We start from the raw sequence: 56,213 nt of genomic DNA, 5'->3' as shown, positions 1-56,213 counted from the left end.
GATGCGCGGCCAGTATTCCCTGAGTTCCCCCAGGGCGAGGCACAATGCCTGCCACCAGGCACGGGGATCTTGCTCGCTGCAGGGCGGCGTGGTGGGGGGATGCGGCGCCCGGGCCTGGGCTATCACCTCCCCGTCGGCGAGGCTGCGAAGCAGTACGGTGCAGGACTGGGTGGATGAATCAATGCCGGCGACGATATCCCTGGTCATGCTGCTACCTCTGTCCGCTTTTCTGCAACCGTTTGAGATTGTCCACGGCATGTTGCCCCACCGCGCCGGCGGGGTGAGTGAAGAAGAAGGATTCCCACTCATAGCCGCGCAGACGCCGGGAAATCTCCACCAGCACATCGGTCAGGGCTGAAAACGCCAATGTGCAGCCGGTGGCGATAACGCCGCCCAAATCGCAATCTTTTGCCAAGGGAATCGACAGCACCAGGTCCGCCATTTGGCTCAGCGGCGAGGCGGGGTCGGCGGTGATAACCACCAGGTGATTGGCCAGGGTTCGTCCGCGCTGGCAAAAATCATTCAATTCCAGTGAACTGCCGCCTTTGGAGAACGCCAGGATAATGTCATCCGCCGTCAGCGCGCCCAATCCGCCATGCAAACCGTCGCCGGGCGAAAGGAAGAACGCCGGCGTGCCGCTTACCGAGAGTAAATGCGCGGCCCGCCGCGCCACCGAACCGCTGGTGCCGCTGCCGGTGACCAATACTTTGCCTGTGCAAGCGGCGAGCAAAGTGGTGACCTGATCAAACACCGGCTGGTCAAACAGGCTTTTGATGGCGGCCACCGCCTGGATATCCGACTCGGTCACCTGCGCTGCCACACCGGCGGCGTCGAAAATGTCTTTATTGCTCATATGTGCATCTACTCCGCTCGATTGATTTACTGAATAAATTACTTTATTCAAACATCCGTGCAATTGCCGCCTGTTGTTTATCCGATATTTGTCACAATTTTCATCAATCAGAGTATGTCCACTCAATAAAACAGTGAATCAGGTCTGAGTTTTTTTACCATTGCCTTTTTTAGCATCGCTCAAATGAGCGTGTTAAAAAATAGCATTCCGCCCTGCTTTTTTCATCGGGATAGCCTTAAAAAGTGCGGCTTGCCCGTGAAAGCCGGGCAAGAAGATTTTATTCAGGAGGGGAAAGAAAATTTAGCGAGGGACGTTATCGAGTCATCCATAGGCCGGCGGTGAAAGGCGCCGACGGCGGCAAAAAAAGCGCCGAGCCACACTATTTCAGGACCGAGGGGGCCAGGGCCAGAAGGTAGCGCGCGGTACCGGCATCGGTAATAAGCGTCGTGACCCATTTGCCGATAAGCGTGGCCGCAATGGCGCCGTATTTTTCCTGGCCGCCGGCAATGGCCACCACTTCCGGCACGTTGCGCACCTGCTCGTCCCTCATGGACAGGCTGAGCTGATCCAATGGGGAGGGCACCACCCGGCCACGCTTGTCCACAATGGTGGTGCAGATATCGGCACAGACGCCGGCGGCTAAAACCTGCCGGCGCCAGTCATCCGGAAAAGTGGTGAACATGCATGACTCCGGTGGATTCCAGGAGCCGATGCCGGTTATCAGCACGTCCAGATGATTATAACGCTCGTGTACCGCCGCCACGCTGGGTTCCCGCAGCAGGTTGCGAGCCGTTTCCTGGTTGTCCACCCACATGGGAATATAAATAGGGTGCGCCTTGCCGCCGCTGATATTGGCAATGCGATGTACCAGTTCGATTGAATTGTGGGAAAACTCCATGCCGGGCTGCGCGCCGGTGGCCTGCACCACATCCAGCACCGGCAAATGGGTCAGGGCGTCGGCCACCGCCGACAAGACCCGCCCGGAGGCCACGCCGACGCTCATGCCCGGCCTGAGCAATTCTTCCACCACCGCCGCGCCGAGAATACCCAGCCGTTGGGTAATGGCGCTGGCGGGCAGCTCCGGTCCGGCCAGAACCACCGCCTGATGAAGACCGAATTTTTTTGTCAATTGATGGGAAAGGGCGGTGTCTATCTCTTCCTGTTCGGCGATGACAAATTTTACCAGGCCTCTCTCGATGGCGTCGTCCAGGATGCGCGCCACGCGAAACCGCGAGATAGCCATTTCATCGGCAATCTGGCTTTTGGTCTTACGGTCGAGAAAATAAGCGCGCGCCACGGTGATCGCCTGGATTTTTTGTAAGGGTTGAGTGGTCATCAATAGTTCTCCCGGCGTAAGGGACAGTTTTAACAAGGTCGGCATAATCCCAGCTGTCGGTGGCTTATGCTGCCGTCCGTCGCACCGATTCATTTGCTCATTTGAGCGTTATCTTAGCTCATTGTATCGGCACTGTCAGCTAACTTTACGCGCCCGGGCTCAGCAGCGAATTTGGTTGCCGAGGGTGAATATTCAGCGCATATCCTCACTTCCCGCCGCGAGTTCGACCAGACTTGACCGATAAACCCATGGATAATCTTTACACCCCCTGCTAGATGTCCGGAGAGAACCTAGTGCAATTTTACCGAGCCTACGCCAGGCTCCCCGCCGCCAACTGCGGCGAGGGGATCACAACCAGCGCCTCCCTGGGCGCGCCGGATGTTCAAAAGACCCAGGAACAATTTTTTGCCTATATAAACACGTTGGTAATGCTGGGTCTCAAGGTAATGGTGCTGCCGGCGCAGCCCGAGTATCCCGACGGGCATTTCATCGAGGATACGGCGGTTATCATGCCTGAAATGGCGGTGATCACCCCTATGGGCTCGCCCTCCCGCCGTGGGGAAGCCGACGGCATCGTCGCCGAATTGGACCGGGAGAGACCCCTGCGGCGCATGAGCCGCAGCGGCAACATGGACGGCGGCGATGTCCTGCTGGTGGAAAAGCGATTTTTTATCGGCCTGACCTCCCGCACCGACGAGGCGGCCATCAGTGAATTCGCCCGCTGGGTCGAACCGCTGGGCTATCGGGTGCGGGCCGTGGAAATCGCAGACGGACTGCATCTGAAATCCGTCATCAACTATATCGGCGGCAACCGGTTGTTATTAACCGAGGCCTATGGGAACCATCCCGCCTTTACCGGTTTCACGCCCATCATCATCCCCGGCGAGGAAGCCTATGCCGCCAATACCCTGTGGATCAATAACACCTTGATTACCCCCGCCGGTTATGGACATACCCTGCGGCAACTGCAAAAGCAGGAACTGCCGGTTATCGTGCTGGATACCGGCGAATTTAAGAAAATGGACGGCGGCCTGACCTGCCTGTCGCTGCGTTTCTGATTGAATGAACGACCGGAGGAAAATGCTATGCAAAGAAACATCCTGCTTTGTTTGATTGGCCTGGTGTTGGCCGCCCCGCTGTGGGCCAAGGATATTCACACTATCCGCTGGGGCGTGGACAGCGGTTTTCCGCCGTTTGACGAACTGGCGCCCAATGGAGAGATCGTGGGCTTCGACATTGATATCGCCAATGCGTTGTGCGAACAGCTGGGGGCCGAATGCGTATTCGTCAAACAGCCGTTCGAAAGTATGATTGCCGCGTTAAATGTCAATAAATTCGATGCGATTATCGGCTCGATGAATATTACCGAAGAGCGTAAAAAAGAGGTGGACTTCACCGAAAAATATTACTCCAGCGGTGAGCAGCTCGTCGCCCGTAAAGGCAGTGGATTGCGGCCGGATCCAGCGGTATTGAAGGGTAAAACCATCGGCGTTCAGCTGGGTTCGGTAGATGAGAGTTATGCCCGCAAACATTGGGCTGGTCAAGGCGTTAAGCTTGTGGCTTATCATAATCAGGACAGTGTCTATCTGGATTTGTTTTCCGGGCGTATCGATGCGGCATTACAGAATAATCTCCAGGCCGCCACCGGGTTTCTCAATACTGAAAAAGGAAAAAATTTTGGCTTTGCCGGTCCGGCAATCCAGGACGGCGCACTCTCTTCGGATGTCGGTATCGCGGTGGCGAAAAGTAATCCTGAATTACTGGAGGCGCTTAACCACGCCATCCGGGCTATTCGTGCCAACGGTACCTATGATCGGATTCAGCAGCGCTATTTTTCCTTTGATATCTACGGCAGCTGATGGTTATCCGGCGCCGGCCCGGAGGATATTCAAGGGGAAAGAACATGGCGGAAGAGTACCTGCATTTGATGGGCCGGGGGGCGCTTCTCTCCCTGCGCGTGATGCTGACGTCGCTGGCGGTGGCGTTGGTCCTCGGGTTTATCAACGGGGTCATTAAACTTTTCGGCCCGCGCTGGCTGCGGGCCATATCCTGGTCTTACACGACGATTGTCAGGGGCATTCCCGAGCTGGTAGTGATGCTGCTGATGTTTTTCGGCGGAGAAATGGTGTTGAACATGCTGCTGAACATGCTGGGTATCGGCGCGTTGCGATTCAATTCGTTTATCTCCGGCGTTTTGGCCCTGGGTTTCGTGTTCGGCGCCTACTTTACCGAAACCTTTCGCGGCGCTTTCCAGAACGTCGACAAAGGGCAATTGGAGGCGGCGGCGGCGTTCGGTATGTCCACCGGTCAAATGTGCCGCCGGATCCTGGCGCCGCAAATGCTGGCCTTCGCGATTCCGGGCATCAACAATAACTGGCTCGGCCTGATGAAGGCCTCGGCGCTGGTGTCCCTGCTGGGGCTTGAGGATATGGTCTGGCTGGCGGAGCAAACCGGCCGCGCCACCCATAAGCCGTTTTTATTCTATTTAATCGTTTCGCTGATTTTTCTCTCCATTACCGCCTGTTCCGGCTGGTTTTTTCGTTACCTGAGCCGGCGTTATGCCTTTTACGGAGCGGGCGGATGAATGCCGAGGCGCTGCTGGAATGTGCGCCGGCCTTTTTATGGCGCGATGATTTGGAAACCAGCGGATTGGCGCTGACCGCGCGGCTGTTCCTGCTGGCATTGATTCCGGGGTCGTTGCTGTCGATAGTGCTGGCGGTATTGCAGGCATTCGGCCCGCGCCCGGTGGCGTGGCTGATTAAAATCTACAGCTATTTTTTCCGGGGTACGCCGCTCTACCTGCAATTAATGCTGATTTATTACGGACTGTCGCAGTTCGGTGTGGTCCAGGAGGGGTGGTGCAATGCAAACTGTTTCTGGCTGATGTTCCGTAACGCCACGTTCTGCGCGGTACTGGCGCTGACCCTGAACATGGGGGCTTACGTGACCGAACTGATGGCCGGTATGATGGCCACCTTTCCCCGGCGGGAATGGGTCGCCGCCGAGGCATTCGGCATGTCCCGGTTCACCATCATCCGGCGGCTGGTGGTGCCCGCCACCTTGCGCCGCGGCATTCCGGCGCTGTGTAACGAGCTGGTTTTTTTGCTGCACGCCACGTCCCTGGCCAGCACCGTCACCCTGATGGATATCACCGGCGTCGCCCGTTCGGTGTACTCCTCCACCTTTTCTCCCTTTATCCCGTTTTTGATTGCGGCGGCTCTCTACCTGCTCTGCACTTTCCTGCTGCTCTATCTCTGTGCCCGTGCGGAGCACAAATGGCTGAGGTTTCAATCTCGGGTTTAGGCGCGCTTTATCGCCTGTAATTCCGTAATGGTGACAATTCTATCCACGCGGAATTTTTTGCTGGCCAGCCAGCTGTCCGCCAACCGGCGGTAATGGTCCACATCCCGGCAGCCGATACGCGCCAGAAAGTCAAAACTGCCGCTGACCAGCCAGCAGTCGAGCACCTCTTCGGTGTGCTGCACCTCCCGCACAAAGGCCGCCTGGGAACGGCCGTGATCCGCCAACGCCACTTGCGCCTGGATAATAAAAGCATGTTCCGGCTCCGGAAACTCGATAAGCGCGGTATAACCGCGGATGACGCCGGTTCTCTCCATATTGCGCACCCGTTCCAGACAGGGACGGGCGGTGAGATTGACCCGCTCCGATAGCTTCTGAAATGAGATCCTGCCGTCTTTTTGCAGCACTTCGATAATTTTTCTGTCGATTTTGTCGAGCCTGGTTTTTTTTTCCACCAACAAGACATCCCCTGCGAGTTGACAAGCCTAGCCTGCATCTTAAGAGATTCATGCATCCGACGGAACGGAGGGGAAAATGCGCTGGTAACGATTCATCCGGAGCGTAAAGGGGGAACGGTGCGCGTGCGGTAACAATTTATTTGCGGGGCGAGGGGGGACGGGCGGCGGTTATGGCGGGAGACTTTCCCTGGTCCCGCCATTGGGACGGGCGTCCTTGACTGCGCCGAAGGAGAAGATATGCCGGTAGAATAGCCGGCATCTTTAAGAGATTACCCGGTAAGCCATGACGATATCGCTGTCGTCGCCGATCAATGAACTACTGCCCGGGATAAATTTTTTTGGAAATTAATGGAAAATTAATCGGCAATTAATGGAAAAATCATAGGTAACGGGCGATGAATTTTTCCATATCACGAAAATCCGCCATCCGTTCCCGCAGGGTTTCGTGATCCCAGTGCCACCATTCGCTGCGTTCGATACGTTCAATCAGGGAATCGGAGAACCGGCTGCCGATCTGTTTCGCCGCCACGCCGGCGACAATGGCGTAAGGGGCGACGTCCTTGGTCACCACCGACGCGCTGCCCACGACCGCGCCGTTGCCGATGGTGACTCCCGGCATGATTACCGCGTTATGGCCGATCCAGACATCATGTCCAATGGTGACATGCTGGGCGCGGCGCCAGTCAAAAATGGCTTCGTCGTCCTCACCCAAATCATAGTCCGAGCCGCGGTAGGTAAAGTGATGCTGGGCGATACGCTGGTAGGTTGGATGGTTGCCGGGATTGATCCGGACATAGGTGGCGATGGAGACGAATTTGCCGATGGTGGCGTAGGAGATCTGGTTATGGCCGGCGGTATAGGAATAATCCCCCAGCTCCACTTCTTCCAGTACGGCGTCGTCGGACAGATGGACGTACTGTCCCAATCGGGCCTGGTTTAACGTCACGTTATTGCCTATCTTGGGTTGCGCTTTAATATTCATAATGATTCCTGTGGCGGATTAATCAGGGCCAGAAAGGCCGTCACGGTATCGGCGATGGGGCCGTTGTTATCAAGCCAGGCGCAATGGTCCGGCAGGGATTGCTGGTATTCCGCCGCCCGGGCCAGCCGGTCGGTAATTTCCCTGGAGGTTTCCCGTCCTCGCTGTCGCAGCCGCAGCCGCAGGTTGGCCGGCGAGACCCGCAGGCACACCGGCAGCAAACGATCGCCGTAGCGTTGCTGTGCCTGGGCCAGATGGGCGCGGGAACCATTGACGACCACATGGCTGTCCCGCAGCAGCCATAAATCGATTTCGATGCCCAGGCCGTAATGATAGTGGTGCGCCTGCCAGTGCAGCGCAAACAGCCCCGCGGCGCGGCGCTGCATAAATTCGCTTTCACTCAGGGCGATATGGTTCTCGCTGCCGTCGCCGGACGGGCGGGTAATGTAACGATGAGAGACCAGCAGGGACGGGAGCGATTGGCAACGCATCGCCGCCAGCAGGCTGTCTTTACCGGACCCCGAGGGGCCCATAAGATAAATAAGGCGGCTCATCAGTATACCTGCCGTCCCTGGCGCCAGACATTTTTGACATACATATGTTCGCCGTGGCGATTCACCAGTAGCAGATCCGCGCGCCTGCCCTCGTCAATCAGCCCGCGATCGCTGAGTCCCAGGGCGCGCGCCGGGTTTAGGCTCACCATTTTCACCGCCTGCGGCAGGGTGTAGGCATTGCCGGCGTCGTTCGCAATGCGGAACACCGCATCCATCAGGCTGGCGGGATAATAATCGGACGAGAGAATATCCAGCATCCCGAGCGCCGCCAGATGTTGGGCCGCCACATTGCCGGAATGCGACCCGCCGCGCACAATATTCGGCGCGCCCATTAGTACCTGCAAGCCGTGCCGGCGCGAGGCCAGGGCGGCGGTTTCGGTGGTGGGAAATTCCGCAATGGCGCTGCCCAGGGCGGCGGATTCCACCACGTGCTCCTCTGTGGCGTCGTCATGGCTGGCCAGGGAAATATTGCGCCGGCGGCAGTGCTCGGCGATGGCCGCACGGTTCGGCGCCGACCAGCGCCGCGCCAGGCCGGTTTGCTCCTCCTCGAAGGCGGCCAACTGGTCCAAATTGAGATGATATTTGCCCTGGTAATATTCGCGGTACTTTTCAAGGGAAGCGAACTGGCGCTGACCCGGCGAATGATCCATCAGCGATACCAGGGAAACGCCCGGTTTATCCACCAGTTGCTCAAACAGCGGCAGGGTGCTGCTATGGGGCAGCTCGCAGCGCAGGTGCAGCCGATGCTCGGCGCGATTGCGCCCCGCCTGCTGGCTGTTGATCACCGCGTCGATCATCTTTTGCAGGTTATCCAGCCGGTGGCCGCCGTCGCGGACATCGCCCACCGCCACCGCGTCCAGCACGGTGGTAATGCCGTTGGCAATCATCAGCGCGTCATGGCTGCTCATGGCTGAATGGGACGGCCAGTCCACCTTCGGCCGTGGGTTAAAATATTTGTCCAGGTTGTCGGTATGCAGCTCGATAAGACCGGGCAATAGCCAGCCCCCTTCACCGTCCACGGCCTGCGGCAACCGGCTGGCGCTTTCTCCGATCCGGCGGATGATGCCGTCTTCCGTCTCGATGGCGCCGTCCACCACCTCGTTTTCCAAAACCAGCTTAACGTTGTTGATAATCATCTTACAATCTCCAACCCATGGGGCGGCTGCATGTCGTACAAGCGGTCGGCCACTCGCCCGCGCACTCCGTCGTCGTGAAAGATGCCGACGATGGCGGCGCCGCGCTGTTTGGCCTGCTCAATCAATCCCACCACCGCCGCGCTGTTGCGGCTGTCCAGGGAGGCGGTGGGTTCGTCCAGCAACAGCACGGGATAGTCCACGATAAAACCGCGGGCGATATTGACCCGCTGCTGTTCACCGCCGGAAAAGGTTGACGGCGCCAGGGCCCATAGTCTGCGCGGCACGTTGAGCAGCGCCAGCAGCGCTTCGGCCCGTTCCCGGCAAACCTTTGGGTCGATACCCAGTTCCAACAGGGGCTGCATCACGACCTGCAGGGCGCTGATGCGCGGGATGACCCGCAAAAACTGGCTTACCCAGCCGAGGGTATGGCGGCGTACCGCCATAATCTGCCGGGCATCGGCGGGGACCATGTCCAGCCATTGATCCTGATGCCGTAGCCAGATATGGCCTCGGTCGGGAAGATAGTTCGCGTACAGGGAACGCAGCAGGGTGGATTTTCCGCTGCCGGAATGGCCGTTCAGCACCAGGCACTCCCCGGCGTTAACCTGCAGGTTGGCGTCCTCCAATACCGGCAGGCGCACGCCGTCCTGGTTATGCAGCACAAAAGTCTTGCTCAGGTTTTCCACCTGTAATCGCGTGTTGTATTGCGTGTTGTCGGGAAGATTTTTCATAGGTTCTCTCAATATGGCTTCTCTCGATATGGCTTCTCGCGTTCAAGACAAAATCGACGACACCAGCAGTTGGGTATAGGGATGATGGGGATCGTCCAGCACCCGATCGGTCAGACCGCTCTCCACCACTTCCCCGTGTTTCATCACCAACAGCCGGTGTGCCAGTAGGCGCGCCACGCCGAGATCGTGGGTCACGATCACCGCCGCCAGCTGCATCTCCACCACCAGGCCGCGCAGCAGATCCAGCAGCCGCGCCTGCACCGACACATCTAGGCCGCCGGTGGGCTCGTCCATAAACACCAGCTTCGGATGGGTCACCAGGTTGCGGGCGATTTGCAGCCGTTGCTGCATCCCGCCGGAAAAGGTGGTGGGGACGTCGTCCAGGCGCGCCAGGGGGATTTCCACGTCGGTGAGCCACTGTCCGGCCTGTGCGCGGATATTGCCGTAATGGCGCTCGCCCACCGCCATCAGCCGTTCGCCGATATTGCCGCCGGCGGAAACCCGCGCCCGCAGCCCGTCAAGGGGGTTTTGATGCACCACGCCCCATTCGGTGCGCAGCAGGCGGCGGCGATCGCTCTCCGCCATTTGATACAGATCGTGCTGCTCGCCGTCCCCGGGACGGTAAATAATCCGTCCCCGCTGAGGCGTCAGACGGGCGGAGATGGCTTTCAGCAGGGTGGTTTTGCCGGAGCCGGATTCGCCGACGATACCCAGCACCTCACCGGGATAAATCTCGAACGAGACATTGCCGAAGCCCTTGCCGGGGCTATAGAAGTAGGTCAGGTCTTCCACCGACAGCAGCGGTGTGGAGGAAAGCGTTGCAACAGTCATCAGCGGGACGCCTCATGTGGGGGTTGGGACAGCGCCAGTTGCTGCCGGCAATAATCGGTATCCGAGCAAATAAACATCCGGTTGCCCAGATCGTCCAGCACCACCTCGTCCAGATAGCTGTGGCGTGAGCCGCAGATGGCGCAGGGTTCATCCCATTTCTGGACGGTGAACGGATGGTCGTCGAAATCCAGGCTTTCCACCCGGGTAAACGGCGGCAGGGCGTAGATGCGTTTTTCACGTCCGGCGCCGAACAGCTGCAGCGCAGGCATCATGTTCATCTTCGGATTGTCAAACTTCGGGATCGGCGACGGGTCCATGACATAACGGCCATTGACCTTTACCGGATAGGCGTAGGTCGTGGCGATATGGCCGTAGCGGGCGATATCCTCGTACAGCTTCACCTGCATTACGCCGTACTCTTCCAGGGCGTGCATCTTGCGGGTCTCTGTTTCCCTGGGCTCGATAAAACGCAGGGGCTCGGGATTCGGCACCTGGTAAACCAGGATTTGATCTTCCGCCAGCGGCGTTTCCGGAATGCGGTGGCGGGTCTGGATAATCGTTGCTTCCACGGTGCGTTCGGTGGTGGCCGCGCCGGCCACCCGCTGGAAGAAGCGGCGGATGGAGACGGCGTTGGTGGTGTCATCCGCTCCCTGATCGATGACCTTCAGCACATCGGCCGTGCCGATGATGCTGGAGGTCACCTGGATACCGCCGGTGCCCCAGCCGTAAGGCATCGGCATTTCGCGGCCGCCGAACGGCACCTGATAACCGGGGATCGCCACGCCCTTTAAAATAGCCCGGCGGATCATGCGCTTGGTTTGTTCATCCAGATAACCCGGGTTGTAGCCGGTCAATATATCACTCATGGTTTTCCCCTCCGGCGGCGAATTCCCGGCGCAGGCGTTTAAGCAGCTCCAGCTCCGCCTGAAAATCCACGTAATGGGGCAGTTTCAGGTGGGAGACGAAACCCGATGCTTCGACATTGTCGGCATGGGCCAACACAAACTCTTCATCCTGGGCCGGGCTGGCGACCGGTTCGTCGTAGTCCCCGGCCTGCAGGGCGCGATCCACCAGCGACATTGCCATGGCCTTGCGTTCGGCGCGGCCGAATACCAGGCCGTAACCGCGGGTGAAGTGGGGCGGTTCATCGCCGGGATCGACAAATCCATTCACCATTTCGCATTCGGTCAATAGGATCTCCCCGAGGTCAACGGCAAAACCCAGCTCTTCCGGCACCCACTGCACCTGGAGGTAACCGCTGCGGATCTCGCCGGCAAACGGATGGCTGCGACCGTAACCGCGCTGGGACGAGTAGCCCAGGGCCAGCAGGAACCCCTCGTCGCCGCGCACCAGCCGTTGCAGCCGCGCCGAACGGGAGCCGGGATACACCGGCGGATGGCGGGTGATATCATCCGGTTCGCTGCCGTCGTCCTGCTCCGCCCGCGCCAGCCCTTCCCGGTTCAGCAAATCAAACACATGGGCGCAGCTCTCCGGCAGCGGATCGTCCGCCTGGGGCGCCGTCGGGGCTTCCCCCTCCGCCAGCAGGGCAAAATCCAGCAGGCGGTGGGTGTAATCGTAAGTGGGGCCCAGTACCTGACCGCCGGGCAAATCCTTGTACACCGCCGAAATCCGGCGCTCCAGGCGCATGGTTTCGGTGCTTAGCGGTTCGCTGACCCCCAGGCGCGGCAGGGTGGTGCGGTAGGCGCGCAGCAGAAAAATCGCCTCCACCAGATCGCCGCCGGCCTGTTTTATCGCCAGGGACGCCAGCTGACGGTCGTAGATGCCCCCTTCGGTCATGACCCTATCCACCGCCAGGCCAAGCTGCTGGTCGATCTGTTCGCAATCAATGGCCGGCAGGGCGGTATCCCCGCGACGCAGATGCTCTTGTAGTTGATGGGCGGCATCAATGGCCTTCTCGCCCCCTTTCACTGCGACATACATCAGCACACCTCCACATGGGCAGTTCGCGGGATTGCCAGCAACTGGTCGTCACACAGCAGGATAAAATCAAGACCTGCCGGGAAACGCCGGGACGGGGTCAATAAATAGTCCTTCACCGCCACGGGCAGCGCCGGGGCGATATCGCGCCGATCCTTGATGCCCGGCCCCCTAAGGCGCAGCGGGATTCCCGCATCCAGGGAGTCTACCTGCACCAGCACCGTGGCCCCCGATTCGGGCGAGGTTTCATCGCCACAGGGCAAGGCCTGCAAATCCGCGCCGGTGAGCTGCCCGTCGAACAGCGCGAACCCGGCGCTCGTCAATGCCTGCACCAGCGGCGCGCCGGTATGAAAACGCAGCGTGGCCCGCACGCTGTCGCTGCATAACGACGGCGTGATATATAAGGGTGTTTCACCATCCGCCAGGGTCAGCAATACGCCGGCGGCGGCGGGGACGACGTCGTCCCAACGGGGACAGTCCTCAAGGGTGATACGGTGGCCCGGTTCGCTTAATGCTTTCAGAAGCAGCCGGAACGACCGCTGCGCCTGGGAAACGGGATGGGTAAAGCCGGCCAGAAGTGTCATCAGTTGTCCCCTCGTACCAGGGTAAAGAAATCCACCCGGCTGGCGGCAACGGCGCGGGCGCGCAGCTGCTGCTGTTCCAGGCGGCGGGCGGCCAGCGGCTCAATCAGCTGTCGCTGCAAACGCTCCTGGAACTCGGTTTGCTGCATCAGGGCATCAATCAGCGCGCACAGTTCGGCGTGGGCCTTGTCGCGCCCGGCGATATAGCCGTAGCCATAGGCGCCGTTATCCAGTTGAACAACCGCCCGGGTGACCGTCATGTCCCCCAGGACGAAGCGGCGGCCGGTGGCGCCCATGCGGGCCTGTAGCTGAGTGAGCCCGATTTCCGGCGCCCGTACGGCGCGATAGGCGGGATGCAGTTCCAGCCCCTGCCAATGGTCCCGCAGCAGGGTGGCGGGACTGGACGCTAAAACCGACATCCAGCGTTGTCTGGCCTCTAAGGTATGCATTCAGTGCTCCATGGTCAGTTCAATCATATCGGCGCGCGTCAGGGTGACGGAGTATTCCGCCACCTTGTCGCTGCCGGCGCAGGTGTTGAGGGTGCGAACGCACAACAACGGAGTTTGGTTGGCCGCTTCCAGCAATTGGCTCTCTTTGGACTGGGCTCGGCGGGCGCTGATGCGCGTCTGGCGGCGTACCAATGGCTGGTTTAATTCCCGCCGGATAAAATCGTGCAGCGAGCCGCTGCGAAACTGCCGCAGCGCCGGCCACCAGAGCAGATCCGGCAAATAGTGATCGATGACGCTCAGCGGAACGTTATTGACCCGCCGCAGGGTGCGCAGGTGAATGACGTTTTCCCCCTCTTCGCAGCACAGCGCGGCGGCGATGGGGCCGCTGGCGGGACGCAGCACCGCCAGCAGCAGTTCGCTGGTGGGGTGGCTGCCTTGGTCCAGCAGGTTCTGGCTGAAGTGGGCGCGGGCATGCAGGGGATAATCGTAAGGCCGCATCAGCACCAGGGTACCGATGCCCTGGCGGCGCTGCAGCCAGCCGCGATCCACCAGTTGATCCACCGCCCGGCGCAGGGTATGGCGATTGACCTCATACCGCTGCGCCAGCTGCTGTTCGGACGGCAAATAATCGCCGCAGCGGTAGTGGGAACGCAGCTCCTGCTCAAGCAGCGCGGCAATTTGCTCGTAGCGGGTGGAATAACTGGTCGGATGTCTAGACAAGTGCAGCATAATTAACATCTCCGCTGACCGGATCATTCAGGTTAATCAACATTAGCAAGCCAGATGTGCTCGGATTAAAAACCGACATAATGCTCATCTCGTTGTTAAATTCTCGCCTTGAAACTGGCGTTATCATGCAGACGTTAAATGACAGCCGGGTTAATGGAATATGACGGAAAGATGAACTATTTAATGAAAACGGTTTATATTTAGGGAAGGGCCTTGAAGATAAACGGAATTTTTTAATCATTTTAAAAAATTTTCACGTTTATTTAATGATTGACGGTTTTGGAATGATATTTCGTTGAGCCATCGAGGGAGGAATCCTTTCTCGGCAACTATTAAAGACTTTTCTCTTGCTTACTCACCGCGTTTGGCGTTAAATTTTTATCTCGAAATCCCTGCATTCAAACGATATATTTCTTATTGCCAATCGGTAATAGTCATTATTGTGTCACCGGCAGGTCATCATATCATCATTAAGTTGTCATAATTTAATCCGTTAATACCAACCATATCGCTGACCTCCGGAGAAATAATATGGCACAGCCACTCCTCAAGCTCGCGCAGACATCCATTTCCAGCCAACTGCCGGCGCGGCAACAGCAAGTCCTGGCGGTAAAAGGATTATATAAGCATTATAAATCCCAACAGCCGGTACTGTCTGATATCAATTTTAATCTTCATGCCGGTGAATTTGTGGCGGTTATCGGCCGATCCGGTGCCGGCAAATCAACGCTGCTGCACATATTAAACGGCACGATTCCTTCCTCTGGCGGCGAGCTGCTGCATTATCGCGAAGAAGGGGATATTCTGGATATCGCGCGCCTGACCCCTCGGCAGATGCGGCGCTGGCGGGCGCAATGCGGTATGATTTTTCAGGATTTTTGTCTGGTTCCCCGTCTTGATGTATTAACCAATGTGTTATTGGGACGCCTGAGTCACACCTCAACGTTCAAATCTTTTTTTAAAGTTTTTAGCGACGGCGATCGAGCCAGGGCGATTGAATTATTGCAATGGCTGAATATTTTACCCCATGCCTTGCAACGGGCGGAAAATCTCTCCGGCGGACAGATGCAGCGGGTGGCGATTTGCCGGGCGTTAATGCAAAACCCGAAAATTCTGCTGGCGGACGAACCTGTGGCCTCCCTGGATCCCAAAAATACCCGCCGCATTATGGATGCTTTGCAGAGCGTGACCGAAAGAAATATTGCCGTGGTGGTGAACCTGCATTCTGTGGAACTGGTAAAAGAGTATTGCAGCCGCGTTATTGGTATTACCCAGGGGCAGATTGTTTTTGATAATCATCCCTCTTTATTAACTGACGGAATACTGCACCGCTTATACGGCGAAGAAAAAGATCAGATACATTAAATATTAATTATTCTCCCTCTCTTTAAATATAAAGGCTATTTTAATGAAAAAGATATCTACTCTGGCTGCCCTTGTGGTCGGCTCCACCATGATGTTCAACGTGGCGGCGGCGGATGCGCCTAAAGAGCTGAATTTAGGCATTTTGGGTGGGCAAAACGCCACACAGCAAATTGGCGATAATCAATGCGTAAAAGATTTTTTTGATAAAAAATTACATGTGGATACCAAATTACGTAATTCTTCCGACTATGCCGGCGTTATTCAGGGTTTATTGGGGGACAAAGTCGATATGGTATTAAGTATGTCCCCGTCGTCCTACGCTTCGGTTTATCTGAATAAACCCAATGCCGTCGATCTGGTGGGGATCGTGGTGGATGATAACGACCAATCCCGCGGCTACCATTCTGTGGTGATTGTGAAAGCCGACAGTCCCTATAAAAAATTGGAAGACCTGAAGGGCAAATCCTTCGGTTTCGCCGATCCGGATTCCACCTCAGGCTATTTGATCCCGGATTTTGTGTTCAAGAAACAGTTCGGCGGCAATACGGATAATAAATATAACAACACCTTCTCCAGCGTCACGTTTTCCGGCGGTCATGAACAGGATATTCTCGGCGTGCTGAACGGCCAGTTCGAAGGGGCGGTGACCTGGGCTTCCATGACCGGCGATTACAATGCGGGTTATAACTCCGGCGCTTTCGGTCGCTTGATTAGAATGGATCATCCGGATTTGATGAAGCAGATTCGTATTATCTGGCAATCGCCGGTCATTCCCAACGGTCCGATCCTGGTACGTCATTCGCTGCCGGCGGACTTTAAGGCCAAGGTGGTGGACACCATCAAACAGCTGGATAAAGAAGATCACGCCTGCTTTGTCAAGGCGGTGGGCGGCAAACAGCATATCGAACCCACCTCTATCGCCGAATTCCAGAACATTATCGACCTGAAAAAGGCTCTGACGCAGAATCGTTAATCCCTGTTCAGGTTCAGCACTTTGTCAACCAGCCCCAGCCGGTCCCCTTGTATGGGACCGGCGTTTTACCGGTGACGCATATTGAATACCGATTTTAACCATTATTACCAGCAGGTGCGGCGCAAGCAAAAACGCGACACCCTGTTATGGTCGCTGACGCTGGTGGCGCTGTATCTGGCCGCCGGCAACATTGCCGAATTCAATCTGCATACGGTATGGACCGCCATGCCGCACTTTTTCGATTATCTGGTCCAAACCGTTCCCATACTGCACTGGCGGCAGCTGTTCGACAATGTGCATACCGCAGGCTCTCTGGCCTATTGGGGCTATCGGCTGCCCATCCAGCTGCCCTTGATTTGGGACACGCTGCACATGGCGCTGGCCTCCACCATTTTATCGGTGCTGGTGGCCGCCGTCCTGGCGTTTCTGGCGGCGAACAATACCCAAAGCCCGATGTTCCTGCGCTGGTCCATTCGTACGCTGGTGGCGTTCCTGCGTACCATGCCCGAACTGGCCTGGGCGGTGATGTTCGTCATGGCGTTCGGTATCGGCACCTTCCCCGGCTTTCTCACGCTGGCCCTGCATACCGTCGGCAGTTTGACCAAACTGTTTTACGAAGCGGTGGAAACCGCCTCGGACAAACCGGTTCGCGGTCTGGCCGCCTGCGGCGCCGGGCCGATATCCTGTATGCGTTTCGGCCTGTGGCCCCAGGTCAAGCCGGTGTTTTTATCCTATAGCTTTATGCGGCTGGAGGTAAACTTCCGGCTGTCCACCATTCTTGGGCTGGTGGGGGCGGGGGGAATCGGCCAGGAGCTGATGGTTAATATCAAGCTCGATCATTACGATCAGGTCAGTATCACCCTGCTGTTAATCGTATTGGTGGTGTCGGCGCTGGATTACATTTCCGGCAAATTGCGCAAGTGGGTCGTCGAGGGGAATAACTGATGCTGACCGATACGCTGTCGCCACAGGCGGTGCGGGACATCAAGCAGCAAAACCGGCAGATTTTCGCCCGGCAGAAGCGGGATGTGTTCAAGCTGGGCCTGATAGCGGCGGTGATTGCCCTGTATTACGTTTTTTTCTTTTACCAATACGGTATTCCCTGGCCGCGCCTGCTGAGCGGCTGCCGGGAGATTGGCCATTATTTTTTGCGCATGTTTGTCTGGCACGATTTCGCCCAATGGCCGTTCGGCTATTATCTGCAGCAAATTTTCATCACCCTGGCCATTGTCTGGGTGGGGACCTTGACCGCGTCGGTTGTGGCCCTCGGCGTCTCGTTTCTGGCGGCGCGCAACGTGATGGTATCCATACCGCTGCGACTGGTGGCTATCGTGGTCCGTCGTTTGCTGGATATTTTCCGCGGGGTGGATATGGCCATCTGGGGCATGGTATTTGTACGCGCGCTGGGGATGGGGCCGCTGGCCGGCGTATTGGCGATTTTCATGCAGGATGTCGGGCTGCTGGGAAAACTGTACGCCGAAGGCCACGAAGCGGTGGATAAGTCTCCCGGCCGGGGTTTGACCGCCTTGGGCGCCAATAGTCTGCAAAAACACCGTTACGGTATCTTTACCCAATCATTTCCGGTTTTCCTGGCGCTGAGCTTATATCAGATTGAATCCAATACCCGTTCCGCGGCGGTACTGGGATTTGTCGGCGCCGGCGGGGTCGGCCTGGTATATGCGGAAAATATGCGGTTGTGGAATTGGGATGTGGTGATGTTTATCACCCTGATACTGGTGGCCATCGTAATGGGCATGGATAAAATTTCAGCCATACTGCGCAAAAAATACATTGTCGGGGAAGATATTCCGCTGTTCGACCAGCAAGCCCGAAACAGATCCGGCCATGGCTAAATTCATGGCCGATATCAATGATACGATGAGAAGGGCGGCGGCGTCTTAACGCATCGCCAGATAGGCGTTGTTCACCTTCCAGAGATAACGTGTCGCCTGGGGGGCGGGGTGCCGGCTTTGCACATGCCGGGAGAATTGATCCGGCGTCATGTCGTTAATCAGGGCAATCGCCCGCCCGCGATCGCTGGAGAAAGACCGCAGCAATGCGCCGGCGCCGTTAACGTAAGCCACGGTCAGTGCGTAACGCAGGGTCTGGGGGTTGGATATACCGGAGAGCTGGCGCTGCAAAATGCCGAGATAAGCGGTGCCCAAATCGATGTTAATCGCCGGATCTTTCAATTCATAGGTACTGGGCTGGCCGTAGCGGCCCTTGAACCGGTATGCATCGCGTCCGGCGGTTTCCGCTTTAAGCTGCATCAAGCCAATGGCGTTGGACCGGCTGACGGCGGAAGGGTTGAAACCGGATTCCACCTGGATAATGGCTTTCACCAGATTTTCATCTACGCCATAAACACTGGCTGAATCATGAATATAGTCGCCATAGGAGCCGGTTTTCGGCGCCGGAGCGGGCAGCATCGTCATCGGTGTGCTGGTCACCAGGCTTATCGTCCGCGGGGGGGGTTGTTTGGCACAACCCGCCAATATTAGCGCGGCCATGAGAAGTATTATTTTTGGCTTCACTGGGGTCTCTCGCGACGGGAACGTTCGCCAGCATATACAACATTTCAAGCCAGCAGAATAATTTTATTGATTTCTAGGATTATTCCGTAAAAAAATCAGAGCTCTGTCACAGTTTATTTCTTCATCAATCCCTAACGTCAGCCGCTGGCTTTTTAGCGACCGAGGTAACCGATCCGCACGATCCGGATAGCCGCCGGTGGATAACAAAAAACGTTATGTTATAATGTACCGCCTAGCCGGGATTATTTATTGCTGTTGGGAAGAAAACATATGACCGATTCAATCCAGATACCTGAAATAGACGAAAAGACACTCTTGTCCATGGATGAGCGGGAGTACATGAACGCGGCCCAGCTCGGTTTTTTCAAACAGCGGCTGGTGACTGAACGCCGTGAATTGTTAGACCATATCGATGGACTGAAAACCGAGATCAAGAAAAATGACGACGCCAGCGGCGACGAGGCGGACAAAGCCATGCGGGAAGAGGAGTTACGCTTCCTTTTTCGGCAAATCGACCGGGAAAGCCGCTTATTGCCTAAATATGACGCCGCCCTGCGCCGCATTGAAAACGGCACCTATGGTTATTGTATCGAAACCGACGAACCCATAGGGCTGCAACGGCTGCTGCTGCGTCCTATAGCGGAAAGAAGCATTGATGCCAAAGTGACGCAGGAAATGCGGGAACCCTTATATCGCCGTGGCGACTGAAATATATCCCCGCGGCGACTGACCGCCGCCGGGATGCCGGCCTTTTTGACGAGGCCCGCATCCGGCGGCGCCGGCTGTCTTACGCGATATGGGACAGCCAGTTCTTGATACTAATGGCGTCGGTGTAGTGGGTATATGAACCGGTACCGCCCAGTATGACAATCAGGTAGGTATGCCGGCCGCTGGTGGTCCTGATCAGCAGGCAATGACCGGCCTCATCGGTAAAACCGGTTTTCTGCAGTTCGATATGCCAGGAAGGGTTATTGATTAACCCGTTGGAGCTGCGGTAGACCAGCGGCCTTTCACCCGGATAGACGGTATAGGTCTTATCCACGGAAAATTGCCTGATCAGCGGAAACTGATAGGCGTAGTTAAACATCCGCGAGAGGTCATAGGCGGATGAAGTATTGTGGGGCGTCAATCCGGTGGGATCGTTAAAATGCGTTTGCCGCATGCCCAACTGCCTGGCTTTTTGGTTCATATGTTTGACAAAAGCGGTGCGGCCGCCGGGATAGGTCCGGCTTAACGCCGACGCGGCACGGTTTTCCGACGACATCAGGGCGATGTGCAGCATATCCCGCCGCGTCAGCACCGACCCGATGGTCAGTCTGGAATGGGTGCGCTTAAGCACATCGCGATCGTCCGGCCTGACCTCTATTCTCTGCTCGAGCTTCGGTTTGCTTTCCATGACCACGATAGCGGTCATCAGCTTGCTCAGGGACGCAATGGGGTAAGCCTGGCGAGCATTTTTTTCAAACAGTATTTTGCCTGTCTTCTGATCAATGACCAAAGCGGAACGGGATTGCACCGAAGGTCGGCTTATCATTTGGGCCTGAGACGGCAAATTTGTCACTAAACCCAACAACAGCAGGGATAGCTGGAGATATCCCCGATAAATAGCGTTGATCCTTAACATCGTAATTCTTAACCTGACTATTTCAAATGAGAATGTCATACCCAACGCGTTGGATAAACAACGTATTAGACATCTGCTCGCCGTCACAAGGCCGGCGGAAAGCAAGGGTACAGATCCCGTAGTGACTTGTATAGTAACGTTATAACGTACAAAACGATTTAATATGTAACGTAGTATTAGCAATCGTCTTTATTAAGGCTTAACGCTGATGCGTCACTCCCGGCTGTTATGATTCTAGCGGTGGGTTGCACTCCCCGCCACAGTCGGTAATGGAGAAAGCCTCTACCTCAAAAATTTTAACCGGCTGATGTGTCTTGGCAAAAAGTCTTTTGGGTGTTATGTTATATTATATCATTATTACTTCGGCTTATTTATGAATCCCATTACTCTCCTTTTCCGCCGCCAGGGAAGCTTTAACCTGCTTACCGCTTCCGGCGTAACGCGCATGCTGGTCGCCTGTGGGGTGCTGGCCGTTCTGTGGGCCGTTATTTATTGGGCATCGCTACTGCCATGATTACGCTGTCAAATCTCATTTTGGGCTATCAGGGCCTACGTATCGCCGCCCCGATTAGCGGCACCTTTCAAACCGGCAGTCTGACCGCCATTATCGGCGCTAACGGCACCGGTAAATCCACTCTGCTTAAGACCATTGCCGGCTTGTTGCCGCCGGTGGGCGGCCATCTGGCCTTCGCCAGCGAACCGCGGCCGCGTATCGCCTATCTGCCGCAACAGTCGGAGCTGGACCGACAGTTCCCGGTGAATGTTTTCGACGTGGTGTCTATGGGCTGCTGGCCGGCCACCGGATTATTACGCCGCATCGGCGGGGCGGACAAGGCCATAATCCGCCAGGCGCTGGAGCGGGTGGGGTTGGATTCCATGCCGGGCCGCTCCATCGATGCGCTATCGGGGGGACAGTTTCAGCGCATGCTGTTTGCCCGGTTGCTGGTACAGCAGGCGCCGCTGGTGCTGTTGGACGAGCCATTCACCGGCATAGACCGGCAGACCTGCGATCTTCTGCTGGAGGTTATCGCACAACTCCACCGGGCGGGACAAACCATCATCGTGGTGCTGCACGATCACGGCCAGGTAGCCCGGCATTTCCCGCAAACATTGTTGCTCACCCCCGAACAAAACCGGTGGGGACCTTCCGCCGACATCCTGTCCCGGCGGGCGACACAATCGGAATCCTGTTTCTGCTTTCAATCCTTAGATCGGGTCGGCTGATAATGCTGCATTTTTTTATTGATCCCTTTAACGCCTATGGTTTTATGCGCAGGGCGCTGGCGGCCTGTTTCGCCCTGTCGTTAAGCACCGCGCCCCTGGGGGTATTTCTGCTGCTGCGGCGCATGAGCCTGGTGGGAGACGCTTTATCCCACGCCATATTGCCCGGGGTGGCCATCGGCTACCTGATCTCCGGCATGTCGCTGATGGCCATGGGCATCGGCGGTTTCGCCGCCGGCCTGCTGGTGGCCTTGCTCTCCGGCTGGGTGAGTTCGATGACCCAGTTGAAAGAAGACGCCACCTTTGCCGGTTTTTACCTTGGTTCATTGGCCTTGGGCGTGACGCTGGTGTCCCTGCGGGGTTCCAGCGTCGACTTATTGCATCTGCTGTTCGGATCGATTCTGGCGGTGGATCTCGATGCCATCAAATTTGTCGGGGTGATTGCCGGTTTCACCTTTCTTTGTCTGGCGCTGCTGTATCGCGCGCTGGTGATTGAAGCCTTTGATGTGGCCTTTCTGCGGGTTAACCGCCAAGGCTATCCCCGGGTGATTCACGGCATATTTCTGGCGCTGGTGGTGTTGAATCTGGTGGCCGGGTTTCAGATTCTCGGCACCTTGATGTCGGTGGGCCTGATGATGTTGCCCGCCGTGGCCGCCCGCTGCTGGTCCGGACATCTACCGGCAACCCTGCTGATTGCCGCGGCTATCGGCTTGTTAAGTTCCTGGGTGGGGCTGATGTGGTCGTTTTACGCCTCGTTGCCGGCAGGGCCGGCCATTGTCCTCTCCGCCAGCGTGATATTTTTTATCTCGGTATTATTGGGTCCGCGCGGCGGATGTGCGCTGATGCTGCGGCGGCGCAGATTATTCATCAATGAGGAGAAAGAATGAAACGTTTACCGGCATCCCTGGCTGTGGTGATGATTATAGCGAGTCCGGCGGCCTTGGCTAAAACCGTGGATACCGTGGCCAGCTTTTCCGTACTGGCGGATATCGTAAAAGAGGTGGGTGGCGCTCACGTGAAGGTGACCAGCCTGGTGGGACCGGACGGCGATCCGCATAGCTTTGAACCGTCGCCGAAGGACAGCCAGGCGTTGAGCCGGGCCGATGTGGTGTTTGTCAGCGGCCTGGGCCTGGAAGGCTGGATGGGACGCCTGGTGACCGCCTCCGGTTATAAAGGCACCATCATCACGGCGTCTGACGGCGTGTCCACGCGCCATATGGATGAGGACGGCAAAACCATCACCGATCCCCATGCCTGGAATAGCGCCAAAAATGGGGCTATTTATGCACGAAACGTCATGAATGCGCTGATTATGGCAGATCCGGAAGATGCGGACTATTTCCGTCAACAGGGCGACGCCTATATCCAGCAATTGGAAAAACTTGATGGCTGGGCCAAAGGGGAATTCGCCGCTATCCCGCAGGCCAAGCGTAAAGTCATTACCAGCCATGATGCCTTCGGCTATTTTGGCGCGGAATATGGCGTGGAATTTCTGGCGCCGGTGGGGTTTTCCACTGAATCGGAAGCCAGCGCCAGCGATGTGGCCGGGCTGATTAATCAAATTAAGCAGCAGCACATTAAAACCTATTTTTTTGAAAATCAGACCGACCCGCGCCTGGTGAAACAAATTGCCGCCGCCAGCGGTGCAAAACCGGGCGGCGAATTATATCCCGAGGCGTTATCCAAGGCGGACGGTCCCGCCCCCACTTATATCGCGGCATTTAAACATAACGTGGAGACTATTGCCGACAGCATGAAATAAATTTTCATCCCGTATATACCCCCTGCGGCTTAATGTAAATTCATGACCCTTTACATTCGGGCGGGATAATTAATCCGTAACGGAAGCTGTTTTTTGGTATATGACACTATATGTTGCGTTTTATTAGTCCGTTCGGGCTACTATCTTGTGCGTCACCGCATTGTCGGCGGGAGCCATTCGGGGGCGTTTGGCATCCCGCCGACGGCTTTTGACCGGCTGAAGAAAATCTTAGCCGTTAAAACTGTGGGAATGGCTCTTTTTGGGACGCGGTTCGAGGCTGCGTTCGGTCATGATGCCGAACGCCAGGCCGAGCACGCACCACAAAATCAGCTGAATACCCAATGACGCGACCCTGAACTGCCAGAGCACCACCGCCGGGAAGTCAGCGGGAACCTCATTGATGGCGGGCAAGACGGATTGCACGATGCCCATGACCACAATGTAGAATAATCCCGCCAGCAGCGAGGCGCTCCAGGCGCCATGACGAGCGGCCAAGCCGCGGCCCAGTTTTATCGCCAGCACCAGCCCGGCGATGGACAGCACTATCATGAAGAAATAAAGCTCGGTGCGATAACCGATGGTATCCGGGTTGCCCACCGACGGGGGATTGGCCGGGTATTTCAGTTCAGGTACGATGATAATGGACAAAAAGCCCGCGGCGGCAATCAGTACCGCCAGCATCCGAGGGGAAATACGCCCCGCGCGGCCGTAGCAATAGGCAAATACCAGCGAGAACAGGCCGCCGATGCCGACGCCGTAGCCGATGATGCCGGTAAGTAGGCCGACGCTGCTTTGTACTCCGCGGCTCACCAGCACCGGTTCCGGCGCTTCACCCTTCGCCGCGTTCATTTTCTCTTCGAAAGCGATGGCGCGATTCACCTGAGGTTCGCCAAATACCCTGGCGAAGCCGAATGCGAGCAACGCGGCCACCAGCCCTATCAGCATGCCGCGCATAAGCATATTTCCTACCATAATCAAAACCTCTTGTGGTTAATGGCAGGGAAATCCCAGCAGATGGCGGCCGTCATGGACGAATTCATGGATGTACATTCCGGAAAACATCGAAGTGGCCCCCTGTTCCGCGCCAACAAAATAGATGAGCAGCATCATCATCACGCCGCCGAAAATGAGCCAGGGAAGCAGTTCTTTTAAGGGAATCGGGATCGGTGTTGCACCAATAATAGCTGTGGTCATTGCTGTTTCTCCTCCGGGATGTATCCTTCCCGTTTAGCTGATAAGCCAGTGTCATAGCTGCTTTCGCAGCGTCATTGTCATACACGCGGGCGAGTGTTATCGCCTTTGCCACTATCTGTTAGCGCAAAGCGATTTTTTCTGCCGGGAGGAAACCACGGACTCAAGAGGGGACGGTGCCATTGGGACGGTCAGTCGTCGGATTAAGAGGCGACAAAGGTTCAATGACAGCTCTCTTCCCACCGAAGGAGTTGGTGACGAGCCTCAGGGCTCTTGCATTCAGACAGGTCTTCTGGCTTAGCTTCATCCTCTCCCGAACCTTCCCAATCAATCGATCAGTGGTCATTTCGGGATCGTCAGCATCACAGCAGCGGGGGCTGCGGAGGATTTCAACCTCCTTCCCTAACGGGCCAACGGCACGTTAATCTGGACGCAATATCGCTTATTTTATATTTTCGTACACATCATGTAGCGATGGATTACACCATAAGCTTTGCAAACCAACGGTATTACCCTGTCGTACCATATAGTACCGTGTAGGTAGTACCGCGCAGGCTTAAGGCATATCAAAGATATCGGATCGGCTACATCACGCGACTATAACCCCTTTCCAAAAAATAAAAAACCGGGACCTGAAAAATTATCTGACATTTTTATTGGGCGGAAAAATGTATTTAGATAATGGGTTAAGATAGAACACAATAGAGCCAAAATCCTTTGAATTATAAGACTATTTATTTGCGTCCGGTGAAAGTGATAAATAGGCTCTGATGATATTTTAAAGAAGATTATTTGATTAGGATCAATATAGGCAGATTAAAAATGTGATGAAGGTTATAACATGCATATTTATAACGTGCGTGGCATTGTTACGCTTATTCAATATAAAGCAGATATGTTGAAAAACTTCCATTTCAAGGCAATGTTATTTTACAGCATGGCACAGAGGAAATGACAACCGGCATCTCCGGCGCGCCAAGGTCTTTACCTCGCGCATCTCGCCTATAAAAAAACCACGGACGAGATGCCGGCCGTTTGACCTCTCCCCTAGCGGGCGACGGCGGGTTTTAACGTGTCCTCGCACCATTGGCGAAAGGGGGTGGGGCTGCTGCCTTCCGGGGTGCGCGGCACTGTGTTGTCCAGGCCTTCGTTCTTGGCCACCATCATGTCGGCCATGCCTTGGGCCATGGCTTCCGACATACCGGATCCGGTCAGTCTGGCCTTAAAGGCATCGATAGGGATTTGCTGGAAACGCACGGGTTTCCCCAATACCTCGGTCATGATATCCGCCATGTCGTTGAAGGAGAGATCCTCGGGGCCGAGTACCGGGACGCCGCCCTGTCCGCTCCATGAGGAATCGAGCAGCAGTCCGGCGGCAACGGCGGCGATATCGCGGGTGGCGCAGGTGGGAGATTTACGGTCCCCGTCGATGGGGGAGAAGAACATGCCCTGATGTTTGATGGACTCAACTTGCATGAGCATGTTATCCATAAAGGAGGGCATGGTCAGCGCACGGAGGCTCACGCCGGTGGCCGCGATCAGGTCGTCCATTGCCAGCGATGCCGAGACAAATCCAGCGTGGCGGGGCCAGCCGCGGCCCAGGGCCGAAACCACCACCACCCGTTTGACGCCATGGCGCTTAAGGGCGTCGCACGCGGGCCGGGTGAAATCCACGTAGGCGGCCTCGAGGCTCACGGCTTGAAAATTCGGCGGCACCAGCCAGAACACCGAATCGGCGCCTGCGAACGCCTGATTGACGATGGCGCTGTCCCCATGGGATCCCGTGATGACCTCCACGCTTTTGCGGATATGGGCGGGAAGGCGGGAGGGATCGCGGGCGATAACGCGAACAGGCTCGCCGCTGTTCAGGATATTTTCAAGAACCTGTGCGCCAATGTTGCCGGTGGGTGTCGTGACGACAATCATAATGAAAATCCTCTGCTAGCGTATAAAGTAAACTATACCGTACCGTTTACTTTTTTGTTTGTCAAGGCAGTGAGAGGTACGTTACAATCAGCTATGGCAAGAAGAGGCGATGAATTACGTGAGCATATACTTTGGGTAGCAAAGGATGTGTTCCTGGAAATGGGGTTCGAGAGGGCGTCAATGGACGTTGTCGCGCGTCGCGGAGAAACCTCGAAACGTTCACTGTACGCTCACTTTGAGAGCAAGGAGAAACTGTACCTCGCGGTCATAGACCTGGTGCGTGGGCTTTTTCTCGGCAGGCTGAGAATGCCCGGCGACTATTCGGATGACCCGGCGCAAGCGCTGGCGATGTTCTGCGGCCGCTATCTTGAAGCCTTGCTTTATCAGCCCTCGATACAAATGTGCCGCGTAAGCATGGCGGAAACCGGCCGTTTCCCGCAGGGGGCGGCGCAGCATTACGACGTCATGTTTACCGAGGTTGAAGCACGTCTGGGGGCGTATCTGCAGACGGCGTTCGGCGTGTCGGGCGAGGCCGGAACCGCGGCGGCGCACCGGCTTATCGGCCAGGTTATCTATCCGCGATACGTGCGGGCTCTGTTCGGTATTGATGAGTTGGCAAAAAGCTTCAATAACGATGCCTTGCCGGCGGATTTCGATTTGGCGCCGATTCGTGGCGCCGTCGTGGATTTGATTCAATCATTGCGGAAAAAGTAGACTGCCGCGGCCGGGTCAATTCAGTGAGATATTTGCCCGGCTTCCGGATGGCAATCCAATAGGAATCTCATCATTTCGGTGGCATCTTTACCGAGATAAAAACGCGCCATTTTTTCATTGAATTCGTGGGCTTTTGTTGCGGGCACGCTGATGGCATCGATCCCGTGTGACATTAAAATACCGTTCATCATAAAACGAGAAGTCCGCTTATTGCCGTCAAAAAAGAACTGCTGCAACGCGCCGAATAAAAAGAAAGCGGCGCCCTTTTCGAAAGGCCGGCATTCATTCAACGCGGCAACACCTCGTTCAAAAATAGGATTCAGCTCGGGCGCGCCAGGCGCGGTAAGCGGTGGAGTATGGCGGCCATATTCCCCCAGGCTGACATCCGGGGTGTAATGAGTTTCATGTCCTTCTCCACGAAAGACTCCCCACTCTAAAGCTTCATTGCGGGCCACGATGGCATGAAGCTGTGTGAAGATCGTTTTGGACAAGGTGAATTGACCGGCCTTGACCCATTTCAGTAATTGTCTGGCGCTTTCCGCCAGGTTAAGAACCTGCTCCTGATCTGATACCTTGCGGCCGCCGACGGTGATACCTTCCAGCAGTGTTTTGACTTCCGGGAAAGTGAAAGGATTGCCTTCAAGTACGCTGGCATCCCAGACGAATTCGGGAAGCATGCGATGAAACCGGAAACAAACCCGTTCAAGGGAATAGGTCGGGATAACGAACGGAATGATCGATCTGTCCCAGCAAAACCCCAGTGCGTCAAAAAGTGCCATATTCATTCATCCTGTTTTGCATTACTTACCGGATGGAACCCCACATGTCATCCCATCCGGGGTGGATCATATCATTGATGCTGAAGCCCATGACGGCATTTCTAATGCCGTCATCAATCAACGCTAGGCGACCTGAGTGAGCCGGCCTGAAGTATCGCGAAGCAGATTATGAATGATGCGGCCGAGCATAAAACGCTGCTTAGGCTAATAAGCTTAGCAAGAGATGAGTTCACTCATCTGAGCTTGTTGACAAAGTGCCCGGTCGGGACAGACCGCCAGATCGTAAACACGCCGTGAATCCATCCATGGAGGCTCGATCCGCGCCATCCCTGGCGCGGACGGTTTACTCTTCTGGCAGCCTGTCCCGACTCATAGACTCCGAGTACGTTTGTCAGCAGTCTGAGATGAGTTCACTCATCCTTATGCAGCGCGCTGAACTGGATATTGCGCTCGGTGGGCAAGACATCAAACTTGACCGCGTAATAGGCATCCTGTTCATGTACGCTGATAATCACCCCGCCGCCGAACACCGGATGATCCACCCGATCGCTGATATCATAGCGCGCCGTCATGTTCCTGAGCTGTTCATCCCCGGCGGAAATAGCCCGCAGCAGCCCGGCCTTTAAGTCCTGTTCGAGGGGAACGACATACTCGATATTCTCCTCGCCGGCGTCAAAGATAAACCGGGAGGGATATTTCACCAGATTATCATTGGCGACCCCCTCCGCATCGCTCAGGTACAATCGGTCCATGGCGCGGGTCATCGCCACATAGGCCAGGCGGCGCTCCTCCTCCATTTCTTCCAGCGAGCTTATCCGCCGGCTGGGGAAGACCCCTTCGTTCAAGCCGCAGATAAACACATAGGGATATTCCATGCCTTTGGCGCTGTGGATGGTCATCAGCTTCACCGTATCGGGCTTCTCTTCGTTATCAAGATTGCTGAACAGGGCGATTTGCCCCAGGAAATCTTCCAGGGTGGCGTCATCATCTTCGGCGGCGCGCTGCACCGCGCGTTTGAGTTCCGCCACGTTATCCAGCCGGTCCTGATCTCCCTGTAACCGCAGATAGGCTTCATAACCGCTTTGATCCAGCAGGGTTTGCAGGGCGGTATCCAAGGCCAGTGACTGACGGTGTTGCCGCAGAGAGTCGATGGCGGCAACGTAGCTATTGGCCCGGGTGCCTTTAAGCATATCGGTATCGAGGTTTTCCCGCAGGGACTGGTAGAGGGTCAGGTGATGCTGTTCCCCATACCGTTCCAGCGCCTCAAGCTTCTTTCTGCCGATTTTACGCGGCGGCACATTGACCGTGCGCAGAAACGCCAGGTCGTCACCGGCGGTGACCATGCGCAGATAGCAGATGATATCCTTGATTTCCCGCCGCTCATAAAAGGCGATGCCGCTGAAGATTTTGTAGGGCAGCTTATTTTCCACAAACCGCTCTTCCAGCATCCGGGTCAGGTAATGGGCGCGGTAAAGCACGCCGATGCCGCCGGCGGCAACACCCGCGGCGCGTAATGTTTGTATCTCGGCCACCACCCAGTCCGCTTCATCTTTATCGCTTTTGGCATGGAAATAGCGCGCCCGCGGGCCGCTGGCTTTCATCGCGTGCAGGGATTTGGGAAACCGAACCTGGTTTTTTTCAATCAGCGTATTGGATGCGGTAAGGATTTCCGGCGTGGAACGGTAATTGGTGGTCAGCGCAACGGTAACCGCATCCGGATAGATTGTGTGGAAATCAAGAAACAGCCGCAGATGCGAGCCGCGCCAGGAGTAGATGGTCTGATCGGGGTCGCCGACGATAAACAGATTGCCGTGTTTGCCCGACAGCAGCTGCGCCAGCTTGTACTGTCGTTTGCTGACATCCTGGAATTCATCCACCATCACGTATTGCATGCGATTCTGCCATTTTTGGCGCACCTCGGGGAAGTGCTCCAGGATCCAGGTGGCGAAGTTAATCAGGTCGTTGAAGTCCACGCCGAAGCATTTTTTCTGTTCATACAGATAACGCAGGAAAATTTCTTCATCGCGATCCCGGGCGTTGGAATAGCGGGCCTTCAGCTGTTCGTTGTCCAGTTGATAAATATCGTCGATATAGGTGGTGGCATGGAGCTTTTTGGCTTCCAGCACCTCGTCCAAAGTACGCTTGATGGTGGTATCCCGCAGCGTAAGACCCATATCGGTGAAAATCTTCTGCAGAATTTGCTTGAGATCCTCCATATCCAGGATCATGAAATTGCGTGGATAATTCAGGACATGGATATCTTCTTTCAGCAGCTGCACGCAGAAAGCATGGAAAGTGCAAATATAGCCGAGATCGCTATCCCCCAGCGCGACACGCACCCGGCGCTTCATCTCGTTGGCGGCTCGGTTGGTGAAGGTCACGCACAGGATGTTCTTAGGCGCGATGCCCAGGGTGGAAACCAAATAGCAGTAGCGTTCGGTGAGGGTGCGGGTTTTACCGGTGCCCGCGCCGGCGATAACCCGTACAGCGCCTTCGGTGGTGGTGATGGCTGTCCGTTGTTCGGTGTTGATGTCTTTCGGCAGGTGAGTCAAAAACAATACCCCTTAATATCATCAAGCCGGTTTCCCTGCCGGGTAAAACACTCTTCAGTAACGGCTTCGGATGATTGTAATACCCGCGCCGTAATCGGTAAAGGACGGTGGCTAAAACATAGACAGCCCCGGCGGTTGGCCGCGGCGTTAAGCGTTGCTGTGTTTTCGTCAAACGTGCCGCCGAGGAAGGGGTAACGCCGTCGGCGGCGAGGGATGAATATCAGACGCTCAAGATATCCGGCACGGTTTTGGCGATAAATTTCGCGGTATCGGTTTCCGGGCGGATGACATGGATGGTTTTCAGGTCATTGACGTAGCTTGTCAGCTCGCTGCGTAGCTGCGCCCCTGAGGTGTGATGCCCGTGGGTATGTTCCGACAGAATGGCCTTGACCTGGGAGACGGTGACTACGCTTGGCAGGTAAGGGGCGTAAATTCTTGCCGTTTCATCCGGATGATCCACCGCCCACTGCTGGGCGTCGATGACCGCCAGGGTGATGGCCCGGGCGGTTTTCGGATCGTTACGCACCAACGCGCCGCTCAGCGCCAGTACGCAGCAGGTCTTGTCGTGGTATTCCCCGCTGAGGTTGGTGGCCACTTCACGCAGTCCGTCCCGTTCACGAATCAGCCAGGCCTGCGGATCGTTGGCGGCGATGGCCTGGACTTGTCCTTTCCTGAGCGCTTCGCCGGCCAAATGTTCCGGGTATTGCACCCAGTTGACGTCTTTATCGGGATTAAAGCCTTGCTTCGCCAACTGGATGGCAAAGAAATTTCTTACCGGACTGGCCGGATCGCTTATCGCCACCGACTTGCCGACGATATCCCTGACCTGGGTGATGTTGCCGTTTTTCGGCGCCAGTAATCGCATACAGCCGCCATGGGTCCCCACCGTCAACACGACATCGAACCCCTGTTCCAACGGTTTGAGCCAGCGTAACGCCATGCCGATGCCGGCCTCGGCCTGGCCGGTGGAGAGCGCCTCCAACGGTGTATTGTCGTCAGTAAAATTGACGGTTTCCACCTGCAGACCGTATTTTTTGAAAAAGCCCTGTTTATAGGCCACCGAAATCGGCGCCTGGCAAATCCCTTCCTGATGCCAGGCGATACGCACGGTTTTCAGCGCACCCGGCGCGACGGACGCCGGCGCGCCATAGGCGGGGGACAATGCGCCGAATAAACCGCCCCCCAATGCCGCGCCGCTTAACAGCCCGGCGGATTGCAGAAAATGTCTTCGTGTAATGATGATGCCTGCCATGATCTCTCCCGAATAAACGTTTTGATTGCTGTGATAATAGTGATGCCGTTGACTGTCGTATGACGTTGTATTTAATCTGCCACTGCGTTTATATCCCTATGGAAAAACGCGTAATGCCGCTTGCATAGATTTGCCGTGCCGCTGCTTGCTCGATATCCGGCTATTTACCATTTAACGGCGCCGCTTTGCCAAGCCAATAAGCGGTCCCGCACGGCAAACAGCACGGTAATTAACGAGGAGAATAAAACCGCCATGACGATTAGCGCATCGTACATATTGGCATAGGCGGCCCAACCCTGGGCCCATTGCAGATACCAACCCAGTCCCGCTTTTACTCCCATCATTTCGGCCACCACCAGCACCGAAAAAGAGGCGCCTAATCCCATAAACAAACCGACAAAAACATGGGGCAGCGCAGCCGGAACGGCCACTCGCAGAATAAGAAACCAGGGTTTCGCACCCAAAGTGCGCGCCACGTCGTAATAACTTTTATCGACGCTGGCTACTCCCGACCAGGTTAATACCGTGACCGGGAACCAGGTCGCCAGGGCAATTAAAAAAATCGCGGCGGAAAAGCTGGAGGGGAAAAAGTAGAGCGTCAGGGGCAGTAACGCAACGGACGGTACCGGCCCGAGAAAGCGCAACACCGGATGAATCCAGTATCCTAGCCCGCGGGACCAGCCGATACTCACGCCGGTGAGAAAACCTGCCACACTACCGAACAAATAGCCTAAAAACAGCAGACGCAGCGAATGTAACACGCTGTCGCCCAGCCGATACCAGTCGGTGGCAAAGGCTTCAACCAGTGCGTGGGGCGGGGCGAAAAACGGCGCCGGCAGCAAGCCGAGTTTGGCGGTGGTGATTTCCCAGACCGCGACATACAGCGCCAGGGCAACGTACCATTTGCCCCCGGCGCGAATATAGCGCAGCAGGGGCGCCAGGATATACCGCAGCAACGGCAGCCGTTCACCCAGGGTGATAAACAGCAGAAACAAGGCTACGGCAATGGCCAGAACGTTGGTTTGCTGCACGTACAGCGGCCGGACAAAACCCGCCGGCTTATCCGGCCATAATACCATCAGCGCCGCCAGCAGCCCCCAGGCGACGGCGCCGGCCAGTCCCGTATACCAAAATGCGGATCGAGACTTGGGATAAACTGATTCCGGTATGATGCCGGCGGCCGGGGTGACGGCCGGTTCGGGAACGCTGGAATCCAGGGCGTCGGATGACATATTACCTCCGGGTATTTATAAAAATTAAAGAAAATCCTTCCCACATTCCGGGCACAATATATAAATATTTCTGGTTATACCTATTTATCCATAGGTTATACATATTCCGGCAATAAATAATGGTTTGCTTTTTTTTAGCCTGAGCATAAGGTTATTCATTTTTCGCAAAAGAGAAGGCGGAAAAATATAACCTGTCCCCGCTGGTTATTATCCCTAAAGATACAATATAAATATTCACTGATATTTTTCATTTCATTAACTTCATTGCGTTAAGCTGAAATGAGAACTATTTTATCCTGAGAGCCGTTTGTCCTGAGTACCTGAGTAAATGTGTGGAAATATAACTACGCTCTCTGACGTATTATGTAAATATTTTTTTGGAATGAGCTAGAAGCAAAAGGTAGAATAGTGGAGTTGCCAGTGATTCCCGATAAGGTTAGCTTAATGACTGCTCCCTGCTGGCTGGATATTGATGAATACATTATCCAAGGCTAATGCAATAGATGATAATAGATATGCTAAAAAACCGCTATTGCCCCTTGGCGTTTTTATGGAAACAGTTATGGAAATAGGTATGGAAATGGTTATAGAGATGATTATAGGAATGTATTAATGACAGATATTACAACCCTTAATAGAGCCACATCTCGCGCCGCCAGTCCCGCGCCGGATAAAAACGGGCTGCAAGTGCGGCTGGATGATGTCAGCCATCAATTTAATCTGGGCGGCACTATATTGCCGGTACTCAGCCATATCTCGTTTCAGGTGTCGCCGGGGGAATTCATCACCTTGCTGGGACCCTCCGGCTGCGGTAAATCGACGCTGTTACGGCTGGTGGCCGGGCTGGAAAATCCCACCGCCGGCAGGGTGTTGGCGAACGGCGTGCCCATTCGGCAACCCGACCCGTCGCGTGTGGTGGTGTTTCAGGATCCCACTCTGTTTCCCTGGCGTACCGTATGGCAAAACGTGGCGCTGGGTTTGCAGGCGCAGGGGCAGCTTAACCAGCAGGGGCGGCTAAGAGTCGATAATGTGCTGGAGCGGGTCGGTTTGACGCAGTTCGCCGGGGCCTATCCCCGGCAGTTGTCCGGCGGCATGGCGCAGCGGGCCGCACTGGCCAGGGCGCTGGTAAACGATCCCCGATTGCTTATCCTAGACGAACCCCTGGGCAAGCTGGATTCCCTGACGCGTATTCGTATGCAGGGCGAACTGGTGGGGTTATGGCAGGAAAAGCATTATAGCGTGCTGATGGTCACCCATGATGTGGAGGAGGCGCTCCTGATGGCGAACCGGGTGTTGGTTTTCGGACCGCGGCCGACCCGGATTTTGGAAACCATCAATATTGATTTACCCTATCCGCGTCGCCGTGATCTACCGCAGCTGGTGGCATTGCGCACCCGGATTCTGCATATTCTGGGTGCAGAAACCGGCAGCGGGGGATAATTGCTCCCGATCCTCAGGCTGGCATCGATTGATACATTCCCCATGTCCTCAGGCTTGCACCGGGGAGATATAATCTCCATGCCCCCAGGCTTCCACCGGGGAGAGATAACCTCCATGCCCTCAGGCTTGCGCCGGATGATAAAACTTCCTTGCCCTCAGGCCAAGGCCGGGGTTTTCAGCGGTTTGAACGCCCGCCAGCTACGCTGGATATTTTGGCCTTCGCTGTTGATGCCGGCCGCCAGATAACCGCGCAGGTAGCTGATGGTCTCCGCCAGCGGCGGGTGGTTTTCCTGTAATTGCAGCAATAACCTGCCGGCGATGGCGGCATCGTTAAGCCGCCCCAGCGTATCCTGCAACCCCGTCAGTGCCGTGACAAACGGCACCATGGTTTTGTCACCGTATAGGGATTGAAAAAACTCGGCGCTGTAACGGGTTTTTTTGGCGGCGATGCGCACCTTATGACGTTCCGCCGCGGATACTTGCGTGAGCTTTTTGCCCTGTTTTTTCAATTGGCGGCGATAGTGCCTGAGCATCCCGTCGGCAAACGGCGCTATCCGGGTTTTAAGCTGCTTGCGTTGGGATGCGGAGTCCTTGTCGCGCCAGTCGCGCTGGTTGATCCATTGGGTCAGGGCTAACACCAGCCGTTCATAGCGTGCCGAACTGACGGCGGCGGCGGCGTTTTTGTCATTTTTTTTCGCCTGGCGGGAGACCGCCTGCCTGACGTACTCTATGGGCAGCGGTTCTTCCAGCTCGTCGGCCAGGGCGCTGAGGACGGGACCGGCCAGAACATCCCAGTCACGGGCCATACCCAGTTGCCGGGTCAGCCAATCCAGCTCCTCCGTTAACGGTTCGTTGGGTAGCAGCACTTCTTTGAACAGGCTGAGGCTCGAGCGCAGCCGCCGCAATCCCACCCGCATCTGATGAACGCTTTCCCCATCCTGCCGCCGGACGCCGGCGGCGTTAGCCAGGATCTGCGTCAGGCAATTGGCGGTTATGGCCTGGAATACCTGTCCCACGGTCATGGATTTTTTAAGCCGCAACGGGGCCGCTTTTACCGCCTCTGCAACGGGCAATAACTGAACGGCATCGGTGGCTGACGGCTTTTCCATAAAACGTTCTCTCCGCTGCGTATCTGGTTGAAAGCACCCCGAATCAGGGGCGGATTATAAAGGCATTAGCCCATCCCGCCCGTCTCGCCGGACAGGGGGGTGCGCGTAGAGTATTCCTGAAAAACCTCCGCGACACCGGCACGTTTCTTACAGCATTTCCGGACGAAACTGTTGGCGCCGGCTGATGATTTTGCCCGACACCATAAATACGCCGTCGCCGGTATAATGCAACGTTTCAGGGTGTTTGGGGGACGAAGCCACATGGGCTTTGACAATCTCGAAGATGAAGAAATTATAGTGCTCAACCAGTACATCGTCATAGAGGCGGCACTCAAAATTGGCATGGCATTCGCGAATAAGGGGCGCCTTAACGTTTTGTGCCGGTGCGGCGGTCAAGGCGAAATGGCTGAATTTATCGGTGTCGGCGCCGCTGGTATTGCCGATGCCCACCACGGTATCGGTCATGGCGGTGGTGGGGAGGTTAATCACGCATTCACCACTGTCTCGGATCATGGCGAAGCTGTGATTACCGCTGGAAATCATGCAGCCGATAAGTGATGGGGTAAATTCCAGCACCGTATGCCAGCCCAGAGTCATGATATTGGTCTTGCCCTGCCAGAAAGACGAGATCAGAACGATGGGGCCGGGTTCAAGATAGCGACGGGCCAAGCCCACCGGCAGGTCGCTTTTTTTGGGAAATGCCGTCATTTTTTTCCTTCTGCGCGATTTATCAGCCTTATATGACCCTAGCACGTTTGCCGCTTTTGTGATCCCCGATGCGCAATGAACTCGGCATCTTTAGGCCTCGGCGCGTATACCCGTCATACTTCAAGTTGCAGCTGTGTTGGCTGTGCCCGCTCACCCCAGTCACTTAGTTATCTAAGCTCCTAGGGATTATGAACCTCATCCCTGATGTTCACCCTTCGGGCCAGCGCAAGCGCTGTTCAAATCTGTTCCAGACAGATTTGTCACGAGCTTGCCGCCTTGCTGCAACTCGAATTATTTTGGGTATATGACAATGAGGAGCAAAAGCGAGTTCGTGGGCAATATTTCGTCTAAGAGAAAATAAAAAATAAGCGTGAACGAAATCACAAAATCTATACAAAGTTATTTTGCTGAATGGTTTTTGCTTTTTAATAGCCGCTAAATTCGATCCGCATCACAATTTATAAAGCACCAAGGCCTTTGCGCCGGGATTCCACCAGTGACTTCCGTCATGCGGCAAATAATGATTGCTCAGCATTCATTTTTTGAGGCGGAAATCCCAGCGGGAACGTGATACTTATAATACCAGGTATTTCATTCATTATTACGCGGATCATCTTAATGAAATAAGTTTTAATTTCAGTTTAACGGTGGTTATTCGCCAAACTATCTTTACCGGTTAGTGCCGATGACGGTTTATTCCGGTGAGATATTCTGCGCGCGCGAGGCGAGTCGGGAATGAAATAAAATTTATCATATTCCATCAGGAGTTCAATAATGGCTCAGCTAGAGGCATGGGAAAAACTTGCCAATAAGGAATTGTCCCGGTTAGGGAAAAGCGTTGATGACTTGAATACCCTTACCGCGGAAGAGATCAGCATCAAGCCCCTGTATACGGAGGCTGACCTTGCCGATTTGGAAGTGACCGGTTCGTTGCCGGGCATCGCGCCGTTCGTTCGCGGTCCCAGGGCCACCATGTATGCCGCTCAGCCCTGGACCATTCGCCAATACGCCGGCTTCTCCACCGCCACCGAGTCCAACGCGTTCTACCGCCGCAACCTGGCGGCAGGGCAGAAGGGGCTGTCGGTGGCGTTTGATTTGCCCACGCACCGGGGTTATGACTCCGATAATGATCGGGTATCGGGGGACGTGGGTAAAGCCGGCGTGGCCATCGACAGCGTGGAAGACATGAAGATACTCTTCAATCAGATCCCGCTGGAAAAAATGTCGGTATCCATGACCATGAACGGCGCCGTTATTCCCATTATGGCGTTTTATATTGTCGCCGCCGAAGAGCAGGGGATCAAACCCGAGCTGTTAACCGGCACCATCCAGAATGACATTCTGAAAGAGTATCTCTGTCGAAATACCTATATTTATCCGCCGAAACCGTCAATGCGGATTATTTCCGATATCATTGCCTATTGTTCGGCGAATATGCCGAAGTTCAATACCATCAGTATCAGCGGCTATCATATGGGTGAAGCGGGGGCCAACTGCGTACAGCAGGTGGCGTTCACCATCGCCGACGGGATTGAATATATCCAGGCGGCGCTGGCCGCCGGTCTTGATATTGATGATTTTGCCCCGAGGCTGTCGTTTTTCTTCGGCATCGGCATGGATTTGTTTATGAACGTCGCCATGCTGCGGGCCGCCCGTTATTTATGGAGCGAGGCGGTGAAAAGTTTCGGATCCACCAACCCGAAATCCCAGGCGCTGCGCACCCATTGCCAGACCTCCGGTTGGAGCCTGACGGAGCAGGATCCCTATAACAACGTGATCCGCACCACCATCGAGGCCATGGCGGCCACCCTCGGCGGCACCCAGTCGCTGCATACCAACGCCTTTGACGAAGCCCTGGGCCTGCCCACCGATTTTTCCGCCCGCATTGCCCGTAATACCCAGATTATCCTGCAGGAGGAATCGGCTATTTGCCGTACCGTCGATCCGCTGGCGGGCTCCTACTATGTGGAAAACCTCACGGATCAGGTGGTGAAAGCGGCCCGGGACATTATCCAGCAGATCAAGGAAGTGGGCGGCATGGCCAAGGCCATCGAGGCGGGTTTGCCAAAACGCATGATTGAAGAGGCCTCGGCGCGCCAGCAATCGCTCATTGACCAGGGTAAACGGGTGATTGTCGGCGTGAATAAATACAAGCTGGCGAAGGAAGACGCCACCGATGTATTGGAAATCGATAACGTCAAGGTGCGCCAGGAACAGGTGGAGCGGCTGCGGCAAATCCGCGCCGGTCGCGACAGCGCGGCGGTGGCGGATGCCCTGGGCCAACTGACCCATGCGGCCATGAAAGGCGGTAATTTGCTGGAAGCCGCTATCCACGCCGCCCGTCTGCGGGCCACCCTGGGTGAAATCTCCGATGCCATTGAAGAGGCGTTCGGGCGTTATCTGGTGCAGACCAACTGCGTTACCGGCGTCATCGCCAACAGCTACCATCAAAGCCCTGAAGGCACGGCGGAATTTGAGGGCATCAAGAGCGCTACCGATCGTTTCTTGGCCGAACATGGCCGGCGGCCGCGCATCCTGGTGGCCAAGATGGGGCAGGACGGCCATGATCGCGGCGCCAAGGTGATTGCCAGCGCCTATTCGGACCTGGGCTTCGATGTAGACTTAAGCCCCATGTTCTCCACCCCGGAGGAAATTGCCAAGCTGGCGGTGGAAAACGACGTGCATGTCATCGGCGCCTCGTCCCTGGCCGCCGGCCACAAAACCCTGATCCCGGCGCTGGTGGAAGCGTTGGCGGATTACGGACGCGAGGATATCAAGGTGGTGGCGGGGGGCGTTATCCCGCCGCAGGATTATGACTATCTGTACGATCGCGGCGTGGTGGCGATTTATGGACCGGGTACGCCCATGCTCGACAGCGTGCGCGACGTGTTAAGCAAGATAAGTGATAGCCATGATTAACGCTGACCGACTCGATAGCGCCGTTGAACGGCTGCTGGCGGGGGATCGCGTGGCGCTGGCCCAGGCGATGACCCTGGTGGAAAGCACCTTTCCGGCTCATCAGGGCCTGGCGTCCGACCTGCTGGATCGGATAATGCCCCATACCGGCCGGGCTAAACGGGTGGGGATCACCGGCGTGCCGGGGGCGGGTAAAAGTACCTTCCTGGAAGCTCTCGGCGGCTACCTGCTGACCTGCGATATGAAGGTGGCGGTGATTGCCATCGATCCCAGCAGTCCGTTGAGCGGCGGCAGCATCCTGGGGGATAAAACCCGTATGCTGATGCTGTCCCGGGCGGAAAACGCCTTTATCCGCCCGGTACCCACCAGCGGGTATCTGGGGGGCACCAGCCGCCGTACCCGTGAGCTGATGCTGTTGTGCGAGGCGGCGGGCTATGACGTGGTTATTGTGGAAACGGTGGGGGTGGGCCAATCCGAAGTGGATATCGCCCATCTGGTGGACTGTTTCCTGTCGCTGCAGCTGGCCGGCGCCGGCGACGAACTGCAGGGTATTAAAAAAGGCATTATGGAAATGGCCGATATTATCGTCATCAATAAAGACGACGGTGATAATCACCCCCAGGTCATGATGACCCGGCAAATGTATCAGGCGGCGCTGCGTATTATGCGGCGGAAATATCCGGCATGGTCACCACCGGTATTAAGCTGCAGCGCGCTGCAACAACAGGGTATTGCCGATATCTGGCGCAACATCGAGGATTTTTACCGGCAAATGGCGCTGGACAATCAGCTCGATGCGCTGCGTAAACGGCAATATCTGGAATCGATGCATAAGCAGATTGAAGAAAATACACTGCAAGCCCTGTTTGCCCGCAGCGATATTCAGGCGTGCTATCAACAGGCTTTGCAGCAGGTGGAAAATCACTGCTTATCGCCGCGAGCAGCGGTGAATGGCGTCGTTAACTATATTTGCGAAAAAATTTCTGACTGAGGGTGACAATAATGGCTTATGACTATGTAAAAGTATTGATAGAAAATCGCGTCGGTATCATTGAGTTTAATTATGGTAAAAAATTAAATGCGCTGAGTGCGGTTTTCATCAAGGATATTCTTCAGGCATTGGAAGATCTGAATAATATCGATATTCGCTGCGTGATCTTGCGCGCCCAAAAAGGCACCAAGGTCTTTTCCGCCGGCCATGACATCCATGAACTGCCGAAAACCCGCCGCGATCCCCTGGCCTATGACGATCCGCTGCGTCAGATTACCCGGGCCATTCAGAAATTTCCCAAGCCGATTATTTCCATGGTGGAAGGCAGCGTCTGGGGCGGCGCGTTCGAACTCATTATGAGTTCGGATATTATTATCGCCAGTAACCAGTCCACCTTTTCCATGACGCCGGTGAATCTTGGCGTGCCTTATAACCTGGTGGGTATTCACAACCTGATTCGCGATGCCGGATTCCATATCGTCAAAGAGATGATCTTTACCGCTTCGCCCATCTCCGCCCAGCGCGGGCTGGCGGTGGGTATTCTCAATCACATCGTCGATCCGCAGGAGCTGGAAGCATTCACCATGACAATAGCGAATACCATTGCCGAAAAAGCGCCGCTGGCGGTGGCGGTGATCAAGGAAGAGCTCCGGGTGCTCGGCGAGGCGCATACCCTGAATTCCGATGAATTTGAACGTATTCAGGGATTGAGGCGCGTGGTGTATGACAGCCAGGATTACCAGGAAGGCATGGCGGCGTTTATCGAAAAACGCAAAGCGAACTTTCTCGGCCATTAATGTTTTTTTTGCTAACTGAATCATGGAGTATTGACGATGGATCAGGACTTCGCAGTGATGACCGCCGATGAAGCGGCGCAGTTGATTTTGCAGGGGAATATGGTGGCTTTCAGCGGGTTTACCCCGGCCGGGGCGCCCAAAGCGCTGCCGGAGGCATTGGCCCGGCGGGCGGTGGCGCTCCATGAGCAGGGGATTCCCTTCAAGATAAAATTGCTGACCGGCGCGTCCATCGGCGCACTGGCGGATAATCAGCTGGCGGAGGCCGAAGCCGTTGAATGGCGCGCGCCCTATCAAACCGCCTCGGCGTTGCGGGATAAAATTAATAAAGGGGAAATCAACTTCGTCGATCTGCACCTCAGCGAAGTGGCGCAGATGGTGAATTACGGATTTTTCGGCCCGATAGATGTTGCGGTGATTGAAGCCTCGGAGGTGACCAAGGACGGTCGGGTGTACCTCACCAGCGGCATCGGCAATGCGCCGGTTTTTCTGCAGAAGGCGCGGCAGGTGATCATCGAATTGAACAGCTACCATTCGCCGCGCATCAGGGAGATGATCGATATCGTTTCCCTGGGCGCACCGCCGCTGCGCAGTATGGTGCCGATTTTCCACACCCTGGACCGGGCCGGGGAGAACTATGTGCAAATCGATCCGAAAAAAATCGTCGCGGTGGTGCATACCCATCTGGCGGATCAGATCAAGGAATTCGGCGAAGAGAATCCCCTTTGCCGGAAGATTGCTCATAACGTCGAAGGTTTTTTGCTGAAAGAACTCCATGCACAGCGTATTCCCGAGGGTTTTTTACCGTTGCAAAGCGGGGTGGGCAATATCAATAACGCGGTACTGAAGGCGCTGGGAGAAAATCCGGATATTCCGCCTTTTATGATGTATTCCGAAGTCCTGCAATCGTCGGTCATAGACCTGATGGAACAGGGCAGAATCATCGGCGCCAGCGCCTCCAGCCTGACCGTGCCGCCGGATGTGCTGCAGCATATCTATAAAAATATGGATTTCTTCAACGAACGGATTGTTTTGCGACCGCAGGAAATTTCCAATAACCCGGAAATTATCCGCCGCCTGGGGGTTATCGCCCTGAATGTGGGCCTGGAGTTCGATATCTACGGACACGCCAATTCCACCCATGTGGCCGGGGTGAATTTGATGAACGGCATCGGCGGCAGCGGCGATTTTGAACGCAACGCCTATTTGTCCATCTTCATCGCCCCTTCAATCGCCAAGGGCGGTAAAATTTCGACCATTGTGCCGATGTGTTCCCATGTGGATCACAGCGAACATAGCGTTAAGGTCATCATCACGGAAAACGGCGTCGCCGATTTGCGCGGTCTGTCGCCTATACAGCGGGCGGAAACCATTATCGCCAACTGCGCGCACCCGATGTATCATGATTGTCTTTATCACTATCTGAGCTTGGGCAAGAGCGGGCATATCCACCATGATTTGGCCCATGCGTTTGATATGCACCGGAGCCTGATTGAGCACGGGACGATGCTGTCGTAAAGACGTTCACGCATTCACTATTCGTGATCGCGGGCCTAGCGTGCCGTGTGGCGCTCCGTCGGGCGGAAAAACCACGCCCGCTTCGACCACATCGGCGCGCTCTCCCTTTAACAAGTTCGGTTTAAGCTTCAGTGATAGCGGGCATGGCATACCCCGAAGCGCCCGGTCTCCAGGCAGGTGAGTAGGTCAACCTAGTGTGGAACCTGCTGTCATTAAGGCCGGCGCGGCGAGGTTGGTGCCGTTGCGATCGTCCTGCACCGCCTCCACCAGCTTATCAATCATTTTGCAGCTTTTAAGCGAGTAGAGGTATTCCGGCATATACATGGGCTGGTTGGGGGCGTCGAAATATTTCAGGCTGGCGGGGTTGACGAACCGATAGGCGAAATGCGGCACCACGGTGATAAACTGCCCCCGGCTGACGGCGCTGATTTTCGCCAGAAAACTGTAGGGCCGGTAGATAATGGTGGGCGTAATGCCCGCATGGCGGAAGTGGGAATCGATAAGCGATTCGAAATTCGCCCGGTGCTGAAAGCGCATTTGCAGCCAGGGCAAGGTATGCAGCAACACGCTGGCCTGGACGTTGTCATGGATGCGTGACGCCAGAAATCCCAGCCTGATGGGCTCCAGCGGGGTGATGAGCATGCTGGAGATTTCCGCGATGCGCGTGGAGGCCTGTTGCGGCGAAATGATCATGTCCACGTCGTGGTCCAACAAGCCGGAAACCAGATCGCTTTCGTTAAAATCGAAGGGTTTGGTGGTGAAACCGTCGAATTTATCCCCCAGGCTGATGAGCTGATCAAAAATCATGGTGGGATAGGCGGTGTCTATGCCGATAACACAGTTTTTCTGATGATGATTTACCGCCAGCATAATATCCGTATCAATGCTGGCCAGCCGCTGATAAATGGGATAAAGCATCTGATAAAGCTCCTGCCCGGCTTTATTGAGACTGATGCTGTTATCGGTACGTGAAAAGAGTTCATATCCCACCATCTCTTCCAGCGCGGCAATGCTTTTACCAAACGGCGAGGCGGTCATATGTAATTTTTCGGCGGCTTTGGCGATATTATTGGTTTGTGCCAGCACGATAAAATTAATTAACTTCTTCGATACGAAAATGGCCATTTTTTACTCACTTTTTCTTCTGACTTTTTCTACTGATTTTTTCTACTGACATACAGCCGCACATCCATCGATAACGGCGTAATTGCCAAAAAACCCATAGGAAGAGGGCGACAGATCCTGCCGCCGTCGTTAGAATTAACAAATTACCATTGAGTGGAAAGAGAATTTCATCACACTCTGTTAATTCGATAAGCAAAATCCGTTCAGCAAAAAGCAAAGAGGGATGATATCAATGAACAATCTTCCGTTAGTCGCTGTGCTTGGACTAGGCGCAATGGGTCATGCCTTTGCGGCTAATTTGTTAAAAAAAGGGTTTACCGTGCGAGGCTGGAACCGTACGCGCCGGAAAGGCGAAGATCTCGAGGCGGTGGGGTTGACCCTGTTTAATACGCCCCAGGAAGCGGTGCGGGATGCCGATGTGATTATCGCGATGCTGACCAATGCCGCCGCTACGGAAGAGGTCATCATCGGCAAAACCGGCATTGTTGCGCATGTTAAGCATGGGGCGGTTGTGGTGCAGATGGGCACTATAGGCATTGCCTCCACCGAGAAGCTGGACAAGGCAATCGCCAAGGCGCGCGCCGATGTGGTGTTTGTGGATGCGCCGGTCTCGGGTACCAAGGCCCCGGCGGAAAATGCGCAGATTACCGTGCTGGCCGGCGGAGATCGCGGGCGAGCCGCCGCCGTCGAGCCGGTGTTCGGCGCCATCGCCAGGGGTACGAAATGGCTGGGTCCGGTGGGCGCCGGTTCCCGGATGAAGCTGGTGGTGAATGCCTGGCTTATTTCCATGATGCAGGGGATGTCGGAAAGCCTCTTTTTGGCCAAAACCCTGGGGTTTTCCCCGGATGATTTTTGGGCGGCCCTGGAAGGCGGTCCCCTGGCCGCGCCTTATGTGAAAAACAAGCTGGAGATGATCAAGTCCGGTGACTATACCCCGCAGATGCAGCTGTCGCTGGCGCTGAAGGATGCGAACCTGGCCCTGGACGCGGCGGGGGCCGATGAGCTGCCGGGGCTGAGCGTGATTGAGGAATTCTGGCAAAACGCGGTGGATGCCGGCCTCGGCGAGCAGGATCTGGCGGTGGTGTATCGGTATTTGAGCACCAAGAGGTAGGCTTGCCGCCAGAGCACATTGGCACAGTCGCCCTTTAACACGCCCGCTGTACGTTCGGTGATGGCGGGCCTTATATCTTGATTGCTTGCCTTATGAGTAGAATCTACCTTGGCATTGGAATATTTGCAATATGAGTGCATAATGAGTGCATGTTGATTGCATTGAAAGGAGGGGCTATGAGTGCATCACTTCAAAACCCGCTGAGCGTTCAGTTTCGCGAGCCCAACACCGCCTATCTATCACCCGCCAGAGTAGGGGATTTTTTTGGCTTCCGAATCCAGGAATTGGCTGAACGTGCGCATGTGCATCGCAACACCCCTTCTTCACGGCCTCAAGCACAGCAATTGCAGCAGTATCTGGTGGATCTGGTGCGTGTTCTGGCGGTGGCCACCGAGATGACGGGAGATGCGCAGCAAGCCGTTTTCCTCATCCGCAACGAACCCTTGCGTGCGTTCGGCTACAAGACGGCTGATGCCCTGCTCAGAGATGGTCGGGCCGATGACGTCATCGCCTACCTGGAATCGCTCGCCGGCGGTGCCGCTGGATGATTGACATTATTCTTGACGGCGGGCGGTTCCCGGCGTTTTATCGGATTATTGTACCGGTCTTTGCCTATACGCCCCTTTCCGGCGATTTGGCGATCTATCGCAGTTCCCTAGTGACAGACGCACAACTGTGCGTATACGATCCATCCAATAACCTGACAAGTATCCTGCCAAACACTCGTACGTAGCGTGCAGCATAGCGATGGCGCGGGGGTAAAAACCTTAAAGCCGTTATATCAGAACAAAATGACAGGTTAAACTAAAAACCGGAGGGACTACAGAACGACGCGAGAACGCCACTCGCTTACTATTTTTCAATTGGGGCAGACTGTAAGGGAAGAAGGTAGTCAGAATCATAATCATCCATGAGATCATTTCTGTAGGACGATAATAATCGTAATGCAAAACTGGTCTGATCAAGATCTGCTTCATCCATTGCAGCAAATACCGTGAGTTTTACCAGTTCATAAGACTCGTTCAGATCATACGACCTGGCTTCAGGATCATCAGCAATCTCAGGATCTATATTCATCAGCAAAAAAATTGATGTTGCCTGAAATGCAGTTCTTTTATTCGCATCATTAAAAGCATGAGCCTTAGCAATGGCTATCAGGTAAAGAGCAGCAAGTTTGAAAATATCATTGCATGACTCGTAGAAGTGTAAATTCTCAACTCTTGAAAGCGCACCTCCCAGCTTGTTTCTGTCAGGAGGGCCGCTACTGGCTAATGTATCTTGTTGAATTTCAATTACCTGGTCCATAGTGAGAAATTCAAACATTACTTATCTCCGAGTATTTTTATGACACCCGCATGTCGCTTTTGTGTTCTCGTTTTCGCTTCACCAAAACTTAATTTTTTGGGCTGCGATGATGCTTGCCTTTTTTCATAATGTCCGGAACTGCTATCCCTGCGGGTACTTCCACTTTTAGATACAAGGACAGTTCCGTGCGCGCTGGGAGTTGAGCGCACTGACGCGCCTTCACCCGTCTTAACCCAACCACCTCCTCTGGGAGCGGAAGAATAAATACCATAGCCTGTCTCTGGGAGGCCGGCGATCTGACTCCCCTGCAGGTTGAGATCGGGTTTACCTCGCTGGGTAACAATAAAATCTACACCATTACGAAGTTCATCAAGTATTTCGGTCAGGTGTTCGCGCATGTAGGTATAGGTTATCGATTTCATAAAGTTCAGACTCTGCAAACTTGTACATGTACAGATTAGCAAAAGGAATGCTCTTGCGTAACCACGTGCCACCAAAAAGGCAACAAATACTCTCTTTCCTCACGGTAGGACTATTTGCTGGTCATTGCTTTTCAGGGACGAGAGCAGTATATATCTTTATTCTATAACTATTTGATAATAAATATTAAAATTAAGTTATTAACGAACATTTTCGTTCCGAAATTTCTTGCGATTCATTACCTTTAACGGCATCTTTTAGCGGCGCCCGCAAAATCAGGCGTCGGGATTAGCCCGCTGCATAACTTCGCTGACGACATAAGGCGCGTCTGCGCTTTTTTTGTGTCATGCGTTCGGCTACCTTTCAATGGTGGGTCGGGCGGGGGCGTCGCAATACGCGCCGGTCCCAGTCAGGCCGGTAAGGTTAACTCCGTCTGGTTCCAGCACCTGCGCGGATCGAGCCTCCCCATCAGCACGGTTTCCCTTTAGCGCGCTTTAAGCCCAGCGTGCATATTATCTCTTCACCTCAGCGCAATGTGATGCCGTTTTTTTTTGCTTTGCCATAAGAATAAGGAAGTTGACTTATCTTTAAAACACTATAGTTTTAATGCTAGTGTTTAAAACAAGGTTTATTTCGGCGGAGCAAAAAAATATGGCGGAAGAATTACTGCAGCTCGGCAGTGCGGAACAGGCCGATTTGATCCGGCAAAGGAAGATCTCGCCGGTTGAATTGGTTGAATCCAGTTTCCACTGCATTGAACGCTGGGATCCGGTGCTGCATGCCTGGATTACCACCGATCGCGAGCGGGCGCTGGCGCAGGCCCGGCAGGCGGAGAAAGAGATAACCGGCGGGCTGTATCGCGGGCCTTTGCACGGTTTGCCTTTTGGCGTAAAAGATCAGATGCACGCGCTGGGGTTCCCCACCACCCTCGGCACCCGGGTGCTTAACGAAGACGAGACGGTGGCGCCCTGCAACGCGGCGGTGATTGAAAAACTCACCCAGGCCGGGGCGATTCTGATTGGCAAACAGAACCTGCATGAATTTGGCAAAGGGGGAACCATCAACTTTGCTTATGGTGAGCCGCGCAATCCCTGGAACCCCGATTACTCGGCGTCCAGTTCTTCCACCGGATCGGGCATTGCCGCCGCCGCGGGCATGTGTTCGTTTTCCATCGGCGAGGATACCGGCGGCTCCATCCGCGGTCCGGCGGCGTTTAACGGCGTGGTGGGCCTGCGGCCGACCTTTGGCCGGGTGAGCCGCTATGGCGCGGTCATGGAAGGGTATACCACCGATGTACTGGGGCCCATCTGCCGGCGCGTGGCGGATGCCGCCCAAATCATGGCGGCGATTTCCGGTTACGACAGGCGGGATAATTTATCGAGCCGCCATTCGGATCTGGATTTTATGCCGGAGCCCGGCAAGTCCCTGAAAGGGCTGAAGCTGGGCATCGTGCAGGAGATTGCTTATAACGACAGTACCAGTGATGAAGTCAGCGCCGCGTTTGAAACCTCTGTTGAGCTGCTACGGCAATTGGGCGCCGTGGTGACGGTTATTTCGCTGCCCCTGACGCTGTTTGCCGTGCCGCTGATTCTGCTGAGCCTGGACGCCGATGTGGCCGCCTGGTTTGTCAGTAAATATTTGCGCGATCGTTATGATCGGTTTGATACCGGCACCCGCACCCGGCTGGCCGCCGCGTCGCTAATTCCCGCCACGGTCTATAACCGGGCGATGCGCGGCCGTTTCCTGGCGCGTCGGCAACTGCTTGACGCCTTCAACCAGGTTGATATTCTGGTGTGTCCGACCATTCCCACGGCGCCCAAGCCCATCGATCAGATGCAGGAACGCCTGGATACCGGGGATGACGCCGTCAGGCGTTTGATGGAACGGCGAATCGGGCTTTATCCTTTCAGCCTGGCCAATGTTCCCGCCTTATCGCTGCCGATGGGGTTCTCCCGTCAGGGCCTGCCGCTGGCATTGCAATTTGCCGGCCGGCCTTTTGATGAAAAAACCGTGCTCCAGGTGGCCGACAGCTATGAGCGCGCCGCGGGATGGCACGCCTTCAAACCCGACCTTGCCAAAACACTGGCGGGATCCCCGCCGCAGGAGATCCGATAATGCAGGTGACACTTGACTACGTTCGTTCGGCGCTGGCTTTGCAGGGCATACCGGTGCACGAGGATGAAATCGACAATATCCACCGGCGGTTGACCATCTGGTTCGACGCGCTGGAAACCATTGAAGCGCACATGGGCAAAGAGATGGATCTGGCGGAACCCATCCCCCCCATTGACGCCGATCGCTATTGATTTATCGTGTTTTTACGGACAACAGCATGCTGGGGGCAACAGCGGGCACATTATGATTGAACACACCAAGGCATCCGATCCGAAGCAACCCAAACCCCGCAAGCCGATTTATCTGACGGTGAAAGAGGATCTCATCCGGCGGGTGCTGAGCGGAGAGTGGCGTCCGGGCGACCTGGTGCCCAGTGAAATCGCCTTGGCGGAAGAATACTCCGTCAGCGTGGGCACCGCGCGCAAAGCGGTGGAAAAGCTGGTGCAGGATAACGTGGTGGTGCGCCAGCGCGGTCGGGGCACCACCATCGCCACCTATAAAGGGGGAAAGGCGGCCAAGCCCTATAAGTTTCTGAACTTCTATTCCGAGCAGGGTGAACGTACCGAGCGTATCGCGTATCTGGCGTTTGCGGAAGGGACGGCCACGGAGTTTGACGCGCGGCAGCTGGGCATTTCGCCCGGCACCCCGGTAAGCCGTGTGACCAGGCTGCGATCGGCGGGCGGGCGTCCGGCGATTATTGAGCATATCGTGGTGCGGGGGGATTTTTGCCCTGATGCCGCCGAAAAGTTCGCCACGTTGCTTCCCAGCAGCATCGCCAGTTTTTTTGACCGTCAATACAATCTGCTGATAGTCCGGGTGGAGGAGAAGGTGTACGCGGCCCTGGCGGACCAGGAGGACCAGGAACACTTGAGCTGCGCCGCCGGCGAGCCGGTGCTGGAAGTGATCCGCTCGGCCTACGATCTCGGCGGTTTTGTCATTGAATATCGCTTGATTCATGCCCGTCAGGGAGTGTATTACACTAATACCACGCGTTAACAGGTTCGCTGCACGTATGGTGATCGCGGGCCTAGCGTGCCATGTGGCACTCGGTCGGGCGGAAAAACCACGCCCGATTCGACCACATTGGCGCGCTCTCCCTTTAACAGATTTGCTACACGTATGGTGATCGCGGGCCTAGCGTGCCATGTGGCGCTCGGTCGGGCGGAAAAACCACGCCCGATTCGACCACATTGGCGCGCTCTCCCTTTAACAGGTTCGCTGCACGGTCGGTGATAACGGGCCTATCCTCATTCCGGTCAGATCTTTTTATCCACCTTCTCTGCGCAGCACGTTCTCCATCCGGTCGGACAGCACTACCCATAGCGGAACCAGGGCGTTAACCATAATCTGCCGGACGACCTGGGCGGTGACCACGATTTCCAGATGGGTGTTCAGGGTTTTGGCCAGTACGATCATTTCCGCCGCGCCGCCGGGGGCGGTGCTGAGGATTGCCGTTTGCCAGTCCACATCCGCCACCAGGCGAAACAGCGCCGCGATAACCACCGCGAACAATAGCAGCAGGACAATGGAAAACAGGCCGATAATCAAGTCCCGCAGCTTGATGAAGAATAAGCGTGAAATAATACCGTGGCCGATGGTGACCCCCAGCAATATTTGGGCAATATGGGACAATAAAGTCGGTAACGTAATGCTGAACTGGCCGGGCATAAGATTGTTGACGATAATGGCCAGCATCATCGGGCCGATTAATGACGGCGATGCGATATGCAGTTTTCTACCGATATAATAGCCGCATAGGGCAAACAGCAATATCAATACCGTGCTGAAAATTTCCTGTTCGCCATGACTTTCGCCATGGGCCGCCGGGATGGCATCAATATCGATATGCAGGAGATTGCGCAGCAGAAAGGGAATAAACACTACCACCGATAAAATTCTGACTGACTGTAATATCGCCACCAGTTCCGCGTTGGCGCCATACTCTTTGGCCAGGTTGGCCATGATGCCGATTCCCCCCGGCAGGGTGGAAAAGAACGTGGTTTTGACGGTTTGACGTGTGGAGACGAGTGAATAAAGCACCGCCAGGACAAAAGACGAGATCAGGGATATGACCATCATGAACAAAATATCGAAAAAAAACCAGCCCAGGCGGCCGATGTCGCTGAAATGCAGCAAACAGCCGATACCGCCGCCGAGAATGGCCTGGCCCGCCTGGCGCATATTGCCGATATACAATTTCCCGCTTATGGTCATGATCGGCAGTAAAAAATACGAGGTTAACGCCGCGCCGCAAACCCCGCCGAACATCCAGCCCAGTTTGAAATCAACCGCTTCGAGCATGGCGCCTATCAATGCGGATAACAACAGCATCATAGCCAAATAAACAAAACGATAGGAGGTATGTTGAATAGTCATGTTAACCATAGAGAGTCTATACCCATTAATAAAATAACTGCCTAAATCAATGCCAATGCCAATGCCAATGCGATCCGCGCTGTTTATTTGTGCCAGTGGCGCACTCTATTTTATCGACGGTACCACAGCGGGCTTTGCCGATATTATTTAATAACGGACCGCCGTTTTGCCGGAGTCCTTCGCAAAAAAAATTTCACGGCGCAGTAGCCTGTATATCAGCCCATCTCGTTAATAAAATTATACAGAAACGATAATCCGCTGAAAAAAATCAATCCCTCAATAATATAGGTATGGATTTTGACGTGCAGATGGCCTAACAGCCAACGGGCCAGGTAGGTCCCCGGTATCATGCAAACACCGATTAGCAGCCCGTACAATAAATAATGGGTATTAAGCAATGAAAAGAGCAGGAAAAATACCACCTTGGCAATATTGGTGGCCATACCAATACAGGCGTCGGTGCCGATAACCCCGCCTCCCACCAGGCCGATGCCCAGCAGGATGGGCAGCAGCACCACGCCGCCGCCGGGCAAGGCCCCGGAAATAAAGCCGAACAACACAGACATCATGACGACCATGGCGGGGGTGGGGATGATGTGTTTATGAGCCATATAGCGACGCAACGGCAATATCACCAGCAGGAACAGGCCGATAATCAATTCCAGCATATGCTGGGAGAGTATTTTGTAAAGATAGGTTCCCAGCAGCAGGCTCGGCAGGGCGGGAATCATGATCTGCAGCAGGGTGCGGGTCTGGATCTCGTTGCGGTAGACCCACATCCTGGAAAGATTGCCGAACGTCATGGCGACGGCCATCACCGGTACCACCGCTTTGAGGCCGAGCACCGGCGTCATGGCGGGAGTCATGATAAGGCTGGCGCCAAAGCTGCTGATGCCGCCCAATATCGCGGAAAAAAAAGCGATACCCCCCAGGAAAAAATACTGCACCGGACCGTTCGACGAAAGGTCAATGTAAGACATCGGCATTGAACTATGCCCCTTATTATCCTTCGGTAATCTGTGCTTCCACCGCCAGTGCCGCGGCAAACAGCGCCTCGTCTTTGAAACGCCGTCCCACCAGTTGAATCCCCAGCGGCAAGCCGGAGGGACCGACGCCGGCAGGCAGGGTCAGACAGGGTGTATATAACAGCGTCCAAAGGGAATTGAATACGGCGGAGCCGGTATCATCCAACCCGATGGGCGCTTCGTTGGCGGTTGATAAGGTTAATATAATATCAATGCCTTCCAGGTATTGGTGGATAGTTGCGCGCAGTGTTTCCGCCTCACGCTGGGCGGCGATGTATTGTTCAAGGGTTATATTTTCGCCGTCCCTGATGCGGCCCTGGTATAGCTTGGCGCTGAGCTGTTGACGATGCGCGGTTTTTTCAAACGCCAGGTTGCGCGCCGATTCGAAATTGGCGATGGTGCTGTGGAGCCGGAGCCAGCCGTTAAAACATTCCGGCAGCGCCGGTTCACTGAGGTGGTGTCCTGCCTTGGCCAGCAGGGCGGCGCACTCCTCGGCCCGCCGGCGGACGGCGGGGTCGGCCTGTTCCCATTCCGGCGGGCGGCAAAAAGCGATGCGCAGGGGACCTTCCGGCATCGGGACCGGCCGGTAGTCCGTGCCGATAATCACCGTGCGCAGCAGTTCGGCGTCGCGGACGTTTCTGGCGCACAGGCCCAGCGTATCAAGCGATCCGGACTGCTGTTTCACCCCCACCCGGGTGAATTCGCCGAAGGTGGGTTTGTAACCGACGATGCCGCAATAGCCTGCGGGACGGATGACCGAACCGCTGGTTTGCGTACCCAGGGCCAACGGGACCTGATAATCCGCCACCGCCGCGGCGGAGCCGGAGGATGAACCGCCCGGTGTGCGCCGGCCATCATGGGGATTCATCGTGGGTCCCGGTTCGCGGTTGGCGAATTCGGTGGTGACGGTTTTACCGAGAATGATGCCGCCGGCGTTGCGAATCAGCGCGACGCTGCCGGCATCCATGGCCGGGAAGTAGTGGGGATAGGCCGGCGAGTTAAAGCCGGTCCTCATGCCCCCCACGTCGATAATGTCTTTCACCCCCACCGGAATGCCGTGCAATAACCCGTTGGCTGCGGATCGATCCGCCTGGCGGGCCTGCGCCAGGGCCTGTTCGCGATCCAGATAGGCCCAGGCCCGGACATCGCCGTCCCGCCGTTCGATACGCTCGAGGCAGGCGGACACCAGGGCTTCGCTGGTAAGGGTGCCGTGAGACATGGCATTGAGCGCTTCCACCACGGACAGGCCGGCGGCTGACGGCGGCGGGGTAATGGATGTAGCGGCGTTGTTTTTCATGATATCCCTTGTATTACGACCATAAGCCGGCGACGGAGGAGGCGACATTCAACAGATGCTGGTCGGCATATTTACGGCCCACCAGCTGCACGCCCACCGGCAGCCCCAACGGTCCGGTGAAATACGGCAGCGTGATGGCCGGGGTGTATAAGAACGTCCAGAGGAAATTGAACACCACGTTGCCGGTAAAAGCGATGCCGTGGGGGGCTTCCCCCTGGGCGGCGGGAGTGAGAATGGCGTCAACGCGATGTTCGGCGAACCATTGATCCAGCCAGTGACGGCAACGTTCACCCAGCATGATGGCGCCACGGAACATCTCCAGGGTGGTCTGCTCGCCGGGAACCACCCGCTGCAGGATAAAATCGTCGCTCACCCGATCCCGAAAGCGGCGCAGCTCATCGGCATAGTTACGCAGGATTTCAAAGGCGCATATCTGCCGGTGGGCTTCTTCCAGCCCGGTGAACGCCTCGGGCAACACCAAATCGGTCACTTTTGCCCCGGCGGACGCCAGCAGTTCGGCGGTCTGTTCCACGGCCCGGCGGGACTCATCGGCGGCCCGATCCCAATAAGGGGTGCGGCACAGGGCAACGTTCAGTGTCCGCGGAGGCGGGGTATCAATGGGGGTATAAGGCGTTTCGGTGAGGGCCGCCTTGAACAGCGCCAGGTCGTCCACGGAACGGGCCATCAGGCCTACGGTATCCAACGCCTCGGTATTGGTGCGCACCCCGGCGTTGCCGATCAGCTGGAAGCTCGGTTTATAACCGTAGACGCCGCAATAGGACGCCGGGCGGATCACCGACCCGCCGGTTTGGGTGCCGAGGGCCAGGGGAACATGAAAATCCGCCACCGCGGCGGCGGAACCGGAGGACGATCCCCCCGGCGTATGCTCTAGGTTGAGAGGGTTGCGGGTGGGGCCGGCGTGGCGGTTGGCAAACTCGGTGGTCACGGTTTTGCCCAGCACTATGCCGCCGGCGGCTCGGGAGAGAGCCACCGAGGCGCCGTCCCACTGCGGGTGATGATGCTGATAGATGGGGGAGCCGTAACGGGACGGCATATCGTGCGTGTCGATGATATCCTTGACCCCCAGCGGAATGCCGTGCAATACCCCCCGGGACGGGCCTGCATCAAGCAGCGCCGCCTGCCGGCGCGCCTCAGTCCGATCGAGAAAGGTCCAGGCGCGGACATCGTCTTCCCGGAGGTCGATCCGCTCCAGACAGGCTTCCAACAGCCGGCCGGCGGTGAGAGTGCCGGCATCTATCGCCTGCCTGGCCGCAAACGCCGTTAACCGTGCAAAATTGATCTTAGTTACCATGGGACTGTCTCTTTATGTTAAACCGGCGCCTGCCGGCCCAGGCTATTCTGGCGGTAATGGCCGTAGACCGAGCAGCCGGTAAGCAGTTTGGTGTAATCATGTTCGGGATGCAGCAACACTTTTTCCGCGCTGCCGGTTTCGATAATTTCACCCTGGTACATCACCGCCACGTCATCGGCGATTTCCGCCGCCACGCCCAGGTCATGGGTGACGAACAGGATCGACATGCCGAACTGTTGCTGGATTTGCCTCAACAGCAGCAGCACCTGAACCTGCACCGTGGCGTCAAGGGCGGTGGTGGGTTCGTCCGCCAGCAGCAGCTTCGGCTCGCAGGAGACCGCCATGGCAATCATCACCCGCTGGCGCAGGCCGCCGGACAGCTCCGAGGGATACGACCGCAGACGGCGCCCGGCGGAGGGGATTTGCACCAAATCGAATAAATCCTTCACCTTGACCAGGGCCTCCTGGCGGTTGATGCCCTTATGCTTCATCAGCATTTCGGCGATTTGATCGCCGACCCGAAACACCGGATCCAGGGCGGTCATCGGTTCCTGGAAAATAAATCCGACGTCGCGGCCGCGGATTTGCGCCTGCTGCTGCGGGGTCATGGCCACCACGTCTCGGCCGTTCAGTATGATACGGCCGCTGACCCGGGTGGTTTTCCGCGGCAACAGCCCCAGGATGGATCGTAAGGTGACGCTTTTGCCGGATCCGGATTCACCCAGCAGGGTCAGGACCCGGCCGTGGCCGATGCGCAGATTGATATTGCGCACGATGGACCGCCACTGGCCGCCGGTATGAAAAGCAATATTGAGCTGCTCCAGTTCCAACAGGTTTGCCGCGTTATCGCTCATGATGTCTGCTCCCGCGCCGGCAGGGTGGGCGTTATAGGTCATGCTCATGATGCCTGCTCCCGCGCCGGCAGGTCGGCCGCGTTATCGGTCATGATGTCTGCTCCCGCGTCGCCGGCCAGGCTGTGACCGGAATCCGGCACGTGGATCCAGCAGGCGACCTGATGGTCCGCATGGGAACCCGGCTTAGCCCGCAAATGAGGCGTTTTGGCCGAACAGATACCTTCCGCGAAAGCGCAGCGGGTATGAAACCGGCAGTGTTTCGGCGGGTTGATCGGGTCGGGAGGATCGCCGGTCAGGGGCGGCGCGGCGATTTTTATCCGCGGGTCCGGCGAGGGCTTGGAGGCCAGCAGGGCGCGGGTATAAGGATGCGCGGCGGAGGAGAACAGCGTATCCGAGGGAGCGGACTCGACAATTTGTCCTAGGTACATCACTACTACCCGATCGGAAATATAGCGCACCACGTTAAGGTCGTGGGAGATGAAAATATAGGTCAGGCCGAGGCTTTCCCGCAGCTCCACCAGCAGGTTAAGCACCTGCGCCTCGACGGATTTATCCAGTGCGGAAACCGGTTCGTCCAGCAGCAATAGCCGCGGGCGCAGCGCGATGGCCCGTGCGATATTGATGCGCTGCCGCTGACCTCCCGACAGCTCGATGGGGTAGCGATCGGCGAATTCAGCCGCCGGCATGCCCACCGCATCCATCAGCCGGCCGGCGTAATCAACGGCGGTGGCCCGGTCGATGCCATGGGCCAGCAGGCCGAAGGCCAAGGTATCCACCACCGACATACGCGGGTTCAA

At 55.9% G+C, this 56,213-nt stretch carries 58 protein-coding genes and 1 riboswitch (2 of these 59 running past the window's edge); of the genes, 24 read left to right on the top strand and 34 right to left on the bottom strand.

The window, feature by feature from the left end:
- The 3 genes from xylB to HB631_RS14150 form a co-directional block, all read right to left on the bottom strand.
- On the bottom strand, window positions 1–207 hold the beginning of the coding sequence (gene xylB, locus HB631_RS14160; protein ID WP_213991810.1) for a xylulokinase. It extends 1,254 nt beyond the left edge of the window; 207 of the gene's 1,461 nt are visible here — the first part of the coding sequence; it begins with the start codon at window positions 205–207; the stop codon falls past the left edge of the window.
- Window positions 208–211: 4 nt separating this feature from the next.
- On the bottom strand, window positions 212–853 hold the full coding sequence (locus tag HB631_RS14155; protein WP_213991809.1) for an SIS domain-containing protein: 642 nt from the start codon (window positions 851–853) through the stop codon (window positions 212–214).
- 379 nt (window positions 854–1,232) lie between these two features.
- Window positions 1,233–2,189, bottom strand: coding sequence for a sugar-binding domain-containing protein (locus HB631_RS14150; protein WP_213991808.1), 957 nt, complete (start codon window positions 2,187–2,189; stop codon window positions 1,233–1,235).
- 293 nt (window positions 2,190–2,482) lie between these two features.
- On the opposite strand from HB631_RS14150, the gene HB631_RS14145 reads away from it, so the two are divergent.
- The 4 genes from HB631_RS14145 to HB631_RS14130 are packed head-to-tail and all read left to right on the top strand — an operon-like array spanning window position 2,483 to window position 5,492.
- Window positions 2,483–3,247: an arginine deiminase-related protein gene (locus tag HB631_RS14145; RefSeq protein ID WP_213991807.1), complete on the top strand. Its 765-nt coding sequence runs from the start codon at window positions 2,483–2,485 to the stop codon at window positions 3,245–3,247.
- Window positions 3,248–3,274: 27 nt separating this feature from the next.
- Entirely contained in the window at window positions 3,275–4,048 is a 774-nt protein-coding gene (locus HB631_RS14140; protein WP_213991806.1) for an ABC transporter substrate-binding protein, read from the top strand.
- A gap of 44 nt (window positions 4,049–4,092) precedes the next feature.
- Complete coding sequence (locus tag HB631_RS14135) at window positions 4,093–4,773, top strand: ABC transporter permease subunit (RefSeq protein WP_213991805.1); 681 nt, start codon at window positions 4,093–4,095, stop codon at window positions 4,771–4,773.
- The gene (locus HB631_RS14130) at window positions 4,770–5,492 is read left to right on the top strand and encodes an ABC transporter permease subunit (RefSeq protein WP_213991804.1); all 723 of its coding nucleotides are present in this window, start codon (window positions 4,770–4,772) and stop codon (window positions 5,490–5,492) included. Before HB631_RS14135 ends, HB631_RS14130 begins: the two co-directional genes overlap by 4 nt.
- Here the strand turns inward: HB631_RS14130 and HB631_RS14125 are convergent.
- From HB631_RS14125 to phnF, 11 genes are all read right to left on the bottom strand, one after another.
- Complete coding sequence (locus HB631_RS14125) at window positions 5,489–5,944, bottom strand: winged helix-turn-helix transcriptional regulator (protein WP_213991803.1); 456 nt, start codon at window positions 5,942–5,944, stop codon at window positions 5,489–5,491. The genes HB631_RS14130 and HB631_RS14125 overlap by 4 nt on opposite strands.
- A 382-nt stretch (window positions 5,945–6,326) precedes the next feature.
- A complete protein-coding gene (locus HB631_RS14120) occupies window positions 6,327–6,929 on the bottom strand; it encodes a DapH/DapD/GlmU-related protein (protein ID WP_213991802.1) in 603 nt (200 codons plus the stop codon).
- A complete protein-coding gene (phnN, locus tag HB631_RS14115; RefSeq protein ID WP_213991801.1) occupies window positions 6,926–7,480 on the bottom strand; it encodes a ribose 1,5-bisphosphokinase in 555 nt (184 codons plus the stop codon). Before phnN ends, HB631_RS14120 begins: the two co-directional genes overlap by 4 nt.
- A complete protein-coding gene (gene phnM, locus HB631_RS14110; protein ID WP_213991800.1) occupies window positions 7,480–8,616 on the bottom strand; it encodes an alpha-D-ribose 1-methylphosphonate 5-triphosphate diphosphatase in 1,137 nt (378 codons plus the stop codon). The genes phnN and phnM overlap by 1 nt, the downstream gene beginning before the upstream one ends.
- A complete protein-coding gene (gene phnL / locus HB631_RS14105; protein WP_213991799.1) occupies window positions 8,613–9,347 on the bottom strand; it encodes a phosphonate C-P lyase system protein PhnL in 735 nt (244 codons plus the stop codon). Before phnL ends, phnM begins: the two co-directional genes overlap by 4 nt.
- A 42-nt stretch (window positions 9,348–9,389) precedes the next feature.
- A complete protein-coding gene (gene phnK, locus HB631_RS14100; RefSeq protein WP_213991798.1) occupies window positions 9,390–10,178 on the bottom strand; it encodes a phosphonate C-P lyase system protein PhnK in 789 nt (262 codons plus the stop codon).
- A complete protein-coding gene (locus HB631_RS14095; RefSeq protein ID WP_213991797.1) occupies window positions 10,178–11,044 on the bottom strand; it encodes an alpha-D-ribose 1-methylphosphonate 5-phosphate C-P-lyase PhnJ in 867 nt (288 codons plus the stop codon). The genes phnK and HB631_RS14095 overlap by 1 nt, the downstream gene beginning before the upstream one ends.
- The gene (locus HB631_RS14090; protein ID WP_213991796.1) at window positions 11,037–12,119 is read right to left on the bottom strand and encodes a carbon-phosphorus lyase complex subunit PhnI; all 1,083 of its coding nucleotides are present in this window, start codon (window positions 12,117–12,119) and stop codon (window positions 11,037–11,039) included. The genes HB631_RS14095 and HB631_RS14090 overlap by 8 nt, the downstream gene beginning before the upstream one ends.
- Window positions 12,119–12,700 (bottom strand): phosphonate C-P lyase system protein PhnH, encoded by a 582-nt coding sequence (phnH, locus tag HB631_RS14085; RefSeq protein WP_213991795.1) that lies wholly within the window; start codon window positions 12,698–12,700, stop codon window positions 12,119–12,121. Before phnH ends, HB631_RS14090 begins: the two co-directional genes overlap by 1 nt.
- A complete protein-coding gene (gene phnG, locus HB631_RS14080) occupies window positions 12,700–13,146 on the bottom strand; it encodes a phosphonate C-P lyase system protein PhnG (protein ID WP_213991794.1) in 447 nt (148 codons plus the stop codon). The genes phnH and phnG overlap by 1 nt, the downstream gene beginning before the upstream one ends.
- On the bottom strand, window positions 13,147–13,872 hold the full coding sequence (phnF, locus tag HB631_RS14075; RefSeq protein WP_213991887.1) for a phosphonate metabolism transcriptional regulator PhnF: 726 nt from the start codon (window positions 13,870–13,872) through the stop codon (window positions 13,147–13,149).
- 534 nt (window positions 13,873–14,406) lie between these two features.
- Here phnF and phnC point away from each other — a divergent pair.
- The 4 genes from phnC to phnE (HB631_RS14055) all read left to right on the top strand — a co-directional run bounded on the left by phnC (window position 14,407) and on the right by phnE (HB631_RS14055) (window position 18,066).
- A complete protein-coding gene (gene phnC, locus HB631_RS14070) occupies window positions 14,407–15,240 on the top strand; it encodes a phosphonate ABC transporter ATP-binding protein (protein ID WP_213991793.1) in 834 nt (277 codons plus the stop codon).
- 43 nt (window positions 15,241–15,283) lie between these two features.
- On the top strand, window positions 15,284–16,213 hold the full coding sequence (phnD, locus tag HB631_RS14065; protein ID WP_213991792.1) for a phosphonate ABC transporter substrate-binding protein: 930 nt from the start codon (window positions 15,284–15,286) through the stop codon (window positions 16,211–16,213).
- 81 nt (window positions 16,214–16,294) lie between these two features.
- Window positions 16,295–17,158, top strand: coding sequence for a phosphonate ABC transporter, permease protein PhnE (phnE, locus tag HB631_RS14060; protein WP_213991791.1), 864 nt, complete (start codon window positions 16,295–16,297; stop codon window positions 17,156–17,158).
- Window positions 17,158–18,066: a phosphonate ABC transporter, permease protein PhnE gene (gene phnE / locus HB631_RS14055; protein WP_213991790.1), complete on the top strand. Its 909-nt coding sequence runs from the start codon at window positions 17,158–17,160 to the stop codon at window positions 18,064–18,066. The genes phnE (HB631_RS14060) and phnE (HB631_RS14055) overlap by 1 nt, the downstream gene beginning before the upstream one ends.
- A 45-nt stretch (window positions 18,067–18,111) precedes the next feature.
- Here phnE (HB631_RS14055) and HB631_RS14050 read toward each other — a convergent pair whose 3' ends face one another.
- The gene (locus HB631_RS14050) at window positions 18,112–18,747 is read right to left on the bottom strand and encodes a transglycosylase SLT domain-containing protein (RefSeq protein WP_345945713.1); all 636 of its coding nucleotides are present in this window, start codon (window positions 18,745–18,747) and stop codon (window positions 18,112–18,114) included.
- A 270-nt stretch (window positions 18,748–19,017) separates the two neighbouring features.
- Between HB631_RS14050 and dksA the strand changes: the two genes are divergently transcribed.
- On the top strand, window positions 19,018–19,455 hold the full coding sequence (gene dksA / locus HB631_RS14045) for an RNA polymerase-binding protein DksA (RefSeq protein WP_213991789.1): 438 nt from the start codon (window positions 19,018–19,020) through the stop codon (window positions 19,453–19,455).
- A gap of 79 nt (window positions 19,456–19,534) precedes the next feature.
- Here the strand turns inward: dksA and HB631_RS14040 are convergent, their stop codons facing one another.
- On the bottom strand, window positions 19,535–20,371 hold the full coding sequence (locus tag HB631_RS14040; RefSeq protein ID WP_213991788.1) for a serine hydrolase: 837 nt from the start codon (window positions 20,369–20,371) through the stop codon (window positions 19,535–19,537).
- 477 nt (window positions 20,372–20,848) lie between these two features.
- On the opposite strand from HB631_RS14040, the gene HB631_RS14035 reads away from it, so the two are divergent.
- Genes HB631_RS14035 through HB631_RS14025 form a run of 3 tightly spaced genes read left to right on the top strand, consistent with a single transcriptional unit; the run spans window position 20,849 to window position 23,354 of the window.
- Window positions 20,849–21,595, top strand: a complete 747-nt coding sequence (locus HB631_RS14035) for an ABC transporter ATP-binding protein (RefSeq protein WP_345945712.1) — start codon at window positions 20,849–20,851, stop codon at window positions 21,593–21,595.
- Complete coding sequence (locus tag HB631_RS14030; RefSeq protein ID WP_255557014.1) at window positions 21,592–22,479, top strand: metal ABC transporter permease; 888 nt, start codon at window positions 21,592–21,594, stop codon at window positions 22,477–22,479. The genes HB631_RS14035 and HB631_RS14030 overlap by 4 nt, the downstream gene beginning before the upstream one ends.
- Window positions 22,476–23,354 (top strand): metal ABC transporter substrate-binding protein, encoded by an 879-nt coding sequence (locus HB631_RS14025; RefSeq protein WP_213991786.1) that lies wholly within the window; start codon window positions 22,476–22,478, stop codon window positions 23,352–23,354. The genes HB631_RS14030 and HB631_RS14025 overlap by 4 nt, the downstream gene beginning before the upstream one ends.
- Before the next feature lie 228 nt (window positions 23,355–23,582).
- Here the strand turns inward: HB631_RS14025 and HB631_RS14020 are convergent, their stop codons facing one another.
- The 3 genes from HB631_RS14020 to HB631_RS14010 form a co-directional block, all read right to left on the bottom strand.
- Window positions 23,583–24,326, bottom strand: coding sequence for a CbtA family protein (locus HB631_RS14020; protein WP_213991785.1), 744 nt, complete (start codon window positions 24,324–24,326; stop codon window positions 23,583–23,585).
- A gap of 18 nt (window positions 24,327–24,344) precedes the next feature.
- On the bottom strand, window positions 24,345–24,548 hold the full coding sequence (locus tag HB631_RS14015; protein WP_213991784.1) for a CbtB domain-containing protein: 204 nt from the start codon (window positions 24,546–24,548) through the stop codon (window positions 24,345–24,347).
- A 261-nt stretch (window positions 24,549–24,809) separates the two neighbouring features.
- Window positions 24,810–24,990, bottom strand: a riboswitch (cobalamin riboswitch).
- Window positions 24,991–25,592: 602 nt separating this feature from the next.
- Entirely contained in the window at window positions 25,593–26,471 is an 879-nt protein-coding gene (locus tag HB631_RS14010) for an NAD(P)H-binding protein (protein ID WP_213991783.1), read from the bottom strand.
- 93 nt (window positions 26,472–26,564) lie between these two features.
- Between HB631_RS14010 and HB631_RS14005 the strand changes: the two genes are divergently transcribed.
- Entirely contained in the window at window positions 26,565–27,185 is a 621-nt protein-coding gene (locus HB631_RS14005) for a TetR/AcrR family transcriptional regulator (RefSeq protein WP_213991782.1), read from the top strand.
- Between the two features lie 20 nt (window positions 27,186–27,205).
- Here HB631_RS14005 and HB631_RS14000 read toward each other — a convergent pair whose 3' ends face one another.
- From HB631_RS14000 to HB631_RS13985, 4 genes are all read right to left on the bottom strand, one after another.
- Window positions 27,206–27,964, bottom strand: a complete 759-nt coding sequence (locus HB631_RS14000; protein ID WP_213991781.1) for a cell filamentation protein Fic — start codon at window positions 27,962–27,964, stop codon at window positions 27,206–27,208.
- A 410-nt stretch (window positions 27,965–28,374) separates the two neighbouring features.
- Window positions 28,375–30,516, bottom strand: a complete 2,142-nt coding sequence (locus tag HB631_RS13995; RefSeq protein ID WP_213991780.1) for a UvrD-helicase domain-containing protein — start codon at window positions 30,514–30,516, stop codon at window positions 28,375–28,377.
- A 220-nt stretch (window positions 30,517–30,736) separates the two neighbouring features.
- Entirely contained in the window at window positions 30,737–31,768 is a 1,032-nt protein-coding gene (locus HB631_RS13990; RefSeq protein WP_213991779.1) for an ABC transporter substrate-binding protein, read from the bottom strand.
- A gap of 164 nt (window positions 31,769–31,932) precedes the next feature.
- The gene (locus tag HB631_RS13985) at window positions 31,933–33,000 is read right to left on the bottom strand and encodes an ABC transporter permease subunit (protein WP_255556998.1); all 1,068 of its coding nucleotides are present in this window, start codon (window positions 32,998–33,000) and stop codon (window positions 31,933–31,935) included.
- Window positions 33,001–33,472: 472 nt separating this feature from the next.
- Here HB631_RS13985 and HB631_RS13980 point away from each other — a divergent pair, with 472 nt between their 5' ends.
- Both HB631_RS13980 and HB631_RS13975 read left to right on the top strand, forming a co-directional pair.
- Window positions 33,473–33,613 (top strand): hypothetical protein, encoded by a 141-nt coding sequence (locus HB631_RS13980; RefSeq protein ID WP_213991778.1) that lies wholly within the window; start codon window positions 33,473–33,475, stop codon window positions 33,611–33,613.
- Complete coding sequence (locus HB631_RS13975; protein ID WP_213991777.1) at window positions 33,613–34,440, top strand: ABC transporter ATP-binding protein; 828 nt, start codon at window positions 33,613–33,615, stop codon at window positions 34,438–34,440. Before HB631_RS13980 ends, HB631_RS13975 begins: the two co-directional genes overlap by 1 nt.
- 155 nt (window positions 34,441–34,595) lie before the next feature.
- Here HB631_RS13975 and HB631_RS13970 read toward each other — a convergent pair whose 3' ends face one another.
- Window positions 34,596–35,549, bottom strand: coding sequence for a CHAD domain-containing protein (locus tag HB631_RS13970; RefSeq protein WP_213991776.1), 954 nt, complete (start codon window positions 35,547–35,549; stop codon window positions 34,596–34,598).
- 147 nt (window positions 35,550–35,696) lie between these two features.
- A complete protein-coding gene (locus HB631_RS13965; RefSeq protein WP_213991775.1) occupies window positions 35,697–36,257 on the bottom strand; it encodes a flavin reductase family protein in 561 nt (186 codons plus the stop codon).
- A 774-nt stretch (window positions 36,258–37,031) separates the two neighbouring features.
- Here HB631_RS13965 and scpA point away from each other — a divergent pair.
- Genes scpA through HB631_RS13945 form a run of 4 tightly spaced genes read left to right on the top strand, consistent with a single transcriptional unit; the run spans window position 37,032 to window position 42,476 of the window.
- Window positions 37,032–39,176 carry a methylmalonyl-CoA mutase gene (gene scpA, locus HB631_RS13960; protein WP_213991774.1) on the top strand — a complete coding sequence of 715 codons (2,145 nt, stop codon included), beginning with the start codon at window positions 37,032–37,034 and terminating at the stop codon, window positions 39,174–39,176.
- Window positions 39,169–40,164 carry a methylmalonyl Co-A mutase-associated GTPase MeaB gene (gene meaB / locus HB631_RS13955; protein WP_213991773.1) on the top strand — a complete coding sequence of 332 codons (996 nt, stop codon included), beginning with the start codon at window positions 39,169–39,171 and terminating at the stop codon, window positions 40,162–40,164. The genes scpA and meaB overlap by 8 nt, the downstream gene beginning before the upstream one ends.
- A gap of 11 nt (window positions 40,165–40,175) precedes the next feature.
- Window positions 40,176–40,961: a methylmalonyl-CoA decarboxylase gene (gene scpB, locus HB631_RS13950; RefSeq protein ID WP_213991772.1), complete on the top strand. Its 786-nt coding sequence runs from the start codon at window positions 40,176–40,178 to the stop codon at window positions 40,959–40,961.
- Window positions 40,962–40,997: 36 nt separating this feature from the next.
- Window positions 40,998–42,476: a succinate CoA transferase gene (locus HB631_RS13945; RefSeq protein ID WP_213991771.1), complete on the top strand. Its 1,479-nt coding sequence runs from the start codon at window positions 40,998–41,000 to the stop codon at window positions 42,474–42,476.
- A gap of 186 nt (window positions 42,477–42,662) precedes the next feature.
- On the opposite strand, the gene HB631_RS13940 is transcribed toward HB631_RS13945, so the two are convergent.
- Complete coding sequence (locus tag HB631_RS13940) at window positions 42,663–43,601, bottom strand: LysR family transcriptional regulator (protein ID WP_213991770.1); 939 nt, start codon at window positions 43,599–43,601, stop codon at window positions 42,663–42,665.
- A 232-nt stretch (window positions 43,602–43,833) separates the two neighbouring features.
- Between HB631_RS13940 and HB631_RS13935 the strand changes: the two genes are divergently transcribed.
- Together HB631_RS13935 and HB631_RS13930 are read left to right on the top strand one after the other, a co-directional pair.
- The gene (locus HB631_RS13935) at window positions 43,834–44,712 is read left to right on the top strand and encodes an NAD(P)-dependent oxidoreductase (protein WP_213991769.1); all 879 of its coding nucleotides are present in this window, start codon (window positions 43,834–43,836) and stop codon (window positions 44,710–44,712) included.
- Window positions 44,713–44,888: 176 nt separating this feature from the next.
- Window positions 44,889–45,260: an antitoxin Xre/MbcA/ParS toxin-binding domain-containing protein gene (locus HB631_RS13930; protein ID WP_213991768.1), complete on the top strand. Its 372-nt coding sequence runs from the start codon at window positions 44,889–44,891 to the stop codon at window positions 45,258–45,260.
- Between the two features lie 304 nt (window positions 45,261–45,564).
- Here the strand turns inward: HB631_RS13930 and HB631_RS13925 are convergent, their stop codons facing one another.
- A complete protein-coding gene (locus HB631_RS13925) occupies window positions 45,565–46,035 on the bottom strand; it encodes a type II toxin-antitoxin system death-on-curing family toxin (protein ID WP_213991767.1) in 471 nt (156 codons plus the stop codon).
- A complete protein-coding gene (locus HB631_RS13920) occupies window positions 46,035–46,439 on the bottom strand; it encodes a hypothetical protein (protein ID WP_213991766.1) in 405 nt (134 codons plus the stop codon). Before HB631_RS13920 ends, HB631_RS13925 begins: the two co-directional genes overlap by 1 nt.
- 649 nt (window positions 46,440–47,088) lie before the next feature.
- Between HB631_RS13920 and HB631_RS13915 the strand changes: the two genes are divergently transcribed.
- Genes HB631_RS13915 through HB631_RS13905 form a run of 3 tightly spaced genes read left to right on the top strand, consistent with a single transcriptional unit; the run spans window position 47,089 to window position 49,548 of the window.
- Entirely contained in the window at window positions 47,089–48,552 is a 1,464-nt protein-coding gene (locus HB631_RS13915) for an amidase (protein ID WP_213991765.1), read from the top strand.
- On the top strand, window positions 48,552–48,743 hold the full coding sequence (locus tag HB631_RS13910) for a hypothetical protein (protein WP_213991764.1): 192 nt from the start codon (window positions 48,552–48,554) through the stop codon (window positions 48,741–48,743). Before HB631_RS13915 ends, HB631_RS13910 begins: the two co-directional genes overlap by 1 nt.
- A 52-nt stretch (window positions 48,744–48,795) precedes the next feature.
- Window positions 48,796–49,548, top strand: coding sequence for a GntR family transcriptional regulator (locus HB631_RS13905; RefSeq protein WP_213991763.1), 753 nt, complete (start codon window positions 48,796–48,798; stop codon window positions 49,546–49,548).
- Window positions 49,549–49,818: 270 nt separating this feature from the next.
- On the opposite strand, the gene HB631_RS13900 is transcribed toward HB631_RS13905, so the two are convergent.
- The 6 genes from HB631_RS13900 to HB631_RS13875 all read right to left on the bottom strand — a co-directional run.
- On the bottom strand, window positions 49,819–50,928 hold the full coding sequence (locus tag HB631_RS13900; RefSeq protein ID WP_213991762.1) for an AbrB family transcriptional regulator: 1,110 nt from the start codon (window positions 50,926–50,928) through the stop codon (window positions 49,819–49,821).
- Between the two features lie 215 nt (window positions 50,929–51,143).
- Complete coding sequence (locus HB631_RS13895) at window positions 51,144–51,914, bottom strand: sulfite exporter TauE/SafE family protein (RefSeq protein WP_213991761.1); 771 nt, start codon at window positions 51,912–51,914, stop codon at window positions 51,144–51,146.
- A 16-nt stretch (window positions 51,915–51,930) separates the two neighbouring features.
- Window positions 51,931–53,250 (bottom strand): amidase, encoded by a 1,320-nt coding sequence (locus HB631_RS13890; RefSeq protein WP_213991760.1) that lies wholly within the window; start codon window positions 53,248–53,250, stop codon window positions 51,931–51,933.
- A 13-nt stretch (window positions 53,251–53,263) separates the two neighbouring features.
- The gene (locus HB631_RS13885; RefSeq protein ID WP_213991759.1) at window positions 53,264–54,562 is read right to left on the bottom strand and encodes an amidase; all 1,299 of its coding nucleotides are present in this window, start codon (window positions 54,560–54,562) and stop codon (window positions 53,264–53,266) included.
- Window positions 54,563–54,579: 17 nt separating this feature from the next.
- Complete coding sequence (locus tag HB631_RS13880) at window positions 54,580–55,464, bottom strand: ABC transporter ATP-binding protein (protein WP_213991758.1); 885 nt, start codon at window positions 55,462–55,464, stop codon at window positions 54,580–54,582.
- Window positions 55,461–56,213 carry the 3' portion of an ABC transporter ATP-binding protein gene (locus HB631_RS13875; RefSeq protein WP_213991757.1) on the bottom strand. The gene runs 369 nt beyond the window's last position, so the window shows 753 of its 1,122 coding nt (coding positions 370–1,122); the start codon falls outside the window, past its right edge — the gene reads right to left on this strand; it ends in the stop codon at window positions 55,461–55,463. Before HB631_RS13875 ends, HB631_RS13880 begins: the two co-directional genes overlap by 4 nt.

Origin of the sequence: Sodalis sp. dw_96, assembly GCF_018449575.1 — a bacterium.
Lineage (GTDB): Bacteria > Pseudomonadota > Gammaproteobacteria > Enterobacterales > Enterobacteriaceae > Acerihabitans.
The sequence above is the reverse complement of the archived record's forward strand: the minus strand, read 5'-3'. Positions and strand labels throughout refer to the sequence as shown.

Excerpts from the sequence above, each read along its gene's own strand:
- HB631_RS13890 (WP_213991760.1), bottom strand. The coding sequence starts at position 53,250 with ATGAAAAACAACGCCGCTACATCCATTACCCCGCCGCCGTCAGCCGCC.
- HB631_RS14130 (WP_213991804.1), top strand. The coding sequence starts at position 4,770 with ATGAATGCCGAGGCGCTGCTGGAATGTGCGCCGGCCTTTTTATGGCGC.
- HB631_RS13915 (WP_213991765.1), top strand. The coding sequence starts at position 47,089 with ATGGCGGAAGAATTACTGCAGCTCGGCAGTGCGGAACAGGCCGATTTG.
- HB631_RS14155 (WP_213991809.1), bottom strand. The coding sequence starts at position 853 with ATGAGCAATAAAGACATTTTCGACGCCGCCGGTGTGGCAGCGCAGGTG.
- HB631_RS14135 (WP_213991805.1), top strand. The coding sequence starts at position 4,093 with ATGGCGGAAGAGTACCTGCATTTGATGGGCCGGGGGGCGCTTCTCTCC.
- HB631_RS14040 (WP_213991788.1), bottom strand. The coding sequence starts at position 20,371 with ATGTTAAGGATCAACGCTATTTATCGGGGATATCTCCAGCTATCCCTG.
- HB631_RS13910 (WP_213991764.1), top strand. The coding sequence starts at position 48,552 with ATGCAGGTGACACTTGACTACGTTCGTTCGGCGCTGGCTTTGCAGGGC.
- HB631_RS13920 (WP_213991766.1), bottom strand. The coding sequence starts at position 46,439 with ATGAAATCGATAACCTATACCTACATGCGCGAACACCTGACCGAAATA.
- scpA (WP_213991774.1), top strand. The coding sequence starts at position 37,032 with ATGGCTCAGCTAGAGGCATGGGAAAAACTTGCCAATAAGGAATTGTCC.
- meaB (WP_213991773.1), top strand. The coding sequence starts at position 39,169 with ATGATTAACGCTGACCGACTCGATAGCGCCGTTGAACGGCTGCTGGCG.
- HB631_RS14090 (WP_213991796.1), bottom strand. The coding sequence starts at position 12,119 with ATGTATGTCGCAGTGAAAGGGGGCGAGAAGGCCATTGATGCCGCCCAT.
- HB631_RS13945 (WP_213991771.1), top strand. The coding sequence starts at position 40,998 with ATGGATCAGGACTTCGCAGTGATGACCGCCGATGAAGCGGCGCAGTTG.
- phnM (WP_213991800.1), bottom strand. The coding sequence starts at position 8,616 with ATGATTATCAACAACGTTAAGCTGGTTTTGGAAAACGAGGTGGTGGAC.
- HB631_RS13970 (WP_213991776.1), bottom strand. The coding sequence starts at position 35,549 with ATGGAAAAGCCGTCAGCCACCGATGCCGTTCAGTTATTGCCCGTTGCA.
- HB631_RS13990 (WP_213991779.1), bottom strand. The coding sequence starts at position 31,768 with ATGGCAGGCATCATCATTACACGAAGACATTTTCTGCAATCCGCCGGG.
- HB631_RS14000 (WP_213991781.1), bottom strand. The coding sequence starts at position 27,964 with ATGGCACTTTTTGACGCACTGGGGTTTTGCTGGGACAGATCGATCATT.
- HB631_RS13975 (WP_213991777.1), top strand. The coding sequence starts at position 33,613 with ATGACAGATATTACAACCCTTAATAGAGCCACATCTCGCGCCGCCAGT.
- HB631_RS14120 (WP_213991802.1), bottom strand. The coding sequence starts at position 6,929 with ATGAATATTAAAGCGCAACCCAAGATAGGCAATAACGTGACGTTAAAC.
- HB631_RS13895 (WP_213991761.1), bottom strand. The coding sequence starts at position 51,914 with ATGCCGATGTCTTACATTGACCTTTCGTCGAACGGTCCGGTGCAGTAT.
- HB631_RS13940 (WP_213991770.1), bottom strand. The coding sequence starts at position 43,601 with ATGGCCATTTTCGTATCGAAGAAGTTAATTAATTTTATCGTGCTGGCA.
- phnC (WP_213991793.1), top strand. The coding sequence starts at position 14,407 with ATGGCACAGCCACTCCTCAAGCTCGCGCAGACATCCATTTCCAGCCAA.
- phnH (WP_213991795.1), bottom strand. The coding sequence starts at position 12,700 with ATGACACTTCTGGCCGGCTTTACCCATCCCGTTTCCCAGGCGCAGCGG.
- HB631_RS13900 (WP_213991762.1), bottom strand. The coding sequence starts at position 50,928 with ATGACTATTCAACATACCTCCTATCGTTTTGTTTATTTGGCTATGATG.
- HB631_RS14010 (WP_213991783.1), bottom strand. The coding sequence starts at position 26,471 with ATGATTGTCGTCACGACACCCACCGGCAACATTGGCGCACAGGTTCTT.
- HB631_RS13880 (WP_213991758.1), bottom strand. The coding sequence starts at position 55,464 with ATGAGCATGACCTATAACGCCCACCCTGCCGGCGCGGGAGCAGACATC.
- HB631_RS14150 (WP_213991808.1), bottom strand. The coding sequence starts at position 2,189 with ATGACCACTCAACCCTTACAAAAAATCCAGGCGATCACCGTGGCGCGC.
- HB631_RS13935 (WP_213991769.1), top strand. The coding sequence starts at position 43,834 with ATGAACAATCTTCCGTTAGTCGCTGTGCTTGGACTAGGCGCAATGGGT.
- HB631_RS14005 (WP_213991782.1), top strand. The coding sequence starts at position 26,565 with ATGGCAAGAAGAGGCGATGAATTACGTGAGCATATACTTTGGGTAGCA.
- dksA (WP_213991789.1), top strand. The coding sequence starts at position 19,018 with ATGACCGATTCAATCCAGATACCTGAAATAGACGAAAAGACACTCTTG.
- phnN (WP_213991801.1), bottom strand. The coding sequence starts at position 7,480 with ATGAGCCGCCTTATTTATCTTATGGGCCCCTCGGGGTCCGGTAAAGAC.
- HB631_RS14015 (WP_213991784.1), bottom strand. The coding sequence starts at position 24,548 with ATGACCACAGCTATTATTGGTGCAACACCGATCCCGATTCCCTTAAAA.
- phnG (WP_213991794.1), bottom strand. The coding sequence starts at position 13,146 with ATGCATACCTTAGAGGCCAGACAACGCTGGATGTCGGTTTTAGCGTCC.
- phnD (WP_213991792.1), top strand. The coding sequence starts at position 15,284 with ATGAAAAAGATATCTACTCTGGCTGCCCTTGTGGTCGGCTCCACCATG.
- HB631_RS14020 (WP_213991785.1), bottom strand. The coding sequence starts at position 24,326 with ATGGTAGGAAATATGCTTATGCGCGGCATGCTGATAGGGCTGGTGGCC.
- scpB (WP_213991772.1), top strand. The coding sequence starts at position 40,176 with ATGGCTTATGACTATGTAAAAGTATTGATAGAAAATCGCGTCGGTATC.
- HB631_RS13925 (WP_213991767.1), bottom strand. The coding sequence starts at position 46,035 with ATGTTTGAATTTCTCACTATGGACCAGGTAATTGAAATTCAACAAGAT.
- phnE (WP_213991790.1), top strand. The coding sequence starts at position 17,158 with ATGCTGACCGATACGCTGTCGCCACAGGCGGTGCGGGACATCAAGCAG.
- HB631_RS13885 (WP_213991759.1), bottom strand. The coding sequence starts at position 54,562 with ATGGTAACTAAGATCAATTTTGCACGGTTAACGGCGTTTGCGGCCAGG.
- HB631_RS13905 (WP_213991763.1), top strand. The coding sequence starts at position 48,796 with ATGATTGAACACACCAAGGCATCCGATCCGAAGCAACCCAAACCCCGC.
- HB631_RS13930 (WP_213991768.1), top strand. The coding sequence starts at position 44,889 with ATGAGTGCATCACTTCAAAACCCGCTGAGCGTTCAGTTTCGCGAGCCC.
- HB631_RS14025 (WP_213991786.1), top strand. The coding sequence starts at position 22,476 with ATGAAACGTTTACCGGCATCCCTGGCTGTGGTGATGATTATAGCGAGT.
- HB631_RS14095 (WP_213991797.1), bottom strand. The coding sequence starts at position 11,044 with ATGAGTGATATATTGACCGGCTACAACCCGGGTTATCTGGATGAACAA.
- HB631_RS13965 (WP_213991775.1), bottom strand. The coding sequence starts at position 36,257 with ATGACGGCATTTCCCAAAAAAAGCGACCTGCCGGTGGGCTTGGCCCGT.
- HB631_RS14140 (WP_213991806.1), top strand. The coding sequence starts at position 3,275 with ATGCAAAGAAACATCCTGCTTTGTTTGATTGGCCTGGTGTTGGCCGCC.
- HB631_RS13980 (WP_213991778.1), top strand. The coding sequence starts at position 33,473 with ATGAATACATTATCCAAGGCTAATGCAATAGATGATAATAGATATGCT.
- phnK (WP_213991798.1), bottom strand. The coding sequence starts at position 10,178 with ATGACTGTTGCAACGCTTTCCTCCACACCGCTGCTGTCGGTGGAAGAC.
- phnL (WP_213991799.1), bottom strand. The coding sequence starts at position 9,347 with ATGAAAAATCTTCCCGACAACACGCAATACAACACGCGATTACAGGTG.
- HB631_RS13985 (WP_255556998.1), bottom strand. The coding sequence starts at position 33,000 with ATGTCATCCGACGCCCTGGATTCCAGCGTTCCCGAACCGGCCGTCACC.